We start from the raw sequence: 57,671 nt of genomic DNA on the forward strand, positions 1-57,671 counted from the left end.
CAGGATGAGAAAAATTAAAAAAGTATTGGCTGCCAACCGTGGAGAAATTGCTATCCGTATTTTTCGAGCTTGCAATGAATTGGATATTAAAACTGTTGCTATTTATTCAAAAGAGGATTACAAATCCTATCATCGATATAAAGCAGACGAAGCCTATTTAGTTGGTGCCGGTAAAAAGCCAATTGATGCCTATCTTGATATTGAAGGAATTATTGAGATTGCTAAGATGAGTGATGTAGATGCTATACATCCTGGATATGGTTTGCTCTCTGAAAATATCGAATTTGCAAAACGATGTGAAGAAGAGGGACTTATTTTTATTGGTCCTAAAACAAATCATCTCGATATGTTTGGAGATAAAGTAAAGGCAAAAGAGCAAGCGAAAATGGCAGGTATTCCTATTATTCCAGGAAGTGAAGGACCAGTTTCTGGTTTGGAAGAAGTTACGAAGTTTGGAGAAATCAATGGTTACCCGATTATTATAAAAGCTTCTCTCGGCGGCGGCGGAAGGGGTATGCGCATTGTTCGTAACCCAGAGGAAGTAGAAGAAGCCTATAACCGGGCAAAATCAGAGGCAAAAGCTGCTTTTGGCAATGATGAAGTTTACGTAGAAAAATTTATTGAGAATCCCAAGCATATTGAAGTTCAAATACTGGGTGATCAAAGCGGAAATATTGTCCATTTGTATGAAAGGGACTGCTCTGTGCAACGCCGTCACCAAAAAGTAGTCGAGGTAGCTCCATGTGTGTCACTTACCGATTCTTTACGAGAAAGGATATGTGACGCTGCAGTTCAATTAATGAAGAATGTAGAATATGTAAATGCGGGTACGGTAGAATTCCTTGTTTCTGGAGATGAATTTTTCTTTATCGAGGTAAACCCTCGTGTCCAGGTTGAGCATACAATCACTGAGATGATTACGGGCATTGATATTGTTCAATCTCAAATCAATATTGCTGAGGGACACAGTTTACACGGTACTTCATTAAACATACCTAAACAAGACAATATACATATCAATGGGTATGCCATTCAGGCAAGGGTGACGACGGAAGATCCCTTAAATAATTTTATGCCGGATACAGGCCGAATTGCAGCTTATCGTTCTAGCGGCGGTTTTGGTGTTCGTCTGGATGCTGGAAATGCTTTTCATGGATCGGTTATTACACCATATTATGATTCCTTGCTTGTTAAAGTATCCACTCATGCTACCAGATTCGATCAGGCAGCTATAAAAATGCTGCGTAATTTAAGAGAATTCCGTGTCAGAGGAATTAAAACAAATATTCCTTTCCTTGAAAATGTGGTAAAGCATAAAAAATTTATTGCAGGAGAATACGATACATCATTCATCGATACAACACCTGAGCTTTTTGTTTTCTCTAACCGACAAGATCGTGGAACCAAAATGCTGAATTATATCGCTAATGTGACTGTCAATGGTTTTCCGGGCATAGGTGTTAAGGAGAAACCGGTTTTCGAAAAACCAAAAGTTCCCCAAACTCACGATTACTTAGCATCTCAGACAGGTACCAAGCAATTATTAGATAAACTGGGACCAGAGGGGCTGGCTCAATGGGTTAAAGAACAAAAAAATGTGTTAATCACAGATACTACATTCAGGGATGCACACCAATCACTTTTAGCTACCAGAGTGAGAACGAAGGATTTACAAGAGATTGCTGCACCAACCTCAAAGCTTATGCCGAATCTGTTTTCACTTGAAATGTGGGGCGGGGCAACATTTGATGTAGCCTACCGGTTCTTAAAGGAAGATCCATGGGAAAGATTATTATTACTTAGACAGGAAATCCCTAATGTATTATTCCAGATGCTCCTGCGCTCATCTAATGCAGTTGGCTATAAGAATTATCCTGATAATGTTATCCGGGAATTTGTTGAAAAATCTGCCTATGCGGGAATAGACGTATTCCGAATTTTTGATAGCCTTAACTGGGTTAAGGGAATGGAGAAGACAATTGATTATGTTCGCCAATCAGGAAAAATTGCCGAGGCAGCGATTTGCTATACAGGTGATATACTCGACCTAAGCAGGCAAAAATATGATGTGCAATACTATAGAAATCTTGCTAAAGAGCTAGAGGCACAGGGAGCACATCTATTAGCTATTAAAGATATGGCAGGCTTATTGAAGCCGGAAGCAGCCTACCGCCTGATTTCAGAGTTAAAAGATGCAGTTGACATACCGATCCAGCTTCATACACATGATACGAGCGGGAATGGTATCTATCAGTACGCACGAGCGATTGATGCCGGTGTGGATATCGTTGATACGGCACTTGGATCAATGGCTGGACTTACCTCACAGCCAAGCTTAAATTCTCTTTATTATGCATTGGAGGGTCATGAGAGGCAGCCGCAATTCGATATTAAGCCAGTCGAAAAGTTATCAGAGTATTGGGAAGGGGTCAGAAGTTACTATGCTGATTTTGAAAGTGGAATGAAGTCCCCCCATACAGAAATCTATGTACATGAAATGCCAGGCGGTCAATACTCCAACCTTCAGCAGCAAGCGAAAGCAGTTGGTTTAGGTGAACGCTGGGATGAAGTAAAAGAAATGTATCATCGAGTAAGTATGATGTTTGGTGATATTATCAAAGTAACACCATCGTCCAAGGTAGTAGGCGATATGGCTTTGTTTATGGTACAAAATGATTTGACAGAAAGTAGTGTGTTGGAGAAAGGCCATTTGATCGATTTCCCTGATTCAGTTATTGAATTGTTCAGCGGATATTTAGGACAGCCATATGGCGGTTTCCCTGAAGAACTTCAAAAGGTAATTCTAAAAAATAGATCTCCTATTACAGTTCGCCCAGGTGAGTTGCTTGAGGACGTGGATTTTGTGAAGATAAAGGAAGAGTTGTTTGAGAAAATCAAACGTCCAGTTACGATGTTTGATGCACTCGCTTATGCACTATATCCAAAAGTCTTCCTTGATTATGTGAACTCGAATAGTGAGTATGGCAATATAACAGAGTTAGATACACCAACGTTCCACTATGGACTTTCCATTGGAGAGGAAATAGAAGTGGAAATCGAAAAGGGAAAAACCTTAATTATTAAACTAATTTCAATTAGTGAGCCACGTATAGATGGCACAAGAATGGTTTATTTTGAACTCAATGGACAGGCTCGAGAAGTGGTAGTTAAGGACGAAAGTGTTAAAACTCTTATTCAGTCGAAACCAAAGCAGGACGTTTCCAATCCAAACCATATTGGTGCAACAATGCCTGGAACCGTGATGAAGGTATTAGTGTCTCATGGACAAAAAGTCAAAAAAGGAGACCATTTAATCATAACGGAGGCAATGAAAATGGAAACAACAGTTCAGGCACCATTTGACGGAGTCATCAAAGAGATTTATGTTAATGATGGAGAAGCCATACAGACGGGCGATTTGTTGATTGTGCTTGATAAATAAAACTAAAACACAATAAAAAGGAGCGTGGGTTTTTAACTCACGTTCCTTTTTATGTATTGGATTATTTCCCTAGTTTGTATAATGTGATGCAAAAGGATGATTTTATACATTCTAATCAGCTTGTTTTCCTAACAGACGGATTCGAGGCTTCTGCAGCTTTGCTTTTCCGTGATCTCGTTACAAGAAGGATAAAATAGGAAAAAACTCCAAATAAACAAGAAATCAATATGGCGTGTAAGAGGGCTACATACAAGTTTAAACGGGTATAAATGATAAAAGCACCTGCTATAACCTGTAAACTGACAAGAATAAGGGAGAGCGTCCATCCCCAGTATAAAACTTTTATATGGCGATAATTGCGCCAAGTATAGACGAAAATATATAAAATCCAGATAAAGATGAGGCCTGCAGCAGCGCGATGCCCCATTTGAATAAACTGATACATATTATGAGGGACTATAGTACCATCATTAAAACAAAGGGGCCACTCAGGACAGACGAGACTTGCTTCTGCGTGACGTACCAGCGCACCGGTATAGATAACAATATAGGAATAAATAAATAGAGCGATAATGTGAATGGACATTTTCCTCGGGATTATCAGCTTTTCCGCATCGAACTTTTTATCAACTTCAAAAATCAGTAGAGTTAAAAGTAGAACGGCGGCAAAAGAGATGAGTGATATCCCAAAATGCAAAGCCAGCACGAAATCAGAATGACTCCAAACGACGGCGGCAGCTCCCAGCAATGCTTGAATGATTAGAAATGCAATAGATAGGAGAGCAAGAAATTTGGTTTCTCTAATATGTCCAATGGCTTTCCATGACCAGATCGCTAATCCAACTACCATGAAGGATCCAAGGCCGGTAAAAAGACGGTGTGCGAATTCAATTAGTAGTGCGGGCGTGATATCCGTGGGAATCAATTCTCCGTTGCAAAGCGGCCAGGAGCGTCCACATCCTAAACCAGAATCTGTTTTTGTGACGAGCGCACCGCCGATTAAGATTACAAGCATGACAAAGGATGTCATAACGGCAAACCATTTCAAAGATTTTTGCATGTAAATCTAACACCTGCTTTGTTTTTATAAAATAGTAAGCTTAAACATTTGTTTCCTAATAACTGGAACCGTATAATGAGGTAAATATTACAAAGTTTGATAATCATTACTAACATATCATAAATAATTTTTACAATAATTACAAAGAAAAGTTTCTAAATAGTCGAAGAAATTATTTATTTAGTGATAATTGAAAATTCATGTAATTGTTTATAGTTGAAACTTAAAGAAGAGTTTGTTAGAAATAGAGAGGGGATTTAATTGGTTAAATAAGGTTTTCATACTTTCAATGTTACAAAAATATATTTACAGGATAAAATTACCACTATATAATGATTAGGTCACACTTATGACAAAAAATGGACAAATTATTTTCACAATAGAAGTGTAATCTGTGTTTAAATATATATTAGGCAAATTTTTCTATATAAATATCACTGTTATAATTTGTGAATATATCGCTTGAAACTAAAAGTTTGGAAATCTACTATTCAGATAGGAGGTAACAGCATGAAACCTAAACCGGCATCGCAGACCTCGTATGAAAACCAGAAGGGACTAGACGTGGAGAAGGATATGAACAGTACAGCATTTAAGGACTTTTTGGTATTAGTAAAGGTAGGCATCGTCAATTCAAATTTAATCACTGTTTTTGCAGGTATTTGGCTCGGTCTTTATTTTACTGACCAGAGTTTCCTAGGGAATCTTGATCTCGTTCTATATGGTGTTATAGGGTCAGCACTGATCATAGCTGGCGCTGGCAGCTTAAACAATTACATAGACCGGGATATCGACGTGTTTATGTCTCGTACAAAGAAGCGTCCGACAGTTACTGGGAAGGTGAACCCTATAAAAGTGTTGTATATGGGCCTGGCACTGGTGGTAACTGGATTATTGATTCTATTAATGGCTACTCCAATGGCAGCTTTTATGGGGTTACTTGGGGTATTGGCCTATGTATTGCTGTATACAATGTGGTCAAAAAGACGGTTTGTCTCAAATACTGTTATCGGCAGTTTTTCTGGTGCTATACCGCCACTAATTGGGTGGGCCGCCGTTGACCCAGGATTACATCCGATTGCCTGGGGATTATTTCTATTAATGTTTGTGTGGCAGCCTCCACATTTCTACGCATTGGCTATGAAGCGGACGGAGGAATACAGAGCGGCTGGAATTCCTATGCTGCCTGTAGTAAAAGGATTTAAAGAAACTAAGATTCATATGCTTATATGGGTAGCTTTATTGTTTCCAATTCCATTTATACTGAAACCAATCGGGGTTTCTTTTGTAGTTTTGGCAACAATTTTAAATATAGGTTGGCTTATATTAACTTTAAAGGGATTCTCATTAAAAAAGGAGTTTTCCAAAGAAGAAGATTTAAAGTGGGCCAATAAGATGTTCATTTATTCATTAAACTATATGACTATTTCTTTTGTGGCAATGGTCATTGTTTCTTTAATTAATCGTTTTTAACATTGGGGGTTCTTTCTTAAAGAAATTCAATATATAAGATGTTCCTTTGGAAAGAAGAAATTTTTTACGAAAGAGGGGTAATTATTTGCTATGAAAAAATGGCGCATTGCATCCTTAATTGCTGTTTTGATGCTAATACTTTCGGGTTGTGGAAAGCCGTATCTATCAGCATTGGATCCAGCAGGTGAGGTAGCGAAGAAACAGTATGATTTAATGATACTCAGTACTGCCATTATGGTATTGGTAATCATTGTTGTTGTTATTCTTTTTGTACTTGCAATTTTAAAATTTCGTCGTAAAAAGGGAGATAATACAATCCCTAAGCAAATTGAGGGTAACCACAAATTAGAAATACTTTGGACGGTTATCCCGATTGTTTTATTAATCATCCTTGCAGTTCCAACGATTTATTATACATTTGATTTTGCAGATGTATCTGCCAAGGATGAAAAGGATAAGGATGGGAATCCTACAGCCTTAACTGTAAATGTAAGGGCTAATTATTACTGGTGGGAGTTTGAATATCCTGGCGAAGGTATCATGACAGGGCAAGAACTTGTTGTTCCAACTGATGAAAAGGTTTACTTTAATTTAACAGCGTCAGATGTAAAGCATTCCTTCTGGATTCCTTCAGCTGGGGGTAAGCTTGATACGAACACAGAGGGAGAAAATAGCTTCTGGCTTGAGTTTGATGATGGAAAAAGTGAAGAAGCCGGCAGGATTTTTTATGGAAAATGTGCTGAATTATGTGGGGCTTCCCATGCATTAATGGATTTCAAAGTGAAAGCTTTGCCAAGGGATGAATTTGACCAATGGGTAGCCAGCATGAAAGAAACAAAGCACACGGAAGTAAAACTTACTGATGCAACAGCAAGTGAAGGCCAGGAAATTTTCAATAAAAGCTGTATCGGATGTCATGCGATCGATTCCAATGATCAGCGACCGGAGCAGGCTCGATTAGCACCTAATCTATCAAATTTTGCTGATCGTGAAGTAGTAGCGGGTTATTTGGAAAATAATGAAGAAAATGTGAAGAAGTGGCTTAAGGATCCGGAGTCAGTTAAAGAAGGAAACAAAATGACTGACACTTACGGAGAGCTTTCTGATTCACAAATCGATGCGCTTACTAAGTACCTGGAAACCTTATCGCAAAAATAAGAGTTTGCTAGTTTTCAAAGGGGAGGTTAAAACGTGAGTACTATTGCTCAAAAAAAGGGGTTTCTTAGTGTCATTTGGGATTATTTAACGACTGTTGACCATAAGAAAATTGCCAAGCTCTATATCTTTGCAGGTGGATTTTTCTTCTTGCTGGGTGGGCTTGAGGCAATGTTTATAAGAATTCAGCTTGTAAAGCCAGAAAATGATTTTATCAGTGGTGGAATGTTTAACCAAATTATTACCATGCATGGAACAACCATGATTTTCCTTGCCGCCATGCCTTTATTGCTTGGATTTATGAATGCGATTATGCCGCTGCAAATCGGGGCTAGAGACGTAGCATTTCCATTTTTAAATTCATTAGGTTTTTGGTTGTTTTTCTTTGGAGGAGTCTTTTTAAACTTATCCTGGTTTATGGGCGGAGCGCCTGATGCCGGATGGACATCTTATGCAACTCTATCATTGGCTTCTGAAGGTCACGGTATAGATTTTTACATACTTGGACTTCAGATATCAGGTATGGGCTCGTTAATAGGGGGAATTAACTTCCTGGCCACAATTATTAATATGAGAGCACCTGGAATGACGTTTATGCGTATGCCGCTTTTCACGTGGACAACATTTGTGGCATCTGCCTTAATTCTATTTGCTTTCCCGCCGCTTACAGTTGGTTTGACACTAATGATGTTTGACCGTATGTTTGGTTCCAGTTTCTTTGTAACGGCTTTGGGTGGAAATACAATTATTTGGGAACATTTATTCTGGATCTTTGGACATCCGGAAGTATATATTTTGGTTCTTCCGGCATTCGGAATATTCTCTGAAATTATTCCAACATTCTCGAGAAAGAGATTATTTGGATACTCATCTATGGTCTTTGCAACCATTTTAATCGGTTTCCTAGGATTCATGGTATGGGCTCACCATATGTTTACGGTTGGTCTTGGGCCAGTCGCAAATGCGATATTCGCAGTAGCAACAATGGCGATAGCTGTTCCGACTGGTATAAAGATCTTCAACTGGATTTTCACGATGTGGGGTGGTCAGATTACGTTTACGACCCCTATGTTATACGCCGTTGCATTTATTCCATCTTTTGTAATGGGTGGAGTAACGGGAATTATGAATGCTGCAGCTCCGGCTGACTATCAGTATCATGATAGCTATTTCGTTGTTGCCCATTTCCACTATGTTATCGTCGGTGGAGTAGTTCTGGCCTTGTTGGCAGGTACACATTTTTACTGGCCAAAAATATTCGGTACAGTATTGAATGAATTCATGGGTAAAATCACATTCTGGTTATTCCTAATCGGATTCCATTTAACATTCTTTGTTCAACATTTCCTTGGATTAATGGGAATGCCTAGACGTGTTTTCACTTATTTGGACGGACAGGGATGGGATAATGGCAACTTAATATCTACTGTCGGTGCATTCATGATGGCTGTAGCAGTCATTATATTATTGGTTAATATCGTAGTTACTTCAGTTAAAAATGTTAAAGTCGGTAATGACCCATGGCAAGATGGACGTACACTTGAGTGGGCAATTTCTTCACCGGCTCCTGAATACAACTTTGAAAGATTACCATTAGTAAGAGGATATGATGCATGGTGGCTTGAAAAAATGGAAGGTAGAAATGCGATGACACCGGCTGAACCTCTTGGTGATATCCATATGCCTAACAATTCAATTCTTCCTGTTATTATTTCTTTTGGATTGTTTGTTGCTGCATTTGGAGCACTTTATAATGCAACGGATAAAGAATGGACAGTCCCGGTAATGGTGATTGGTTTGTTGATTACCTTTATAGCTATGCTCATCCGTTCCGTTAAAGATGATCATGGGTATCATATCCATAAAGAAGATTTGGTATCTTCTAATGCTAAAAGTGATAAGGGGGTTGAGGTGTAATGAATGCAGGGCAAAAATTCACACCAGAAACATGGCCATCTCACCCTGAGAAACATACAGATGACGGAAAGCATAAATTTTTAGGTTTTTGGCTTTTCCTCGCTGCAGAGACAGTGCTTTTTGCTTCATTATTTGCAACATACTTAGCTCTGAAAGATAGTGTACCGCCTAATAAGGAAATGACTCTAGCCAAAGATTTATTTGATATGCCGCTGGCGTTTATTGCTACTATGCTGCTGTTAACCAGCTCATTAACAAGTGTTTATGCGATGTATCATATGAGAAACTACGATTTTAAACAAATGCAGTTTTGGCTGTTAATCACTGTTTTATTAGGGGCTGCTTTCCTGGGCTTAGAAATCTATGAATTTAATCATTATGTGCATGAATATCATCACACATTTACAGGTTCTGCATTTGGATCCGCCTTCTACACATTAGTCGGCTTCCATGGTGCCCATGTAACCTTTGGACTATTGTGGATTATTACGTTAATGCTCCGTAATTCGAAACGTGGCTTAAATCTGTATAATGCTCCGAAATTTTATGTTGCGAGCCTATACTGGCATTTTATCGACGTTGTATGGGTATTCATTTTTACAGTCGTTTACTTAATGGGAATGGTGGGGTGATGATAAATGGAAAATCAACCTAAAACACATCTTAGTAAAGAAGCTCTTAAATATAGACGTAAGAAAAATGCGGAAGATATGAAGATGCAGGTTATTACATTTATTATGATGATCTTTCTAACCTTAATTGCGTTCTTTGCAGTAGGTTATGATGGATTTTCCAAGTGGTTCGTTTTACCATTCATCTTGTTGCTTGCGGTAATCCAAGTCATTTTTCAGCTCTATTATTTCATGCATATGAATAAAGAAGGTCATGGAACGATGGCAGGATTTATGTATACCGGGTTACTGATCGGTGTGACTACTATCCTTGCATTTGTATTAATTGTGTGGATTTAAGATGGAATCGGCTTAACTTGTTAAGCCGATTTTTTTTAGAAACTAAAACTATATGATTTCTGGGTTATTTGATATTTTCTTGTGAATTTCTGGGCAGGAAAACTAATTATGAGGTGAGATAAATGGAATTAGATATATTTGGATTTAGGGCCCTATGGAGTCCTTACCTGTTCCTCGTGACACTATTGATCATAGCCTTCTATTTTTATATCACCTATTTTAAAGCAGGTGACCAATTTAAAAAGAAAGAAGCTGTATACTTCTCGATAGCTATGATTCTTTTATACATGATAAAGGGGTCGCCAATAGATTTATTGGGACATCTTTCTTTTACGGTTCATATGGTTCAAATGGCTTTTTTATTTTTAGTTATTCCACCATTTTTTCTATTGGGATTGCCGGATTGGTTACTAAAAAAGTTCGTATTTAAAAAATGGTTTTTAATGATTACACAACCATTAATAACATTGATTTTCTTTAATGGACTGTTTTCTTTTTACCATGTTCCGTCAATTTTTGATATCGTCAAAGTCAATATGTTGCTTCATGGGCTTTTCACAGTGGTATTGTTTATTTCCTCGCTGTTCATGTGGTGGCATCTAGTTAATAAAATCGAAGAAAGCCAGCGATTATCAGGATTAAAGAAAATTGGCTATATCTTTGCCAATGGTATATTAATTACACCGGCCTGTGCGCTTATCATCTTTTCTAAAGATCCCATGTATGCAACCTATGCAGATCCAGCTGTATGGATGGAGGCGATGAAATTGTGTGTTCCTGCCGGTACCTTATCCACTTTGGACTTAAGCAGTCCTCAAATGTTTATAAATATGCCGGCTGTTGAAGATCAGCAAACAGGCGGTGTAATTATGAAAATAATTCAAGAAATAGTATATGGAATTATCCTGGCTACAACTTTCTTCACTTGGTTTAAAGAAGATACCAAACATGCGGATGCAGAAACAAAACGTTTTATGGAGGCAAATCCGCATTTAGGGAACTAATTAATAATAGTGAAACTTTAGTGAATACTGTAAAATAATTTGAGTTTTCAAATTTAGTATTTTACAATTATAGAGTTAACAGAATAAGTAAAGTGAGGTTCCACCATTATGAGCAGTTCATTACCAGTCCTGCCTACGATCAGCACGGCTTGTATCGTAATCAGCGCAATCCTTGTAGGCTTTGGAGTATGGCAAGTAAAAAAAGGGAATATAAAGGTCCACGAAAAATTAATGTTTTGGGCAGCTGTTTTTGCAGTTGTGTTCTTCATTATTTATGCAAGCAGAACGTTATTTATAGGGAACACGGCATTTGGAGGACCTGAATCAATAAAAATTTACTATACAATCTTTTTAATCTCACATATTACATTGGCTACAATAGGAGCCGTAATGGGGATTATCAGTCTGTATTATGGTTTTAAAGGGAAGATTGAGAAACATCGAAAAATCGCTCCGCCTACAAGCGTCATTTGGATGGTGAACGCGGTTGCTGGTGTCACTGTATATTTATTGCTTTATGTAATATACGAAGGTGGTAAAACAACAAGTGTATTTAAAGCGATTATTGGTTCATAAAAAATAAAAGTTGCATAGGTAAAACGGGTCGTCTCATAGAATTAGAGATGACCTTTTTTCGTTTCTTTCTTTTACATGGCGGCTTAGGAATGGATTTTGTCAGGACTGGCTGATGTTTATCATAGGCTTTATTTAGAGGCAATTAATCGGAGGTGCGGTAATGAAACAAATTAGGACTAATCGCATTCTTATCTTTCCTTGTTCCATCTCATTGGCTAAGTCCCTTATTTTGTACCCGTATGATTTCAAAATGGTATCGCCGGTAATTGTTCCTGAATCTTTCCCATCTGATCGCGTAAAATGTATACTCCCTCTTTTAATAGAATTATATGAATTGGAAGGTGGGGATGTAGGTTGGTGGATCTGTTTTATTATTGATTTGCAAAGCCAAAAATTCATTGGAGAATTGGAGTTGGAGGGAGAAGGTGAAAAATTAACCTTTTCCTTAAGCTTTACAGATGCTCAGACAGAAAAAGAGTTTGTTTCTGAAGTTATGGAGGGTTTTTTCTATTATATTCATAAAATAGGGATTGCCCAAATGATCCAAACAGAAATAGCAGATAAACGTTTTTATTATAAGGAAACCTTAAAAAAGTATGGATTTAAAGCAGTGGGAGTGGAGGGGGATTATTGTTTAATGAGAAAAAAAATAAAATAAGCCTGCGGAGATCATACAATCTGCAGGCTTATTTAATAATCCTTTATTCCACTTCTACAAATATATCCAGTTCAGCTTTAACTGCCGCAAGAACTGTCTCGCATTGTTTTTGAAGAGATGTAGGAAAATGCTCTGTTTCACCATATTCAACACCATGTGGATAATAGTGTTTACCTAGGACTGGTGTCATGAGTTGGATAGTTGCCCGATGTGCACCTACGTCACCTTCAACCGCATAGCCAAAGACACGTAAATAAAAAGTGCCATCCCTTAATTCATATTTCTTATCGTAGGATACGCGTTCGTAATCCCATTGTTCGGCTCTGACTAAACCGTTTTCACTCATAACCTCATCTAGCCTGTTAAGGTTAACTTGGTATTTTTCAAGTCCTGTATTTTCAAATCTCATCTTATTTCCTCCTATCCCCTTTTAGAAAATGCTTTGTTCGGTATGAAACAAGTTTTGGAAATTCTCAATTTTAATTTTAGTATTATTTTACCTTATCTGCAATAAATTGTTCTTTTATAGAGGCAGAAAGGTAAATTCGTTCATTTTGCTATCCAATATGTTTATATTATACTTATTTTTCATTGTTTACATTTAAGTGATAGGTTTGTTTGAATTCTAATGGTATAATAAAAAAATATAAAGTAAGAATGACAGGAGGGACCACCTCTGAAATTGGTCTTTAGGGTTTTCTTTAGTTTAATTTTAATCACCATCTTCGGCATCTATGTAACGGTTAAAGATGATGTCAAAGAAAATACAGCTATCATTGATCAAAATTCCGTTAATGAAAATACAATGGAAACTTCGGATAAGATTAAAGAATTAACAGATAACGAATCCAGACCTGAACAGGGTGTATCTAAATGGATTGGTAAAACCAGTAATCAGTTACTGGATGAATATGGGGAGCCAGACCGTATTGATCCTTCAGCTTATGGATATAACTGGTGGATCTATAATGATACATTAAGTAAGTATATACAATTTGGCGTAAACGAAAAAGATAAAAAAATTGTAACCCTATACAGTTCAGCAGAAGATATTAATTTATATCCATTCTTTATTGATCAAACAGTGGAGTCCTTGTATAAGGAATTGAATATGAATAGTTATATAGAACTGAATTGGAAAGGCACTGAATATCGTTTCGAGTTGTCGGAAGAAGATCTTCATTATCGCCCTCTAATAAAGTTTGGCGATATGTATGCTCAGGTTTATTTGGATAAAATTCTCGGTCAGGTATCAGGTGTGAGGTTTATGGATGCAAAGACATTGATTATGCATAAGCCATATGAGCTGACATACCGTGGAGAATTGGATGAACCTGAAGAGTTAACGGATGAAGAATGGAAGCTGGTTGAAGAAGGAAGTCAGCAGCAAATTCTTGATTTGACAAATATCATACGAACACGTTTTGACTTAGGTACCCTTGAATTTGATGAAAAAATTTCAGCTGTGGCATTTAAACATAGCGAAGACATGATGGTGAATGAGTATTTCGATCATGTATCACCCGATGATAAAGATGTTGGTGATCGTTTGAAGGAAGGCGGTGTTTCTTACTACTCAGCTGGCGAAAACATAGCTGCTCAGTATACAGATGCAATTGCGGCTGTTGAAGGATGGTTAAATAGTAAAGGGCACAGAGATATAATGTTAAATGAAGATTTTACGCGCCTTGGTGTGGGAGTATATAAAAGATACTATACTCAAAACTTTGTTGCGTTATCTGATTAAATGATACAAAAAAGAGCACTGAAGGAAAGTATTTCTCCTCAGTGCTCTTTTTTGTGTGTAAATATTATTTGTATAAAGGAAGTCTATGTGCGGAATTCTTTGGAAATATGCATCACTTTTCTATATATCGAAACATATACTACCCTAGGCGTATGTCATGTGGTGAGGTGAAATTAAATGGATGATTCCAAATTGCATCCTTCTGTCCAGGATTTTAAGCTTTTTCTTAAGAGTAATCCGAAAATCGTAAAAGATGTAAGAATGGGTAAGAAAACATGGCAGGAAATTTATGAAGATTGGTCTTTGCTGGGTGATCAGGATGAAGTGTGGAATGAATATAAAGAGGAAAAAAAGGAAAAGGATGAGACTGAAAAAACAGATAAGGGCGAGTTTATTTCGCAGCTTTTAAATCAACTTAAAAAAATGGACCCTGATCAAATTCAAAAACAAATTGGGAATTTTAGTAAGGTTTTAGGAGTGGTTCAGGGAGTCATGTCTCAATTTCAATCTTCCGGACAATCAGAAAGTGCACCACCTTCCGTCCAGAATAATCATCCTTTCAAATTTCGGCAAGATTAGCTAGGTAGGAGTGAGAGCTTGAGACAAGATATCTATGAATTAATTGAGGCAGATGAAGATTTACTGAGTTTTTTGAGGCAACAACCAATCTGGTACAGACGTTTGTGCAGAAATCCACAGGATTTTTCGAAATTTGATACTGAAGCTAAGTACTTTTTTAAAAAAACGATTCCGGATCGTGTTCATCAGCTTTCAAACAGCGTTCAAATGGCTTCTATGATGGTTTCGATGTTTCAGTCAATGAATACTGGTGAATAACGGTTCCTAAAAAAATGAGGACGTTCTGTAAGAGTAGATGAAGTAAGGGGTGTTTGGCAGCGAATTACTTCTTCTACTTACCAAAGTAATAGGGGACAAGCCATATATCTTTTATAGGTGGATAATATTTCTAAGTTATAGCATCCTTGGATATTACATGGTATGATAAAGTTGGAGGTGAGTATTTTCATGCTTGCTACTATTGAAACGGTTGAAATCATTGACCATGCTGAACAATTGGCTAAAGATATAATGAACTCAGATATAGCTAAGCAATACTTTTTAAGTTTAACTCAGATGTATAAGGATAAAACGGCCCAGAAAAAAATTCAAGCGTTTAATTCTTTAAAGGACGCTTACGAAGAAGTACAGCGTTTCGGAAGATACCATCCGGATTATCGTACTGTCTCTAAAGCAATTCGTGAGGCTAAAAGAGAAATGGACCTTCATCCATCTGTTATTGAATATAAACAGGCTGAAACAAACTTACAGCAATTACTTGATGAAATTAGTATGCTGATTGGTCATTCAGTATCCCCTCATATAAAAGTCCCGACAGGAAATCCGTTTTTTGAATCATCCTGTAGCGGAGGCTGTGGCAGCGGAGGAAGCTGTGGATGTTCCTGATAGGAACGAGAAAAAAAGGCAATCCCAGAACAAATGGGGTTGCCTTTTGGTATATGGCCGAAATTAGATTTTGTAGCAACTAATACAAACGTTGAGGTTGTATGATAAACCTATCCGATTCTCCATAGGAAAGTGGGATCGATATCTTTTCTATTATGCAGTTTCATTTAAAGTACTCCTATCATTTTTGATATAAACTCTGATAGTGCAGACCTATCCAAGGAGATAATCGAGTTAGTTGCAATCTCTAGATTTATTCACTAATTCTGCATAGCATTTCTAAATATTGATACATCTTTTAGTAATATGGTACACTAAATATAAATTGCATCCTAAAGGGGTATGTATATGTTTGTAGAAAGGCAAAGCCTGATTGTTTGGCTGCATAGTCTAAAACAAGTGAAAACTCTGCGTAAAACAGGCAATCTGCATTATGTTTCCCGCAAATTAAAATATGCCGTATTATATGTAAATATGGACGAAATAGAAGCAGTTTCAGAAAAATTATCTTCCTATGCTTTTGTCAAAAAAGTTGAATTTTCTCAAAAACCTTTTATTAAAACTGAATTTGAGAGTAAAAAGCATGAAAAAGAAAAGGAAGAATATAGAATAGGCATTTAAAGAAAACCGGATCCTAATGGGTCCGGTTTTTCTTTATTGCCATGGGGGTAAAAAACGGTTCATGCGCAGGATACCTATTAAATACTGATAATAAAGGTCAGGGTCAGCAAAAGTAGATGAATGCCTAACTTCCAACGATATAATTTCTTTACCTTGCTCCTTGGCTGCTTGGTCAAAAAGTTCATAACGCTTGCTTGGCTTATTAACTAAAACAGGTATTCCTTCTCTGCAAATATAAAGTGGGATGAAGTCGCCATAGCTTGATTTTTTCATAACCAATACAAACGACATGACTTTGCCGCTAGGTCCCTCTGACTGTAAGCATAAAAAATAATTGATTCGATATTGATTAGCCTTTGCTAATTCCAATAGCTCATAAAGGTCAGAATATCCGGGGCCTAGTTCTATAAAACGTTGATTCATTCTTGTTTTTCCTCCTGTAAATCGGATATTGATAAGTGTATCATAATCCGGTCTAGTTCATCAGGAATATAAATGTATCCCAATAAAGTGTTCGAATCAACTGTTCTATTAATCAAATTAGTTATTTTTGAAACTGTCCACCTTGTTCACTGTGGAAAAAATGGGTGTCGGTTGATCTGTAGTTAATTCACCTAAAAGAAAAGCCCTGGCACACATAGGCGCCAGGGCTTCCTTCTACGCGCTTTTACAAACGCAGAAGGCAAAGGGAGAGGAGAAACCGGAGGAAGAACTTATGGGGAAACGTAAGTCTTCTCCGCGGTTGGCAACAACACCTCTGAAGATGTTGTTGTTAGTAGTATGACCAAATCAACCTGAACTATTCACTGATCGCAGAAATTTGATTTCTATTTGTGAAATCAAGATTTTGTGGTAGGATATTTTAGAAAGTTGAATACATATGAAATTTGGTGACAGATTATGCGAGTCATTTCAGGTACTTGTAAAGGAAGGCCATTAAAGGCTGTTCCAGGCATGACAACCCGGCCAACAACGGACAAAGTAAAAGAATCTTTATTTAATATTGTAGGACCATATTTTGAAGGTGGAGCGGTTCTGGATTTATTTTCAGGAAGCGGATCCCTTGGGCTTGAAGCCTTGAGCAGAGGAATGGAAAAAGGAGTTTTTGTTGATAAGGACTCAAAAGCTATTCAAATTATTAAAACGAATATCAGTTCATGTAAATTCGAAAGTCAATCCGAGGTACATAGGAGTGATGCTTTAAGATCATTAAAAGCTCTTGGAAAGAGAAAAGCTCAATTTGACCTCATTTTTATGGATCCTCCCTATAAAATAGCTAATATGATACCTGTTCTTATTGAAGAAATCGAAAGTGCTGAATTATTGGCAGAAGACGGTATGATAATATGCGAACATGGAGAAGAATTAACGTTGCCTGAAAAGATTGGTAATTTTACTAAGTTCCGTGTTGAAAAGTATGGCATTACGGCTGTGTCCTTTTTTGAGCGTTAAATATTTATAGAAATGGGGGGAGAATAGTGAAGAAAATAGCTGTATGTCCTGGAAGTTTTGATCCTATAACATATGGACATCTTGATATTATTCAAAGAGGAGCAAACATATTTGACGAAATATATGTCGGTGTCCTTCATAATTCTGCTAAAAAATCTCTATTTACTGTGGAGGAGAGAGTGCAAATCATTGAAGAAGCAACTGCCCATATACCAAATGTGAAAGTGGATAGCTTTCAGGGGTTGCTCGTGGATTATGCTAAGGCAAGAAATGCAAATGCAGTCATCCGAGGGTTGAGAGCCGTTTCTGACTTCGAGTATGAGATGCAAATCACCTCTATGAATCGCTTATTAAACGATCAAATTGAAACATTCTTTATCATGACAAATAATCAATATTCTTTTTTGAGCTCATCGATCGTAAAAGAAGTAGCGAAGTACGGTGGAGATGTTTCAGAGCTTGTTCCTGAATGTGTACAAAAACGGCTGAGAATAAAGATGTCTGAATAAAATGTACTCATTTATATTGCTGTTAAAAAGAAGCCAATCCTACTTAAATTAGGGATTGGCTTTTTATATGGATTTCCTATACTGTATGTATAATAAAAGGGTGTAGCCAGCCAAAGAAAGAATAGTAATCAATGCACCGTAATTAAGGAAGAAACTGAAGATAGTGCTGGATAATCCCTGCGTTTCCATTGAAAAAACAAATTCGGTGATTGATGTATTTTCAGAAGTAGATAATCGCAGATATACAGGTTTCCACAAAATCAATGTAAGTATCGCAGCAAAAAATGTATGGATGAGGCGTGCAAGAAAGAATGGTTTAAAGCGTATATCTGTTTCGGCTAAGATGCTGGCAACTTGAGCTTGTATACTGAATCCTCCAAATGCGAGTAAAGCACTGACTATGATTGCTTGTGTCAATAGTGTTGCACCGCCAGCTTGGCTTGTTAATTGCGATCCCAACGTGATTTCAAATAACCCCGAAATAAAAGGGATGCTTAAAGTAGATGGCAGATGAAGCGTGTGGAACAGGCTGCTGAAAATGGATGCAAAGAAGCTGGTAATATGTAAGTGAAACAATAGCTTGTTGATCACGGAAAAAATAATGATAAATCCTCCAATCATCAAAAGGGTTTGTATGGAGGAATTAACTGCGTCTCCTAATATTTTTCCAAATGGCCGCTGGTCATTTAGACGGGTACGGTGCATACTTTTTAAAGCTGTCATGATTGGGAAAATACTTGTATCTTTTTTACTGCGGTTAAGATTTTTTTTCTCTTCATTTCTCCCGTAAAACCTCATTACTAAACCGACGAAAATATTCGCTGCATAATGAGTTAATCCTAAAAGTATTCCAAGTTTAGCATTATTAAAAAAACCGATAGATACAGCACCGAAAATAAATAATGGATTCGATGAGCTGGTAAACGACACTAACCGTTCAGCTTCTATTCTGGATAGCTGACCTTCATCTCTCAGCCTAGCTGTTAGTTTTGCTCCAGAAGGATTACCGGATGCAAGTCCCATTGCCCATACAAATCCTCCTACTCCTGGTACCTTAAACAATGGACGCATTAGTGGCTCTAAAAAGACACCCAGTAGTTTTACGACACCAAATGCAATCAACATTTCTGCAATAATTAAAAAAGGCAATAAGGAAGGAAAGACAATTTCAAGCCATATATTCAACCCTCGAACAGAGGCTTCGAAGGCTTCCTGTGGCATCAAGATCAATGCAGCTGCCATAATAACTGCAATTAACGCAAAAAGCATTGATTTTAAGATTGATTTATCCAATTTATATCCCTTCCCTTATTAAATTTAAGCGTGGTAAATAATCTGGTGCTAAAATATATTTAGTAAAATCAAAAGAAGTTTTGTATATAGCTGGGTTGTCCCCAATAACAAAATATACTCAAAGTAAAATAATTTAGAACTAAGACTCCTATTAAGGGAACATGCCTTAAATCAGTACGGATAAAGGAGAGTCAAAAGAAATGGAACCTAAAATTGGATTAGCGCTTGGCTCTGGTGGTGCAAGGGGATTTGCACATATTGGTTTATTAAAAGTGCTAAATAGTGAAGGTATAAATATCGACTATATAGCCGGGAGCAGTATGGGAGCTTTAATAGGCAGTTTTTATGCAAGTGGATCAGATTTAGAACTGCTGCAAAAAGTTTCGTTGCAATTTAAAAGAAAATACTTTATGGATCTGACTGTACCGAGATTAGGTTTTGTAGCCGGGAAAAAGATTGAGGAATACATTCGATTATTTACAAAAAATCAAAATATAGAGGATCTTTCAATTCCATTGGCTATAGTGGCAACGGATATAGAAAAAGGAGAGAGAGTTATTTTTACGGAAGGTCCGGTTTATGAAGCGGTAAGAGCTAGTATATCGATACCTGGCATTTTTGTGCCTAAACGGATCAATGGGAAATTACTTGTAGATGGAGGATTAATGGATCGGGTCCCTGTCTCGGTTGTGAAAGAAATGGGAGCGGATATTGTGATTGCAAGCGATGTCTCTGCAACAAGAGGAGATACGGATATTGAATCTATATACGATGTTATTTTTAAAAGTTTAGATATACTGCAAATGGAAATTGTCAAAATGAAAGGGATTAACGCTGACGTAATGATTCAGCCTGCTGTAGAATCATTTAGTTCATTGGCATTTACAAACATTCTTGAAATTATTATGATTGGGGAGCAAGAAGCAAGAAAAAAACTGCCGGAGATTAAAGAGGCCATACAGCATTGGAAGGAGAAAAAAGATGAAGCATAAGCGTAAACTTAATATAGGCAAAATTGGGGTTGCAGTTCTATTGCTGGCATTTCTGGCTGCATTTTATAAATTGCCTTATTATGTTTCCACCCCTGGGTCGGCGGAGACATTGGAGCAATTTGTAGAGGTTGAAAATGGAAGTGAAGCAGATGGCTCTTTTATGCTGACAACGATCCGAATGGGCAGAGCGAATATTTATACATATGCATGGGCTAAAATAGCAGATTATCATAGGATTTATGAACTGGAACAAATTAGAAGTCAGGATGAAACCGATGAAGAATATACGGTTAGACAATTGAAATTGATGGATGATTCCCAAACATCCGCTATCCTGAACGGGTATAAAAAAGCAGGCTATGAAGCCAAAGTAAAAGTAGAAGGCATATATGTGCTGCAGATTGCCAAGGGTAAACCTGCAGACGGAGTATTGAAACCTGGAGATCGAATTATTAAAGTCGATGGAAGTGAAATTGAGTCAAGTGAATTTTTCATAGACTATATCTCCTCGAAAAAAGCTGGGGACCAAGTGAAATTAGAAATAAAGCGTGATAATAAAAATATTGTTAAGACACTTCAATTGGAGATGCTAGAGGAAACTGGACGAGTTGGCGTTGGCATTACCTTGGTTGAGGATCGAAGTGTTGAAACAGACCGAGATATCGAGATAAACGCAGATAGCATTGGGGGGCCTTCTGCTGGGTTAATGTTTACATTGGAGATCTTTAATCAATTAACGGAAGAGGATTACACGAAAGGGAAGAAAATAGCAGGAACAGGTACCATTTCTGATGATGGAACAGTCGGTCCTATCGGTGGTGTTGATCAGAAAATTGTAGCAGCTGATCGTGCAGATGCGGAAGTGTTTTTTGCACCCAATCAACAAGGTGCTGAGGAATCGGATTATAAAATTGCTGTAAAAACAGCAGAAGAGATTGGAACAGATATGATTATTGTTCCTGTGGACACAGTTGATGATGCACTGGATTATTTAAAAAGCATGAAATAAGAGCTGCTTGATTTAAAGCAGAAGCCATTGATTCGTACGGTGAATCAATGGCTTCGTTTTTTAATCAGTTAATACAATGGGTGACATATATTCACGTTTTTGAGCTTTCATAGAAATAGCTGAGGGAAGAGCGGCAGCATGAACAATGGCAGCCCTCTTATCAATATTTATTAAAGGATTTTTACAGGCTGCTAAACGTGATACGATATGATTTCCCTTTTCTTTTTTTATGCTTTTTAAATATTGCTGCCCGGCAGCTGTAAATCCCAATACGCGAATATATGGCGGAGTCAGGTCTTTTGGCATTTCATCTCTTGTGAAATTTAACAGCGTATAGGTTAGTATTCTTTGTAGCCGAGTCCAGGTATAACGCTTCGTTTTAATTAGTGACATAAAATCCATGAAATTACTGGCGCGTTCAGCGGCTTCGATTAATCGATTCTCTAAGCCCTCTTTCATTTCGTAAATTTGGGCAAGAGATTCTGCGGGCGTCGTGATTAATTTAACTTTTAAAAATGGCCAATACAACTCCCAATTATGCAAAGTGCGCTGCTCTGTTAGATATGCTTTTAGATGGGCAAATGTTGTATCCGGAACAAAGGAAGAGATAGCATCCAGTTTACCGCTTTCCATTAATTCTTTCCGTATACCAGTTGCACTTGCTATTGTACCTGGCATGAGAGTTGGATCGTGATATCCGGAACCTGTTCGTTTAATGGTTACTGGCTCGATGGATAATTTATGTTTTAAAATCGCGGATACATAGTGATATCCAAGGATATTATTAGGCTGGTCTAAAGAAAGCATAGAAGGATGACGCGCTTGTAATTCCGAAAAGGCCAGAGAAGCAGCCTTGGGGTAGCTGTATCCCTCCTTGCTATAGTGCTGTATCCATTGATCGATTTCCTTAGAATTTTCCTGAATAATTGAGTATGTATGTATAAAAGGTTCTATTTCTCCTTGCTCGCTGCCAAAACAAACAGACTGACAGCCAACTTCCTCTAATAATAGGATAGATGCTTCGGAGAAATATTCAGCCTTTTGAACAGCATGAACAAATGGAAGTTCGATGATTAGATCAATACCAGCCTTTAAGGCCATGGAAGTCCTTGTCCATTTATCCACCAGGGCTGGTTCCCCCCGCTGAAGGAAATTTCCGCTCATCACGCCTATGGTCACATCAGCATTTGTAATAGCTTTGGCTTGTTGTAAATGATATAAATGTCCATTATGAAAAGGATTATATTCTACTACAAGTCCCAGGGCATTCATATTGTACACCTCCTGATAAATGGTTGTTTTTTTTATAGTATATGATGGAGGAATCAGGAAGCAAGCATTCCCTAAACTTGCACTTGATTAATTCTGTTTTCAAAATGAAACATTTCGGGTAAAATAAATAGATAAGCGCTTAAAATTTGCATAAGGGTATCACATATGGCTGTAAAGAAAAAACATTGACAAATGAATTTACCAAAGCTATAATTACCTTTGTTGCCTTGAGGTGATATAATATGAAATGGACAATTCCACAACTGCAAAAATTTCGCGACAATGGTTTTAATGTAGATGAGACAGCAGATCTTTCTGAACTGAAAAAGGCAGATCCGCAAATTCGTGATATTTCACCAATTCGTGTATTTGGGAAAGCTGACTTGAGTTCCAATCGAGTTACTTTTCATTTGAAAATATCTGGTACATTGACATTACCATGTTCAAGAACCTTAGTTGATGTCCCATTCCCAATCGATGTTCAAACAACAGAGACATACCTTTTTAATCAATATGAAGGTATGGAGACTGAGGATGGAGAATATCATGTGGCTGAGGGTGATGTAGTGGATCTTACGCCGGTAATCAAAGAAATAATTCTCACGGAGATTCCATTGCAGGTATTCTGTGATACGGATCATCCTGTAGGTGCTGCTCCGCTAGCTGGAGATGACTGGGAATTAATCTTAGAGGACCAACAAGTTAAAAAAGTTGACCCAAGACTGGCAAAGTTGGCCCATTTTTTTGACAACAATGATGATAACAGTGAAAAATGAAAGACTACATAAGTCTTCCATAGAACCATCGTTTTTTAAGGAGGTGTAAAACATGGCTGTACCTTTCAGAAGAACTTCGAAAACTAGAAAGAGATTGCGTCGTACGCATTTCAAACTTCAAGTCCCTGGTATGGTTGAATGCCCAAACTGCGGTGAAATGAAATTATCTCACCGTATCTGTAAAGCATGTGGAACATACAAAGGAAAAGAAGTTGTAAATAAATAATCAACTCGAGAGAACACAGGGAAACCTGTGTTCTTTTTTGTTTTTAAGGGGGATTCACGGTGAAAGAAGTGATTGTGGAGAAAAAAGAAGGATATTTGCTTGTTACGCTAAACCGGCCGCATGTTAGGAACGCCATAAATTTTGAGGTTATGGATTTATTGGAAGAGTCCATCGAACAAGTGAAAACGGATGGAAATTGTAAGGCCATGGTGATCACAGGAACTGGTAATGTTTTTTGTTCGGGTGGTGATTTAAAAGTCTTTCATCTTCTTGATAATCAAAAAGATGCTTACCAAATGTTATCGCGTATGGGAGAAATTTTATATAAAATAGCTACTTTGCCGAAGCCTGTTTTTGCTTTTTTAAATGGACCGGCTGTCGGCGGTGGATTGGAACTGGCTACAGCATGTGATTTTCGATATGTAAAAAAAGGATCTTTTATGGGCTTTATTCAAATTCAGCAGGGAATTACCACCGGTTGGGGCGGTGGAGCTCTTTTACTTGAGAGGGTGGCAGAATCCAAGGGACTGGAATGGCTGATGTCGGGGAGAAAATTTTCTGAAGAAGAGGCAAGCTTGTATGGATTTGCAAATGGCGTTGTGTCAAATATAGATGAGAAAACCATAGTAGGGATTATTGAGCCTATTATTAAAAATGATATTAATGCGTTGATGGCGTATAAAAGTATGACTATCCGCAAAAAGAAAGCATCTGATTTGTATAAACGGATGCAAGAAGAGATTAAACGATGTTCAGAGTTATGGGTATTACCATTCCATATGGAGACTGTGGAACGATTTCAGAAAAAGTCTCAATAAGAAGCGATTATCATGTTAATAGAATCTTGTTTATTCTATCTTTCCTACTAGACGCATATGATTGAATATTATGAATGCTTATTGGGGGGAAGAGTGGATGACAGGTTCAAGGCAGGATGGATGGTCGCAGGATGAGGATGTCTATTTGGCGGAGGTGGTATTACGCCATATCCGTGAGGGAAGCACACAATTAAAAGCATTTGAAGAGGTTGGTAAAGGGTTGTCGAGAACTCCGGCTGCATGTGGCTTTAGATGGAATTCTTATGTCCGTAAGCAATATTCGGAAGGGATAGAGCTGGCTAAAAAAGTACGTAAAGATCTTAAAAAATCGCTAGGGACTGCGGAATTGGAGGTGGAGCAGCCGCAGCGTGAGGAACAAAAAATCTCGGTCGGAATAGTCGGGGATGCTGAGCTCAATCTTTCTCTAGATACGGTTATTGCCTATTTAACCAACTTAAAGAGTAGGTTGGAAGAACGATCATTCCGCTCGCCTGAAGAATTACTGCTGGAATACTCAGAGTTAAAAAAGCACGCAGATTATTTAGTTCAAGAGAGAGATACAGTAGAAATACGATTTAAGCAGATGGAGAAGGATTACCGTGGATTGCTTGATTTACTGAATCGGGCACGTCAATTATCGGAGGAAAAATGATGATTGCTACAGGAGCATGCCTTTTTAAAAGGTGTGCTTCTATTAATGTTTGATGAAAAGAAAAAGCTTTCTCGCTGGAAAGCTTAAAGTCAATCTATTTATCATTATTAGGCTGCCAAATCAGTGGGTTCTCTCCTAAATCTCTTTCCATATCATACTCTACAGGTTCGAAGCCCTGTTTTTCCCAAAAAGTACGCGAATGGACTCTTGGGTTTGTTTTGATCGGCAGGCCAAGGTCTTTGGAGAATTGGACGAGCATGGTGCCGTATCCCTTTTTTTGATAATCCGGTAAAACTTCAAGCTTCCATATTTCGTAGTAATCCTGTGGAGGGTCAAAATATTTATCAAACCTGGCATCGATTTTATAAAGACTCATCCTGGCCACTAATTTATCCCCAAAATAGATGCCGTAAAAAGGTGATTCGCTATTATCTTCAATAAGATTTGCCTGCAGATCTTCTAGCATGGATAATTCCTGCAAACCATATTCCTTAAATTTCTTGAATTCTTCAAGCGTGCGGTAGTTAACGCGTAATTTTTCAACCTTTACACTCACTTCATAGCCCCCTTAAATGTATGTGAAAAGTTTATACTTATATTTCCATTATAGCTAAATATATAGAAAAATCATAATTTTTAGTCGTCAGGACGGCTACTGAAACACTGGTTGAGTGAGTGATCGGCCGAATAAGTGTGAATAAGTGTGAAATTCAGCCGAATAAGTAGGTAATCCGGCCAATCGACAAAGAAATAGAGCGGAGTTCATGATTAATCCAGCCACAAGAATGAAGTGGTTGATAAGCGATTATGCTATTCCTCCAAACTACAAGGAAATAGAGAGGAAGCCATCGATAATTCAGCTAAATGACGATTGACTAAAACAGGATGGAGTTATCTTTTCATCATACATAGCAAATGTTACAATTATTGCAAAAGATCACTTGGAGGAAAACATGAGGATTGGGATTATAGGAGGAGGGGCAATTGGATTATTGGCAGCCTCCAAGCTGAGTGATAACCATCAAATTACGCTATTCACGCACACATCATTACAAGCGGACGAAATTAATGAAAAAGGAATTACCCTAATTGACATGCAGGGTGAGGTTAATTATAAAAATATTAATGCGGTATGTATTGATGATTCGGAACATTTAATTCAAAGACAAGAAATCATCATTCTAAGCGTAAAGCAGACCGCTCTCATAGAACTATGGTCTCTACTAGAAGAGAATGCATCTGCAGTTGTCTTTTTACAAAACGGTATGAGCCATTTCGCTCATTTACCTGAATTGCTGGTTTCCACAATCTATACTGGGATTGTTGAGCATGGTGCCATTCGGGAAAATAATCATACGGTTCACCATACAGGAATTGGAATGATAAAAATGGGCTTATATAGAGGAAGGAAGCTGCCGGGTATGGAATATTTGGATACGGATGGTTTTCCGGTGCAATTGCTCCCTGATATCAAATCAATTCATACTGAAAAATTGATTATTAATTCTGTTATAAACCCGTTGACCAGTATATTAGGGGTTCGCAACGGTGAATTAATAAAAAATACATATTACATTAAGCTGTTGAAATCCATCTGTCAGGAGGTTTGTCATTCGTTATTAATTCCGGAAACTGAGCATCAGATTTATTTAGAGAGAGTTATTACAATATGTGGTCGAACAGCTAAGAATACCTCTTCTATGTTAAGGGATCTTCAGTTGGGTAAAAAAACTGAAATAGAGGCAATCCTTGGATATTGTATTCGCGAAGCAGATAAGAATGATATCCCAGCACCTCAATGTAAAATGCTGTTTAATATGGTGCGTGGTATGGAAGAAAGTGAGGAGATGTGAGTGGACAGCTTATTAGCAGGCCTTATCGCTATTTGCGTAATCATGCCAATTATTGTTTATTTGACCGTATATACAATTTCCCGACAGATGCTTAAAAATAACAAAAAGGCAGTCAGGCTTTCTGCCGACGCTACGACGGTTTTTTTGATTATGGCAGTTCATTATGCAATCATCGCTCTTTTTGAACATTCATACTTATGGATTATTTTAATTGTCTTGATTATAATCGCTTCCGCTGTGTTGTTTATGCATTACAAAGTAAGGGAAGAGGTTGACTTGAAAAGAGTTTTCACTGGTTTTTGGAGAGCTTCATTCCTGTTATTCTCTGCCGCCTATTTTTTATTGGCCGCAATTGGGATTCTTGAGAGAATAGTAAAAGTATTTACATAGGAGAGTAGCAATACCTTTTAAAGCTTTCAAAGGGAATGATATACTGTTATATGAATTTGTTCAAAAGGAGACAACCATTGATGATGGAATACATAAAAATGAATCTTCCAGCTATGAATAGTTTTGCATCTGACTATATCAAGGGAAGTATAAATAAATCTTTTGCAGAGTATGATTGGAAGAATGAGAAGCATATTCAAGATCGGGCGGATTGGCTTGATGGTCGAACTTATCCACGAGATGAAATGGCAACCTATATTGAATCCTTCATGAGTAAATATGGAATATCAGAGCAAGTAAAGGAAAATATCGATGCCTTGCGTGAGGATGCTTTAGTAATCGTTGGGGGCCAGCAAGCAGGATTATTGACTGGACCGCTGTATTCTATTCATAAAGTTATCTCGATTATAAAATTGGCAAAGGAACAAAGTGAAAGATTAAATAAAAGGGTAGTCCCAATCTTCTGGATTGCTGGTGAGGATCATGATTACCAAGAGATTAATCATGTTTACGCTGAAGAGGGGCATGAAACTAAAAAAATCGTGTACCCGGAAAAACCTTTATCGAAAAAAATGATATCTGATATTAATATGAATCCGGATATAGCGAAAGATTGGCTGCAGGATGTATTTTCCTTATGGGGAGAGACAGAGCGTACGAACGAATTGCTGGATTGGGCGGAAAAAGCAATTGATCAATCCGAAACCATCACCGATTTTTTCGCTATTCTTATAAATGATCTCTTTAAAATGCATGGTCTCTTAATGGTGGATTCAGGTGACCCAGGCTTTAGGAAGCTGGCTGGGCCTGTCTATCAGCAAATTGCTTATGAAGCAGGAATTAGCAAAGCCGTAATTGAACAGCAAAATCTTTTGAAAAAAAACGGATATAATCCGATTATTGATCTTGATGAACAATGTACGAACTTATTTTACTACGAGCCTTCAACTCTTAACCGGCTGCTGTTGGAACGTGAAGAAGGTTCAAGTGACTTAATTGGGAAGGGAAGCGGAATTAAATTATCACAAATAGAGCTGGATCGTTTACTATCTAAACATCCAGAGTATTTCAGTACAAATGTTGTATCTCGTCCACTTTTACAGGAAAAACTGTTTCCTGTCTTAGGATTTATAGCTGGACCCGGCGAGATTGCCTATTGGAGTGAAATTAAACCTGCGTTTGCCATGACTGGAGAAAAGATGCCACCGATATGGCCTCGACTTTCCTTTACGTTATTGGAAGGAAATATTGAAAGATTATTAGAGGAACTTAATCTTCCCTTGGAAAAAGTTTTGAGAAAAGGTTGTTCAGAGGATAGGGAGTTCTATCTGGAAGAATTGCGTAAACAGGCTCCGGATACATATAGCAGTATAATTAAAAATCTGGAATCTGCTCATCTTACGTGGCAACAAAAAGCGGTTGAATTCGATAAAGGATTGGAACCTCTTTTCGAAAAAAATCGCCACTTGATTAAAGAACAGCTCCTTTTTATGCAGAAAAAGGTGGAGAGCCATTTAGAGAGAAAAAATGAAGAAACGATTGCAAAATACAATCGTGTCGAAAATAGTCTCCATCCGGCAGGCGGCCTGCAGGAAAGAATTCTCAATCCGTTTTACTTTTTCAATCAATATGGGACATTATGGGTCGATTGCCTCTTGGCGGAATCGCTCGAATTTGATGGGTCGCATTATGTCGTAACCATATAAAGATGCTGTAAGAACTTAAGTGGAGATTTGCTTCGTTTGACAATAAATAAAGAGTGAATTATGGAAGCTTTTGTCCAAATAGAACATAAAAAAACAGATAATAATATCTAGAAAAAACTGTCTTAGAAAGGCAGTTTTTTTGTTTTTCTAGGCTTGGCTGAAATCAATGAATCATAGTCTGAAATTTTATTCAAATATTAAAGTTTTTTTATATAAATTGTGGAGAAAAGTGGGGCGATGTGGTACTCTAAGGTGGAGAAGTGGGGTGAAGGACATGTTCATGGGTGAATACCATCATTCAATTGATTCAAAAGGACGCATAATCATACCTTCTAAATTTCGGGAAAGTTTAGGCGATATGTTTGTAATTACACGCGGCCTTGATCAATGCCTGTTTGGATATCCACTGGATGAATGGTCTCAACTTGAAGAAAAACTAAAAGGCCTTCCACTTACGAAGAAGGATGCAAGAGCATTTACCCGTTTCTTTTTTTCAGGTGCGACTGAATGTGAACTGGATAAACAGGGACGTGTGAACATCCCGGGACCACTTTTAAACTATGGAAAATTGGAAAAAGAATGCGTAGTTTTAGGAGTATCTAACCGGATAGAAATATGGAGTAAATCAATATGGGAAGAATATTTCTCGGAATCAGAAGAATCTTTCTCAGAGATTGCTGAAAATATGATTGGTTTTGATATTTAATGCGCATACTTCCTTTCAGGAAGGTGAAGAAATGTTTAATCATACGACTGTACTATTAAAAGAAGCTGTGGATGGACTGAATATAAAACCTGACGGTATCTATGTTGATTGTACCCTTGGGGGCGCAGGACACAGTGAATTAATTGCGAAGTCTTTATCCGGACAAGGAAGATTAATATCGTTTGACCAGGATGAGACTGCATTAAAGCATGCAGAGAAGAAGCTAGAGCCTTATATGGACAAGGTAACATTAATTAATAGTAATTTTGTTTATTTTGATGAAAAACTCACTGAATTAGGTATTACAAAGATAGACGGTATTCTATACGATCTGGGTGTTTCATCTCCTCAATTTGATACCCCGGAAAGAGGATTCAGCTATAACCATGACGCATTACTTGATATGCGAATGGATCTATCATCTCCTTTAACAGCTTATGATGTAGTGAATAGCTGGACATACGAAGAGTTGGTCCGGATTTTCTTTAGGTACGGTGAGGAAAAGTTTTCGAAACAAATTGCCCGCAAAATCGAACAAGCCAGAGAGATTGGGCCAATTCGTACAACCTTTGATTTGGTAGATATTATTAAGGAAGCTATCCCTGCTCCAGCAAGGCGAAAAGGCGGACATCCCGCTAAGCGAATCTTTCAAGCCATACGAATAGCCGTGAATGATGAACTGAGAGTTTTTGAAGTATCTTTAGAAAAAGTGCTTCCTATGCTCAATAAAGGCGGCAGAATTTCAGTGATTACGTTCCATTCGTTGGAAGATCGGATTTGCAAAAGCTTCTTTAAAGAACATTCGGAATTACCGCCAATGCCACATGGATTGCCGATTATTCCAAAAGAATTCGAGCCGGATTTAAAGTTGATAACCAGAAAACCGATTTTACCGAGTGAAGAAGAAGTGGAAGCGAATAAAAGAGCGCGTTCAGCTAAATTAAGAATAGCAGAAAAGAAATGAATAGATTATGAAAAATTATTTAATGGGAGGGGATAAACTTGAGTAGTTTAGCAAGAAAACTTCAGCAAGAACAGCAACGTCATGTAGGAACAACAACAAAGAAGGTTAAAGTAAAAGGCGGCATTACGATTGGTGAGAAGATTCTATATTTAACGTTCTCATTGTTTATCGCTTTCTTTGCTGTAAAAATCATTTCCGCACAAGCGAATATATACTCAACGAATAATGAAATTATTGCTCTTGAAAGCAAGATAGAGAATCAGGAAAAGCTTAATAAAGATTATGCAGATCAAGTGGCGGAGTTAAGTACATATGACCGAATCTGGCAAAAAGCAAAAGAATTGGGATTAACACTAAAAGATAAAAATGTTAAGGTAGTGCAAGATTAATGAGTAATCGAAAAAGCCGCAATAGGGGAGCAGCACTCTTATTTGTAATATTTGGGCTGCTTTTTTGTGTAGTATTTTTTCGCTTTTTGTATATTCAGTATACTGGTGTTGCCGGTGGACAGGAGCTTGCTGCTAAAGCGCAGGATAAGTATGAAGTCACCCGTACCTTGTCGGCACAAAGAGGAACGATTGTTGACAAAAATGGTGAGGTGCTGGCAAGGGATACGTCAACCTATAAGCTAATTGCCCTCCTTAATTCATCTGTAACTGAAAATCCGAAAAAGCCAAAACATGTTGTAGATAAGGAAGAAACAGCAAGAGTATTGGCTGAGCACATTGATATGGATGAAAGCGAAATATTAAGTCGTTTGAACAAAAAGGGACTTTATCAAACTGAATTTGGTGCTGCTGGACGTGATTTAACCCATCAACAAAAAAATGATATCGAAGGATTAAATTTACCAGGTATTACGTTTGTAAAGGATACGAAGAGATTTTATCCGAATGGAATCTTCTCCTCACATGTAATAGGGTTTGTTGAGAATAATGAAGAAACAGGGAAAACAACTGGAGCGTTAGGGCTAGAAAAAGAATTGGATAAGTATTTACAGGAAGAGGATGGATCTATCAAGTTTGAGGGTGACCTATGGCGAAATATTCTTCCTAATAAAGAGACGGTAGTGAACGAACCTTCGAATGGAGCTTCTGTTCAGCTGACGCTCGATAAAAAAATTCAAATCTTTTTAGAAGACGCAATGTCGGAAGTCAATAAGAAATATAACCCAACTAAAATGATTGGTGTCGTAGCAGATCCAAAGACAGGGAAAATATTGGCTATGTCACAGCGCCCTACTTTTGATTTAAACACAAGGGATGGACTTGCAGATACCTGGCAGAATCTAGCGGTTGAAGAATCTTTTGAGCCAGGTTCTACCATGAAGATTTTTACGTTGGCTGCTGCTGTTGAAGAAGGAGTATTTAATCCTAATGAAAAATATAAATCAGGCATGTTTAAGATTAAAGGTTCTAGACCGATAAGAGACCATAATGGTGGAGCAGGGTGGGGGACGATTAGCTATCTAGAAGGGGTTCAACGTTCTTCAAATGTTGCTTTTGCTAAATTGGCTGATGAAAAAATCGGAACTGAAAAACTTTTAACATACTTTGAAAGCTTTGGTTTTGGTAAAAAAACAGGTATTGATCTCCCGAGTGAAACGACCGGTAAATTTGTTTATAAATATAAATCTGAACAAATCACGACTGCCTTTGGGCAGGGTTCAACTGTTACACCGATCCAAATGATACAGGCAGCAACTGCCGTCGCAAATGACGGAAAAATGATGAAGCCCTATGTAGTTGAAAAAATTGTGGACTCCAACACGAAAAAAGTATTGAAGGAAACGAAACCTACTGTAGCAGGCAAACCGATTTCCAAGGAAACGGCAGCTGAGGTGCGTGATATATTGGAAACGGTCGTAACCTCTAAACATGGAACCGGTAAGCCATATAAATTGGATGGCTATGATGTTATAGGTAAAACGGGAACGGCTCAGATTCGCAGTCAAACTGGCGCGGGTTACGCTACTGGTCATGAAAATTATTTATTTTCTTTCTTAGGAATGGCACCGAAGGATAATCCTGAGGTTGTAGTATATGTGGCTATTCAACAGCCGAAAATCAGCGCTAGTGAGTCTGGTTCAGCCCCAGTTTCCCAAGTATTTAACTCAGTAATGGAAAATACATTAAAGTACCTAAATATTAAATCAGATAATACAAAGAAAAAATCCACTAGTGAAGTTCCTGAATTAAAAGAAACGAATGTTGAGACTGCTAAGGCGAAGGTTGAAGAGCTTGGCCTGACACCTATTGTTATAGGGAAAGGGATGAGTGTTTCTAAACAATCGCCGAGTGCAGGATCTCAGATTATTCAAGGAGAGAAGGTTCTTCTTCTGACCGATGGCGACTTAACAGTACCTAATTTTTCAGGATGGTCAATTAGGGATGTTATGAAGGCGGCTTCCTTAATGGAGGTGGAGTTAAATACTTCAGGCTCCGGGTATGCTGTTACTCAAAAACCAAAAGCAGGAACAAAATTGAAGGATGATACTTTCCTAGTTGTTCAATTTGAGAATCCTAAAACCATATATGAAAAATCAAAAGAGAATAGTTCAAAAACCAAGGAAGAGGATGTAGAATCCGATTAGATTTATTTCAGAGCCTGATAGCTTTTAAAGCTATCAGGCTCTTTTTTTCTTTTCATAATGTGCATACATAAACCAAAGGGTACAAGCATACAGTGAAAAAGAGTCGTGCATTGGAGGGATGGGCATGAGAGCATCAAATATTACTGTCAGAAAACGATTAATCGCAGCATTGTTGATCGGATTGTTCGTATTTCTGGTAATCATCATCAGACTAGGATATGTTCAGTTTTATTTAGGAGATTTTTTGACGGGCTTAGCTAAAGATTCGTGGAGCAGAAATGTTCCATTTGAGCCAAAACGGGGAGAGATCAAGGACCGTAATGGAGTGGTTTATGCTACCAATAAATCCGCCCCTACTGTTTATATTGTCCCTCGCCAGGTGGTGAATCCAGCGGATACAGCTAAACAAATAGCCTCAGTACTGAATATGAGGACGGATAAAGCTTTTAAACTCATAAGCTCAAATACGTCTATCGTAAAGATACCTGAAGGCCGAAAAATCAGCCACAATAAAGCAAAAGAAATTAGAAACTTAGATTTAAAAGGAGTCTATATTGCTGAGGACTCAATTCGTTATTATCCTAAAGGATCTACACTGGCACATGTTCTTGGATTTGCGGGTATCGATAATCAAGGATTGATGGGCCTTGAATTGGCCTATGATGATGAGCTGAAGGGACAAAAAGGGTATGTTAAGTTTTATGCTGATGCAAAAGGAAAACGGATGGAGAATATGGCTGATGACTATAAAGCTCCAGCAAATGGGTATGATTTAAAGCTAACAGTTGACAGCAGAATTCAAACGATTATTGATAGAGAACTGGAAATTGCCGAAGAAACATATAACCCCGATGGTATTGTTGCTATTGCCGTTAATCCTAATACAGGAGAAATACTGGCAATGTCGAGCAGGCCTACATTTGATCCGTCGAATTTTAGAAATGTGGCACCTGAGGTTTATAATCGGAACTTACCTGTATGGAGTACCTATGAGCCAGGTTCTACATTTAAGATTATTACGTTGGCCGCAGCGCTTGAAGAAGGAAAAGTGGATTTGAAAAATGATCATTTTTATGATCCAGGCTATACAAAGGTAGGCGGAGCTAGTTTAAGATGCTGGAAACGGGGGGGACATGGATCTGAAACATTCCTTGAGGTAGTACAGAACTCCTGTAACCCTGGGTTCGTTGAGCTTGGTCAAAGACTCGGAAAAGAAAAATTATTTAATTATATTCATGACTTTGGATTTGGAGAAAAAACGGGTATTGATTTACAGGGAGAGGGGAAAGGGATTTTATTTAATATAAATCGAGTTGGCCCGGTTGAACAGGCAACAACTGCTTTTGGCCAAGGAGTCTCAGTTACACCAATCCAACAGGTGATGGCTGTGTCGGCGGCGATTAACGGCGGAACACTTTATACCCCCTATATCGCAAAAGAAATTGTAAATCCTGTCACAGGTGATACCATCATTAAGAAAACTCCAAAGGCGAAAAGGAATGTTATCTCAAAGGAAACTTCAAAGGAAATTCGTGAAGCTCTTGAAACAGTAGTGGCACAAGGTTCAGGGAAAGGTGCATTTGTTGATGGTTATCGAGTTGGCGGGAAAACCGGTACAGCTCAGAAGGCTCAAAACGGCAGATACCTAGAAAATAATTTCATTGTCTCATTTATCGGGTTTGCACCAGCTGATGATCCGCAATTGGTTGTCTATTTAGCGATTGATAATCCAAAAGGAACGGTTCAATTTGGAGGGGTCGTAGCAGCTCCTATTGTTGGAAGGATCATGAAGGATAGTTTGCCAGCACTTGGTATTGAGCAGCGTAAAAATCAAGTAGAGAAAGAAAAAAACTATTTAGATCCGAGAATGGAAGAAGTTCCTGATTTGATTGGAATGACACTAAAGGATTTGGGTGAGCAATATTCTACCTTCAAAGTAGAAAAGTCTGGGAGCGGAAATCGGATTGTGCAGCAATCACCGCAAGCAGGTGTCAAATTGAAAGAGGGTTCTTCCATCCGAATATATCTGGAAGAGGATGATACAGAGGAATAATAGGTTATAAAAGTGGTGCTGCTTTCAGGATATTTCTGCATAGAATAACAAATTGGCAGCTGATAAAAGTTCTTTTCAGCTGCCTCTTCGTAATCTGAAAAAAGTGTAAGCGGTTATTCTTTTACCTGACTAGAAGATTATATACTTTATTATTTCTAAACGGCTTAAATTACGATACAATAGTGAAGATTGCTTTAAAAAGAAAGGAACAGTTTTATGAAACTCGATGAATTAATCTCTAGAATACCGTTTAAACAGAAACAGGGAGATGGCAACCCTCTTATTTCATCCATTGAGAATGACCACCGCAAGGTAAAGGAAGGCAGCTTGTTTATCTGTATTAAGGGATATACTGTCGACGGCCATGATCTTGCAGAAGAGGCGGTTAGAAATGGAGCAGTCGCTATTGTTGCAGAGAAGCCTCTATCACTCTCTGTACCTGTCGTAATTGTTAAAAGCACACAAAAGTTAATGGCTTTACTGGCTGATTTCTTTTATGGCCACCCTACACAAAAGCTTAATCTAATCGGAATTACCGGAACAAATGGAAAAACAACAATTAGTCATCTGGTAGAAAGAATATTTCAGGATGCAAACTATACAACAGGTTTAATCGGAACCATGTATACGAAGATTGGATCTGAAAAGTTCGAAACAAAAAATACAACACCTGATAGCCTAACCTTACAAAAAACATTTGCAGATATGGTGAACAATCGTGTACATACTGCAGTTATGGAAGTATCTTCGCATGCACTCGATATGGGGCGTGTATTTGGCTGTGATTACGATATTGCTGTTTTTTCAAACTTAACACAGGACCATCTTGATTATCATGGAACAATGGATAATTACCGTTATGCAAAAAGCTTATTATTCTCACGTTTAGGAAATACTTATCAGGATAATAAGCCGAAGTATGCCATTTTAAACGCTGATGATTCAGCATCCATCATGTTTGAAAAATCAACTTCTGCTAGTGTGGTAACATATGGAATTATTCAAAAAGCAGATGTTAGGGCAACTGATATTATTATTACTTCAGAAGGAACAAAATTTACTTTGACAACGCCAGACCATAGCTGTCCAATAACAATCCCGATGATTGGAAAATTCAACGTATACAATTGTCTGGCTGCCATTGCTGTTGGACTTGTTTCAGGTCTTCATATCAATCAGATCTTATCGTCTTTACAGAATATTAAAGGAGTGACGGGGCGTTTTGAGCCGGTCTTCGGAGGACAGGAATTTACAGTTATAGTAGATTATGCACATACACCTGATAGCTTGGAAAATGTTCTGAAGACAATCAATGAGTTTGCTTCTAAAAAAGTATATACGATCGTTGGCTGCGGTGGTGATCGTGATCGTACAAAACGTCCAATTATGGCTCGGGTAGCATGTGAATATAGTTCAAATGCCATATTCACATCTGATAATCCGAGGAGTGAAGATGCTTTATCCATTCTTTCTGATATGGAAAATGGTGTCGCCGGCTATGATTACAAAGTTATTGCTGATCGTAAGGAAGCAATTTATGATGCCGTGTTCAGTGCTGAACCTGGTGATGTAGTCCTGATTGCCGGAAAAGGTCATGAAAATTATCAAATCATTGGTAAGGAAGTTCTTCATTTTGACGATAAAGAAGTCGCATTAGAAGCAATTGAACAGAAATTAAATTTGAACCGAAGAGACGAAAGGGAGTAGAACCATGCTGGAGCAAGTTTTATTTTTTACTATACTCGTATCATTCTTAATTACGGTTCTTCTCTCCCCTATTTTTATACCGTTCCTAAGACGTTTGAAATTTGGTCAGAGTATTAGAGAAGAAGGACCGAAATCCCATCAGAAAAAAACAGGTACACCTACGATGGGAGGGGTTGTATTCTTACTGTCAATCCTTGTTACAACCCTTGTAATGACTGGTAAATTTAGAGATCCGGGTACTGAAACCTATTTACTGCTATTTGTAACCATCGGTTTTGGTTTACTTGGTTTCCTGGATGATTTTATTAAAATCGTCATGAAGAGAAATCTTGGATTAACATCTAGACAAAAATTGCTTGGGCAAATAGTTATATCTTGTATCTTTTATTTCATTATGAGACAGAGCAATATGTCTACTGAAATTAGTATTCCATTGACTGATTACAGCATTGATTTTGGATGGTTTTACATCTTTATTATTATTTTCTGGTTAGTCGGTTTTTCGAATGCTGTCAATTTAACTGATGGTCTTGATGGGTTGGTATCTGGGGCTTCTGCTATCGCGTTTGGAGCATTTGCTGTATTAGCCTGGGATTTAAAAGAATATGATATTGCTTTATTCTGTGTAGCTGTTGTCGGGGCTGTGTTGGGATTCCTGGTTTTTAACGCTCATCCTGCGAAGGTGTTTATGGGTGATACGGGATCACTTGCCTTAGGTGGAGCTATTGCGACAGTGGCGATATTGCTAAAATTAGAATTACTTCTTGTTATTATTGGCGGTGTTTTTGTTATTGAGACTTTATCCGTTATTATTCAGGTAGCTTCTTTTAAAACGACAGGTAAGCGTGTATTTAAAATGAGTCCATTACACCATCATTATGAATTAAGCGGATGGTCAGAGTGGCGTGTAGTTGTAACGTTTTGGACGGTTGGCTTACTTTTCGCTATTTTAGGAATCTACTTAGAGGTGTGGTTATAATATGAAGCAAATAAATGATTATTTAAGAAAAAAAGTGCTTGTCCTCGGGCTGGCAAAGAGCGGGGTAAGTGCGGCTTCACTTTTGCATAAACTTGGTGCTTTTGTAACTGTAAATGATTTTAAGCCTTTGAATGAAAACCCAGAAGCTCAAGGTTTACTGGAAGAAGGTATTAAGGTCGTTTGCGGTAGCCACCCGATTGAATTATTGGATGAAGGGTTCGAGTTAATCGTAAAAAACCCCGGGATTCCGTATACAAATCCGATGATACAGGAAGCGCTGAAAAAGAATATAGAAATTATTACTGAAGTAGAGCTTGCTTATCGAATATCTGAGGCTCCTTTTATTGGAATAACAGGTACGAATGGAAAAACAACTACGACTACATTGATCTATGAGATGCTTGAACGCGGAGGGAAAAAGCCGCTTATAGCCGGGAATATAGGAACGGTAGCAAGCGGAGTGGCTCAGGAAGCAACGGCGGAGAATGTTATAGTAATTGAATTGTCCTCGTTTCAGTTGATGGGTATTCAAACGTTCAGACCTTATATTTCAGTCTATTTAAATCTATTTGATGCCCATTTGGATTATCATGGGACGAAAGAAGAATATGCATTCGCTAAAGCACAAATAACCAAAAACCAAAAGGATACTGATTTCATCGTGTATAATGCCAACCAGGAGCCTACTAAAAAGGCTGCAGAGGGCTCAGGCGCTATTTCAGTTCCATTTAGTACTGAAGCAGTGGATGAAACGGGTGCTTACACGAAAGACGGATTTATTTGGTTCAAGAATGAAAAGATTATCGCTATAGATGAGGTAGTATTGCCTGGTAAGCATAATCTGGAAAATATTTTATCCGCTGTAGCTGCCGTTAAATTATATGGTGTAGCTAATGAAGCGATTCAAGATGTACTAAAAACATTCAGCGGTGTTAAGCATCGTACTCAATTTGTTGCAGAAATAAATGGACGAAAATTTTATAACGATTCCAAAGCAACAAATATTTTGGCTGCGTCAGCCGCTATATCCTCGTTTAAAAGTCCATTAATCCTGTTAGCCGGAGGCTTGGATCGAGGAAATGAATTTGATGAATTAATTCCGCTTCTCACTCATGTTAAGGCAATGATTGTTTTTGGAGAAACAGCTGAAAAATTAACGAAAACTGCACAGAAAGCAGGGATATCTATAATCAAACATGTCGATAATGTAGCTATAGCTGCCGATGAAGCATATAAACTTTCAGAAAGTGGCGATACTATTTTACTTTCACCGGCATGTGCAAGTTGGGATCAATATAAAACTTTTGAAGCCCGGGGAGACATGTTTATGGATGCCGTGCATAAGTTAAAATAGGGAGCTTGTTCGGAGAGTCAGTATTTCTCATGAAAGGCGCTGCCAAATGCAATAGAGACGATTTTGAAGTCGTCTCTTTTTGTTAGCATTTATCAGGCCCAGAAATACTTCCCTAATTTAAAACAAAGAGGTGCATGGAAGTGCCTGCAAAAAAAACCACTCCTGACTTTATTTTAATCATCGCAATGTTTTCCTTGCTTTCAATAGGGCTAATCATGGTCTACAGCGCCAGTGCAATTTGGGCTACCTATAAATTTGATGACACCTTTTTCTTTGCAAAGAGACAATTATTATTTGCGGGTGTAGGAATTGTAGCTATGCTGGTTATTATGAATATTGATTATTGGAATTGGAGAAGATGGGCAAAACCTTTAATCATCATTTGTTTTATTTTATTGTTGGTAGTGCTCATCCCGGGAATAGGTACATTAAGAAATGGTTCGAGGAGTTGGATTGGAGTGGGGGCTTTTTCCATTCAGCCTTCTGAATTTATGAAGCTCGCAATGATCGTCTTCCTCGCTAAATTCTTATCTGAAAGACAAAAGTACATAACTTCTTTTAAAAAAGGTTTAGCACCCTCGTTAGGTCTTGTCTTTTTAGCATTTGGGTTAATTATGATGCAGCCTGATCTTGGAACAGGAACGGTAATGGTAGGAACATGTATAGCGATGATTTTTATTGCAGGTGCCAGGATAAGTCACTTCGTCGGTCTTGGAATGCTTGGGGTGGCAGGCTTTGTTGCACTTGTTATATCTGCACCTTACCGGATGAAGAGAATCACATCATTTCTTGACCCTTGGCAGGACCCTCTCGGGAGCGGATTTCAAATCATTCAGTCACTCTATGCTATTGGACCTGGCGGGTTGTTTGGGCTCGGACTGGGCCAAAGCAGACAAAAGTTCTTCTATTTGCCTGAACCGCAAACAGATTTCATCTTTGCGATTCTCTCCGAAGAACTGGGTTTTATAGGTGGTTCACTTGTAATACTTTTATTCTCTCTCCTGTTATGGAGAGGTATCAGAATCGCCCTTGGAGCACCTGATTTATTTGGAGCCTTTTTAGCAGTTGGAATCATCATTATGATTGCCATACAGGTGATGATTAATATTGGTGTTGTGACAGGACTTATGCCGGTTACTGGGATTACATTGCCGTTTTTAAGCTATGGAGGTTCTTCATTGACCTTGATGTTAATGGCGGTTGGTGTATTGCTCAATATAAGCAGGTATTCTAATTATTAGAGTGAAATGAAGCTGATCCATTTAGCTTCTTTTTTTTTACAGATTATCATTATTTAAGTATAATGGTATTTTTAAGTAATATATATAATGAAGAACCTATGTAAACCTGGTTTAGAGTGTAGTAGAATATGGGTAAATCATATAGTTAGTAACATGTATGTTAAGTGAAAGGTGAATCAATCATGAAAATAGTATTAAGTGGTGGAGGTACAGGAGGACATATATACCCTGCACTGGCCATGGCAAGAGAAATTAAGAAGTTAAATCCGGAGGCATCTTTTTTATATATAGGTACCGAAAAAGGATTAGAAAAAGACCTCGTTAGTCGAGAAGGTCTTGATTTTAAAGCTATTGAGATTACAGGATTTAAACGATCTTTAAGCTTAGAGAATGTTAAAACAATATGGCGCTTCTTAAAAGGTGTTTCAAACAGCAAAAAACTATTAAAAGAGTTTAAGCCGGATGTCGTCATCGGGACCGGTGGATATGTATGTGGACCGGTTGTTTATGCAGCGTCCAAAATGAAGATTCCAACGATTATACATGAACAAAATAGCGTGCCAGGTTTAACAAATAAATTTTTAAGTCGATATGTTAATAAAGTGGCTATAAGCTTTGAAGAGGCTCGGCAATATTTCCCGAAGGAAAAAGTGGTCTTTACTGGAAATCCGAGGGGCTCAGAGGTTGTATCACATATTGGCTCAAATGCAATTCAGCAATTAGGCATTAAGAAAGGCATTCCTTCTGTGCTCATATTCGGAGGAAGCCGCGGAGCAAAAGCAATTAATGAAGCTGTTTTAAAAAATGTTGAAGTATTAAAGGATAAACCATACCAAGTGATATATATAACTGGTGACGTTCATTATCAATCTGTAAAAGAAGAGCTTGATTTAGTTGGAACTCCAGATAATGTCATTGTAAAATCATTTATACACAATATGCCGGAAATATTGCCTTCGGTTGATTTGGTTGTATCGCGAGCGGGAGCGACCACTTTGGCTGAATTAACAGCATTGGGAATAGCCAGTATCTTGATTCCAAGTCCTTATGTAACGAATAATCATCAGGAAAAGAATGCACAGGCTTTAGTACAAAAAGGGGCAGCAACCATGATAAAAGAAAGTGAATTGAATGGTAGCACCTTAATTAAAGCGATTGATGAAATAATGCTTGATACAGACAGGATTGAATCTATGAAGAAGTCAGCGAAGCAAATGGGTATACCTGATTCGGCTGAGCGTTTATTAAAAATGATGCAGGATCTGCAGTAAATAAATAGGACTAAATGAAATCAAAGAGGAATAAAAATCTTGATTCTAAAGATATCAAGCAGGACTTACGGTTAATGACTTATACTTATGTTCTTTTCTATTGTGATTAAAGGACTCATTAGATATGTTGGTTTTACCTTCTGATGGCCTGCTATGAAAAATGAATACCTCGTCCCTTCCGATTCATGATAATCCAATCGTCCTGTTTTTTAACCGTTGGAATCGGAAGTGGATTTCTTGATTCATTCCTTTAAAAAAGCAGAAAAAAATAAGAGATTATATGTTATAATTTTCTCATAATTGATGCGTTATCTATCAATTTTTGGTAAATGAGTTCTTTGAAATTTAAAAATAAAATCTTCACCCATCGATATAATTTTGCAATAATACCTATATATCATGGTGAGAATATTTTATTATGTATATGTAAAACGACGAGGGTATGCAGATTCTTAGTTGTTGGTTAAATGAGGTGTTTGTATTGGATAAGAATTTGGTATCTCTTGAAGATCGAATTCCTAAATTGAAACAGATGAGAAAAAAGAAAGCAAATAGGCGCCTAATTGGGCTGTTGACGATTTTCTTTCTACTTATATTCAGTATTATCTATTTGCAATCTCCATTGAGTCGAATCCAATCTATACAGGTCGAAGGCAATGCGTATTTGACAGATAAAGAAATCATTGAGCAAAGCGGTTTGGAAGTAGAGGATAATATTTGGGAGATTAAAGGTGACAAAATTGAAACGATGATTAAAAAACATCCCGAGATTGAGAATGTTAAATTAAAAAAAGGATTTCCCAACCATATAACATTGGAAGTCAGTGAATATAAATACACCGCCTATGTACAAAAGGGAAAGGAATATTATCCAATATTATCGAATGGTAAGATATTGGACAAGAAGTTAAGCCATATTCCTGATTCAGGGCCTTTACTTGTTTCATTTAAAGAGGGGAAACCATTGTCAATCGTTATTGGTCAGCTTGAAGAAATGTCCGAGGATGTGATGAACTCAATATCTGAGATTCACCATAATCCATCTAAGACTGATAAAACGAAAGTCACTCTTTACATGAATGACGGTTTTGAAGTAACTGCAAGTGGAGAAACTCTTGCTGAGAAGCTGGTGCATTATGCTGCAATTGTGAGTCAATTGGAGGAAGGCAGCAAAGGGGTTATCGATCTCGAAGTTGGTTCATATTTTCATTCTTATTAGTCAGATTCAAGGAGTGAAAAATGAAGGTAATTCCAAAAATTGTATTTAGGAACATAAAAAGAATCTTTGAACGTAATTTTAAGTCAACTGATATAGAAAATGAATTTTTAGGACATAGCGTATTATTTTAGTAGCTTAATTTTCTGAAATAAAACAGAATGAATTGGTCAGATGTGAGAAAATTCTTTTTTTATATGATATATGCTACAAATTTGACTTTTCTAGGCGTTCATATTGGTGTAGACTTGTAGTTAATAAGGTAATATGAAATAACAAATTGTTTTTCTAAAATATTTCTTATCATTAAAAAACAGACATTCTTTATACATTCTGATATTTTACAGGAAATAACAGGATAATAAAGGGTTTTGGCGAATAGTTGTTTTGTAGGGTTTCAAAAAGCTCAAACATAATATAGATAGCTATTAAAGGAGGTGCCAAAGGGTGCACAACAATGAAATTTATGTTAGCCTTGACATCGGTACATCCACTGTGAAAGTGATAATAGGAGAAATGGAAAATGACTCCTTGAACATAATCGGTGTGGGGAATGCAGCATCTGAAGGCTTGAAAAAGGGTCAGATTGTTGATATAGATGAAACTGTCAAATCCATTCGAAAAGCAGTTGAACAAGCTGAAAGAATGGTAGGTATGGAGATTCGTAAAGTGATTGTCGGAATCAGCGCCAATCATATTATGCTTCAGCCATGCCATGGGGTAGTCGCTGTATCCAATGACAATCGAGAGATTACAGAAGAGGATAAAACTCGTGTTAGAGAACAGGCGGAATTAGTTACAATTCCTTCTGATCGAGAAATTATTGATGTTATTCCTGTTCATTACAAAGTGGATGAAATAGATGAAATAAGCGACCCGAAAGGTATGACTGGAGTTCGCCTTGAAATGAGGGGCGTATTAATTACCGGACTCAGAACCATTTTACATAATACCCTTCGCGCTGTAGAACGTGCAGGTTTAGAAATAACTGATATTGCATTGCAGCCTATGGCGGCCGGCTCACTTGTTTTATCCAAGGATGAGCGTAATCTTGGAATAGCCCTAGTTGATATAGGTGGCGGTTCTACACAAGTCGCTGTATTTGAAGATGGGGAGTTAAAAGGAGCTACAGTTATCCCGCTTGGCGGAAATAATATTACAAAAGATATCAGCATTGTGTTAAAAACACCAACTGATGTTTCCGAACAAATTAAAGTTAGACATGGTCATGCATTTATTGATGATGATGCGGAAGAAGAAACATTCACAGTACCGGTGATTGGCAGCGAAAAACAACAGACCTGCAATCAATTTATCGTATCTGATATTATGGAAGATAGATTAACAGAAATCCTTGAAATGGTAGAAGATGCTATAGTGAATATGGGTGTAACTGATTTGCTTGGGGGGTATGTTCTCACTGGTGGAGTAGTAAAAACCCCTGGTATACTGGATTTAGCACAGAATATCTTGCAAAATCGCGTTCGTGGAGCGGAACCAAATTACATAGGTGTCAGAGAACCTCAGTACACAACTTCTGTTGGTCTTATCACATATGCATGTAACAAAGCCAGATCGCAAGGCTTGAAGTTAGGAGCGCATACTGTTGCTGCTACCAGAGAAACAACAGAAAAGCGTCCGGCTCAAAAACCAGCTCCAAAAGAAAAAGCACCAAAAAATCCGGAAGATAAAGTGAGTACAAAAATGAAAAAATTCTTCGGAGTATTTTTCGAATAAGGGAAACACTTTACCGAAAATAATAGGAGGACTTTCCATGCTAGAATTTGATACAAATATTGATTCGTTAGCAACGATAAAAGTAATCGGAGTAGGGGGCGGCGGAAATAACGCCGTTAACCGAATGATTGAACATGGCTTACAAGGGGTAGAATTTATTGCGGTTAACACAGATGCCCAAGCTTTGAATCTATCAAAAGCTGAAATAAAAATGCAAATAGGCGGTAAATTGACACGAGGACTTGGTGCAGGCGCCAATCCGGATGTTGGAAAAAAAGCTGCTGAAGAAAGTAAAGAACAAATTGAGCAAGCCCTTCAAGGAGCAGATATGGTATTTGTTACAGCTGGTATGGGCGGTGGTACCGGAACAGGAGCTGCTCCAGTTGTAGCTCAGATTGCCCGTGAGTTGGGTGCCCTGACTGTTGGTGTAGTGACAAGACCATTTACATTCGAAGGCCGTAAGCGTTCCACGCAGGCTCAGGGTGGAATTGCGGCTATGAAAGAATCTGTTGATACATTAATTGTTATTCCAAATGATCGATTATTGGAAATCGTTGATAAAAGTACACCAATGCTTGAAGCTTTCCGTGAAGCAGATAATGTTTTAAGACAAGGTGTACAAGGTATTTCTGATTTAATCGCAGTGCCAGGATTAATTAACCTGGACTTTGCAGATGTGAAAACAATTATGTCCAATAAAGGATCCGCTTTAATGGGAATCGGGGTTGCATCAGGTGAAAGCCGTGCTGCTGAAGCGGCTAAAAAAGCTATCTCCAGTCCATTGCTTGAAACATCCATTGACGGTGCTCAAGGTGTGTTAATGAACATCACTGGAGGAACGAACTTAAGCTTATTCGAAGTTCAGGAAGCTGCCGATATTGTAGCATCAGCCTCCGATCAGGAAGTAAATATGATTTTTGGTTCTGTTATTAATGAGAATCTGAAAGATGAAATTGTAGTAACTGTGATTGCGACTGGCTTCAATGAAATTGAACAACAACGTCCGGCGGCAAGACCGAACTTTGGCCAATCACGCCCTGCTCCTCAAACGAATCCAATCAAGCGCGAAGTACCTAAGCGTGAGGAATCTTATACTTCAGAACCTAGCAGAAATAATCAAGTGAGCAGCAATACTGATGATACACTTGATATTCCGACATTCTTAAGAAATCGTAATCGTCGTAGATAATATATTTCATAGAGGAAGATGATGATGTAATAGTAAATTACATCATCATCTTTTTTTGTTTTTGTAGATTCCCGCTGCAGGGTTTATAGCTCATTCTATGGATTTAGTCCGATAGTTCTATTTCAAACATTTTAATTAAGAATCTGATTGATTATCTCAATTCCTTTTTTCACCCCGATAGTTCTAATAGTTCAAATTAAATATGACTGGGGAAATTTTGCAGTAAATCATCGACAAATACTGATGAAAATATAAATAAAAAACGGTTGCACTCTTTACATGAAGTGACAACCTTTTGGATTATGTCAGGTTATAATTTCTCATATGTTCTATTAAAAAAAGTATGGGGAAACAATATGACTATTTATATTGATGCCATTTGGTTTCTCAATTGGGTCTTTGATACAAGTATATTAGTGTGGACTGCGGTTTTACTAAAAAACCAAATAAAATGGATTAGAATGCTAGCTGGAGGATTAGTGGGATCTATGGTTGTTTGGCTATATATCACTCCCTTTTCCTATTTAGCTGATCAAATTTGGTTGAAAAGCATGGTTTCTATTTTGATGGTTTTAACCGCATTTGGTTTTAGAAGTATCCGAGCATTTTTTAAAAGAGTTGTAACTTTATATGCTGTAACCTTTACAATTGGTGGAATCCTCTTAGGCAGTCACTATTTTTTTAGCTTTGAAGTGACTGAATATTTCAACGGATTCACAAGTGGAGCAGGCAGCTTCGGTGACCCGGTCAGTTGGATTTTTGTCATGATTGGATTTCCATTGGCATGGCATTTTTCAAAAAAACACATTAACATCCTTGATCTAGCCAAGTGGAATAAAGAGCAGAGGGTTACCATGATTGTTGAAATTAATGGCGTTTCATTTGAATCAGAAGGGCTTGTTGACACAGGAAATCAATTACTCGATCCATTATCCGGTTCTCCTGTAGCAATTATTTCACTCTATGGAAGGGAAACAATGATACCTGCGTCTGTATCCAAGTTAATTGACAAAGGGATCCAGAATTTGCATGGCGATTTTGCTGATTTCCCTGATGAGTGGCAAGAAAAAATGAGAATTATTCCGTGTAAGGTTGTTGGGAATGACAGTCAATTGTTAATTGCATTTAAACCAGATGTCCTATCCATTAAAGTAGCCAATGAATGTCGTGAGGTTCAAAAATGTTTAATTTCTTTTACCATGCAGCAATTATCAGGAGAAGGGCTTTTCGATTCCATTGTTCATCCAAAAATGGTACCGGCCGGTGATTCAGCATCTGCCTCTTAATGTAATAATCACTATACTCATTTCAGGAAGAAAATAGACGTTGAGGATTAGGAAAGGGGTTAAACAATTGAGAAATTTCCGCTTTAGACTATCCTATTATTGGACAAAAGTTTTAGTTAAATTAAAGCTTAAGTCAGATGAAGTGTATTATATTGGCGGCAGTGAGGCTCTTCCACCGCCACTCAGTAAGGAAGAGGAAGAAATATTAATTCATAAACTGCCTGCTGGAGATGAAACAGCAAGATCTATGCTAATTGAACGAAATCTTCGTTTAGTTGTATACATAGCACGTAAATTTGAGAATACAGGTATTAACATTGAAGATTTAATCAGTATTGGTACAATCGGCCTTATTAAAGCAGTAAATACCTTTAATCCTGAAAAGAAAATAAAGCTGGCAACATATGCATCAAGATGTATAGAAAACGAAATTTTAATGTATTTACGACGGAATAGTAAAACACGTTCCGAAGTCTCATTCGATGAACCGCTGAATATTGATTGGGATGGGAATGAATTGCTTTTATCAGATGTATTGGGCACAGATGATGATATCATCACAAAAAACTTAGAGACAAGTATTGATAAAAAACTTTTGGCTAAAGCACTGGAACAATTGAATGATCGGGAAAAGCAGATTATGGAACTAAGATTTGGCTTGGTTGGAGGGGAGGAAAAAACACAAAAGGATGTTGCTGATTTACTGGGGATATCGCAATCCTATATCTCCCGTCTTGAGAAGCGAATTATAAAAAGGCTTAGAAAAGAATTTAATAAAATGGTTTAAGGAAGGTGTAAAAAATATTTAGTCGTATAAAAGCTTTATGAAATCAGGGATTTTTCATTTAGTCACTATACGGAAATAATTTTCATATGCATATAATTCCCTCCCGCGGAGATACTTTACTTTGTACAGCAGCTCCTGCTAGGAGGGAATGGATTGACACGAAACAAAGTAGAAATATGTGGTGTGGATACATCAAAATTACCTGTTTTAAAAAATGATGAAATGCGAGAGTTGTTTAAACAGATGCAATCTGGAGAATCATCATCAGCACGGGAGAAGTTGGTTAACGGTAATCTTAGACTTGTCCTAAGTGTCATTCAGCGCTTTAATAACAGAGGTGAGTATGTTGATGACCTCTTCCAGGTTGGATGCATTGGTTTAATGAAATCGATTGACAACTTTGACTTAAGTCAGAATGTAAAATTTTCTACGTATGCTGTTCCAATGATTATTGGGGAAATTCGCCGTTATTTACGGGATAATAACCCGATTAGGGTTTCCAGATCGTTGAGAGATATTGCATACAAGGCTTTACAGGTCAGAGAGAGACTGATGAGTGAAACATCGAGAGAACCGACATCTGAAGAAATTGCAAAAGCTCTTGATGTTACGTATGAAGAGGTAGTATTCGCACTAGATGCAATCCAGGACCCAGTGTCATTATTTGAACCTATCTACAATGATGGAGGCGATCCAATTTTTGTAATGGATCAGCTCAGTGATGAGAAGAGTAAAGATAGCACATGGATTAATGAGATTGCATTAAAAGATGGCATGCGCAGGTTAAATGAGCGTGAGAAAATGATCCTTAAGAAACGTTTCTTCCAAGGGAAAACGCAAATGGAAGTTGCTGAGGAAATCGGAATTTCACAGGCACAGGTATCCCGCTTGGAAAAAGCGGCTATTCGCCAAATGAATAAAAATATCTAGCTGCTGATTAATGAACTTATAATTAAATATGTATTGCCCTTAAGCTATCCTCATTTGCAGGATAGTTTTTATTTATATTAGGCCAATTTATTATAGCAGAGTCTTCATTCCTATTTAAAAGAGGGGAACTCAAAATTCTTGCATCACCAGCATCTGTTTTTTATGGTTTTGTAGATAGCCAGATATGAAAGAAACTAAATCCTTTTCTTATAACGTTCAAGATTTGATGGATAGGAGGGCGTTCCAGAGAGAAGTTCTTTATTGTTCTTTCCATTCATATAATGCCTGTAACTACAGATCCCGAGTGGAGGAGATAGAGTATGATTAAAATTTCTGAGTTACAAGTCAAAGATATCGTAAATACATTCGACGGAAAACGATTGGGAAATGTTGAAGATATTGAAATTAATCTAAGTACTGGGAAAATAGAAAGTATAACGGTAGCAAACAGTAAAATGCTTTCGTTTTTAAATAAAGAGGAAGACACTGTCATTCCGTGGTATAAAATTAAAATGATTGGAGAAGATGTGATTCTTGTGGAATACAAGGGATACGGAAGTTTTAATGAATAGAAGAAGAAAATTATGCGGGATTGTGATAAAATGAAAGAAAAATCGAGGGGTATTAGCTTGGAACCATTTGTTCAGTTTTCCGAATCATTTATGTCGATAAAAGGTTGGAAGGATTGGCATCCGAATTTATTGGCGGGATTTACTACGAAGAACGGAGGCATCAGCGATTTTCCGTTTCAGTCGATGAATACAGCTTTTCACGTCTTTGATTTAGATGGAAAAGTAATAGAAAACAGGCGTATTCTAGCTGACCAGCTCCATTTTCCTGTTGAAAGATGGGTTGGAGCTGAGCAGACGCATGAAGCGTCTATTTTGAAAATTGACAAAAGTCATGCCGGGCTTGGTGCTATAGATTATAAAACAGCATTAAAAGCAACGGATGGTTTATATACAAAAGAAAGCGGAATATTATTGACGCTTTGTTTTGCAGATTGTGTACCCGTATATTTTATGGCGCCTAACCATCATTTGATTGGGATTGTACATGCAGGCTGGAAGGGGACGGTTGCTGGCATAGGTTCATCTATGATTGATATCTGGAGACAGGATGAAGGTGTTCAGCCTGAAGAGATATATGCTGCAATAGGGCCATCTATTTGCCAAAACTGTTATACGGTCGACAAAAAAGTAATTAACTATTTAGAGGTTATACTAGAAGAACAGACAAAAACCGCTTATAATCAAATTACGGAGAATCAATATCAGCTTGATTTAAAGCTGGCGAATGCTTTAATTCTTCAGAAAGCCGGTATTTTACCAGAGAATATTATGACAACTGGTTTTTGTACAAGTTGTGATGATTCTTACTTTTTTTCTCACCGACGTGATGAGGGGAAAACTGGTCGAATGTTGGGGTTAATCGGCTGGAAGGAGGAGTAGGATATTGGAAGTGACGGAAAACCTGCAAATCATTCATGAAAAAATCGAGAGTGCTGCAAAACGTGCAGGTCGTAATCCACAAGATATACAAATAATTGCTGTTACAAAATATGTTTCAACAAAACGTGCTCTAGAAGCCTATAAAGCCGGAATTAAAAACTTTGGTGAAAACCGCCCGGAAGGATTAATAGCCAAGCAAGAGGGTATAAAAGAACGACCAGTTTGGCATTTTATCGGTTCGCTTCAAACGAGAAAGGTAAAAACGATCATAAATCGTGTGGACGTTCTACATTCTCTTGATCGCTTATCATTGGCTGAAGAAATAGAAAAGAGAGCCACTCGCCCGATTGACTGTTTTGTTCAGATAAATGTAAGCGGAGAAGATACTAAACATGGAATACAGCCTCAGGTTGCAATTGAGTTTGTACAACAGCTTGCTGAATTTGAAAAAATTAGGGTAATGGGACTTATGACGATGGCTCCTTTCACAGATGATGAAGAAGAAATACGTACTTGTTTCCGTAAACTCAAAGAATTGCAAGTAGTGATACAAAATATGAAGTTGCCCAATGCCCCATGCACAGAACTCTCAATGGGTATGTCTAATGACTATGAAATCGCCATTGAAGAGGGTGCAACCATGGTTAGAATCGGAACTGCCTTGGTAGGGAATGAATAAAAGAGAGGTGTAAATGATGTCTATCGTATCAAAAATGAAAACGTTCTTTGCACTCGAGGATGAAGAATATGAGTATGAGGAACAATATGTTGAAGAAGAAAAAATTCCGGCAAAAGTGAATAAACATGATCAGCAGCAAAAACAACAAAATATAGTGAGTCTTCAAAGCATACAGAAATCTTCTAAGTTAGTATTGCTGGAGCCAAGAGCGTATGCAGATGCTCAGGAGATTGCCGACCATTTAAAAAATCGCCGTGGGGTTGTTGTGAATTTACAAAGGATTTCACCAGACCAGGCTAGAAGAATTGTTGACTTTTTAAGTGGGACAGTCTATGCAATAGGTGGGGATATTCAGCGTATCGGGTCAAATATATTCTTATGTACCCCTGATAATGTTGATGTTTCAGGTTCCATCTCTGGATATGCTCAAGAAGATGAACTGGAGGATATAAGGTGGTAAGTAAATAATGGATATAGTTTTTTATATACTTTATAAAGCAGTAGATATATATTCCTGGGCCTTAATTATTTACATATTAATGTCGTGGTTTCCAAATGCAAGGGATACAGGAATTGGAATGTTTTTAGCACGCATATGTGAGCCGTTTTTGGAACCATTCAGGAGAATTGTACCTTCGCTCGGCATGATTGATATTTCTCCAATTATAGCGATTCTTGTGTTAAATATGGCACGAGTAGGAATCTCCGCGTTGGCAGGCATTTTTTAAGAAGAATGTTAGCTCCCTTTCAAAACAGGGAGCTTTTATATTTTAGCTGGAGGATGTAAATGGATATTTATCAGCATTTTCGTCAGGAAGAAAGAGAATTTATCGATCAGGTGCTTGGATGGATTGATCAAGTGCAGGAGCAATATGCCCCTAAACTGACAGATTTTCTTGACCCCAGAGAATCAGAGATTGTAAGGATGCTAATTGGTACAAATGGAGATGTACTTGTTTCCTTTTTTGGAGGAAGCGAAGCGGCCGAGCGGCAAAGAGCGCTCCTCTATCCGGACTATTATGAACCGCAAATCGAGGATTACGAACTGACCATTTATGAATTGTTTTATTCTGCAAAATTTACGACACTGAAACACAGGCAGATTCTTGGCACGTTAATGTCTGTTGGCTTAAAGAGAGAAAAATTTGGTGATATATGGATTGAAGGCGAGCGAGTACAATTCGTTGTTGCAAAAGATGTAGCATCCTATCTGGAGATGAATATATCTAAAATGGGCAATGCGGGTGTAAAGTTTCAGGAAATACCTGCTGATCAGGCCATGACTGTTACGGAACAATGGAAGGAATGCCAAGTGACAGTTTCCTCCATGAGAATTGATACGATATTGTCGGCTATCGCCAATATTTCGAGGCAAAAGAGCCAAACACTCGTACAGCAGGGGCGTGTTAAGGTAAACTGGAAACAAGTCGATAATCCATCATATGAAATCAGAGAAAGTGATGTGTTATCCACTCGTGGGATAGGGAGAATGAAGATATTTTCCATTGAAGGAAAAACAAAGAAAGATAAATGGAAAATAAAGTGTGGTATACAAAAATAATCAGGAATTTAGAAGGAATATCACCATTACTGTCGAAAGCATAGTATAATAATTAAGAGAAGAATCAGTATTCGGAGGTGCAGTCTATGCCATTATCACCGCTAGACATACATAACAAGGAATTCGGCAGAGGATTCCGCGGTTACGATGAAGATGAAGTAAATGAGTTTCTTGACCAAATAATTAAAGATTACGAGTTGGTCCTTCGAGATAAGAAAGATCTTGAAGCTAAAGTGGAAGAGTTGGAACAACGCCTTGAGCATTTCTCCAACATTGAGGAAACGTTGAATAAATCAATCGTCATTGCTCAGGAAGCCGGAGAAGATGTCAAACGAAATTCTCAAAAAGAGGCTAAATTGATTATGAAGGAAGCAGAAAAAAATGCTGACCGAATTGTCAATGAGGCATTATCTAAAGCAAGAAAAATTGCTATTGAAATTGAAGACCTTAAAAAGCAATCTAAAGTATTCAGAATGCGTTTTAAAATGCTTGTTGAAGCCCAGCTTGATTTATTAAACAGTGAAGATTGGGATAAACTTCTTAAATATGACGTGGATGCCACTGAATTTGATATCGACCTGAATGAAGAAGAAATGTAAGGTCTTGACTTTATCGTAAGTTATTGAATATAATATTTTAACAAATCTATTCAAAAAATGATAAAACGAAGACGGGAACAGTACATCAGATTATACTTTTTGTAGCGAGCCGGGGAAGGTGGGAGTCCGGTAAAAGAATCTGGATGGAAGATCATCCCTGAGTCTGCTTTTGAACCCAGCTTGGCTGGCAGTAAATAGCGGCGAGTCATTCACGTTACGAATACCAAGAGGAATATTGTCAGGCAATATTCTAAAAGGGTGGTACCGCGGAAATATAGCCTTTTCGTCCCTTTACCGGGATGAAAAGGCTTTTTTGTATTTATTTATGAAAATAGTTTAACCGAAGTTTAAGGAGTGAATGGAATGGAATTTAAAGACACATTATTGATGCCTAAAACAGAATTTCCAATGCGTGGGAATTTACCAAAAAGAGAACCGGAAGTTCAAGCAGGTTGGGAAGAAAAAAATATTTACAAATTAGTACAGGAGCGCACGAAGGACCTTCCTAAATTTGTGCTGCATGACGGACCTCCTTATGCGAATGGAAACATTCATATCGGGCATGCGATGAATAAAATCTTAAAGGATTTTATTGTTCGCTTTAAATCAATGAATGGTTATAATGCGCCATATGTACCAGGTTGGGATACTCATGGTTTACCAATTGAAACAGCGCTAACTAAAAACAAAAAAGTAAATCGTAAGGAAATGACAATCGCTGACTTCCGTAAACTTTGTGAGGAATATGCTTATACACAAATTGATCAGCAGCGCACTCAATTTAAACGTTTAGGTGTAAGAGGGGACTGGGAAAATCCTTACATCACACTGAAACCTGAATATGAAGCTGAGCAAATCAAAGTTTTCGGTGATATGGCGAAAAAAGGCTATATCTATAAAGGATTAAAACCGGTTTATTGGTCTCCTTCCAGTGAATCTGCACTAGCTGAAGCGGAAATCGAATACCACGACAAGAAATCAGCATCTATCTTTGTTGCATTTGATGTGAAGGACGGCAAAGGAGTAGTGGAAGAGGGAGCGAAGTTCATTATTTGGACAACGACACCTTGGACTATTCCAGCTAACCTTGGAATTGCTGTTCACCCACGCCTTGATTATGTACTTGTGAATGTTGATGGTACAAAATATATTGTGGCTGAAACACTATTGCCTTCCGTTAAAGAAACACTTGGATGGGAGAATGCTGAAGTTGAGAAGACTGTTAAAGGTGCTGAACTGGAATATGTAGTCACTAAACATCCATTGTATGACCGTGACTCACTTGTTATTTTAGGAGAGCATGTAACCACTGATGCAGGTACAGGCTGTGTTCATACTGCGCCAGGACATGGTGAAGATGACTTTATCGTAGGTCAGAAATATAATCTTGGAGTACTCTGCCCAGTGGATGGAAAAGGCCATATGACTTCTGATGCTCCTGGATTTGAAGGATTATTCTATGATAAAGCAAACAAAGAAATCACGGATAAACTCGAGGAAGTCGGTGCTCTGTTAAAACTTGATTTCATTACACACTCTTATCCGCATGATTGGAGAACGAAAAAGCCAACAATTTTCCGTGCAACCGATCAATGGTTTGCTTCTGTTGATGATATCCGTGAAGACCTATTGCAGCAGATCAAAGAAACTAAATGGGTACCTGCATGGGGTGAAACGAGATTATTTAACATGATTCGTGATCGTGGAGACTGGTGTATTTCCCGTCAGCGTGCATGGGGCGTACCGATTCCGGTGTTTTATGCAGAAAATGGTGAAGCAATCATTACAGATGAAACGATTAAGCATGTATCTGATTTATTCCGACAATACGGTTCCACTGTTTGGTTTGAGAAAGACGCAAAAGATCTTCTCCCAGAAGGCTTTACACATGAAGGCAGCCCGAATGGCTTATTTACGAAAGAAACAGATATTATGGACGTATGGTTTGATTCTGGTTCCTCCCATCAATCAGTTCTTGAAGCAAGAGAAGATTTGAGAAGACCAGCTGACCTTTACCTCGAGGGTTCAGACCAATATCGTGGATGGTTTAACTCCTCTTTGATCACGTCAGTTGCTGTTACTGGTAAAGCTCCTTACAAGGAAGTATTGAGCCACGGATTTACACTTGATGGAGAAGGCCGTAAAATGAGTAAATCCCTAGGAAACACAATTGACCCATTAAAAGTTATCAATCAAATGGGTGCAGATATTCTGCGTCTTTGGGTTGCGAGTGTCGATTACCAGGCTGATGTACGTGTTTCTGATAATATCCTGAAACAAGTATCCGAAGTATATCGTAAAATTCGTAACACATTCAGATTCCTGCTTGGAAACCTGAGCGGATTTAACGCAGAGCATGATGCTGTTTCTTACGAGAATCTTCGTGAAGTGGATCAATATATGCTCATTAAGTTAAATGATTTGGTTGATCAGGTAAAACAATCCTATGACAATTATGAATTTGCTGATATCTATAATGGTATCAATAATTTCTGTACACAGGATTTAAGTTCCTTCTATCTGGATTATGCAAAGGATATTCTATACTGCGATGCGGAAAACAGTGATGGCCGCCGTGCAATTCAAACTGTACTGCATGAATGCGTTATGAAGCTAGTTAAATTGATTGCTCCTATTCTGCCGCATACAGCTGATGAAGTTTGGACTTTTATCGATGATGCTGATGCAGAGAGCGTACAATTAACAGATATGCCGTCGGTTGAAAATTATCCAAATAGTACAGCTGTTAAAGCTAAATGGGATCTGTTCATGAATTTGCGTGATGATGTCCTTAAAGCGCTTGAAGAAGCAAGAAATGCAAAAGTAATTGGTAAATCATTAAATGCGAAAGTAGCATTGTATGTAAGTGAAGAAACAAAAGATTTGCTTGAAAGCATTGAAGAAAGCCTTGAACAATTATTTATCGTTTCTTCAGTGGAAGTTGCCGGATACATTTACGATGCACCGGAAGAAGCTATTAAGTTAGAGCATGCGGCAATTTTAGTCACAAAAGCAAATGGAGAAACTTGTGAACGTTGCTGGAATATTAGTGAAGAGGTTGGTACAATTGAGAAACACCCAACTTTATGTGAACGCTGCTCTACAGTGGTAGATAACGAATATCCAGAACTCGGATAAGGTTATTTAAAATGATAGAGAACCGATTTCCTGAGTGCTTAAGCAATCAGCGAAAAGTGAGGCATACTCTCATTTGAAGTGTTAGATAAGTTTTATGTGTGGGCAGTAGAGGTGATAGACCAACCTGTCCAAAATACTGGGATGCTATTCCTTCTATAGGCCCTTTCATTTATTCGAAAGGGCCTGTATTTTTGTTAAAGTTCTAAAACATTTGTTAGATAGATATGCTACAATTTGTTAAGCAGTGTGTACATTTTAAGCAGGCAGGGGGCAAGCTTATGTTATATATGTATTATTTGATTGCGTTGCTCATTATCATGATTGACCAATTTACAAAATGGTTGGTCGTTAAGTATATGACCTTAGGGGAGAGTATACCAATCATTGAAAACTTTCTATACATCACCTCGCACAGAAACCGAGGGGCGGCATGGGGAATTCTTCAGGGACAAATGTGGTTTTTTTACATCGTAACAACCGTGGTTATTATTGGAATTGTCTTTTACATAAGAAAATTCAGTACCGATAAGTTGACGGGGATATCCCTTGGACTTATTCTTGGGGGAGCGATTGGTAATTTTATTGATCGGATTTTCCGCAATGAAGTGGTTGATTTTGTGCATACGTATATATTCTCATACAGTTTTCCTGTCTTTAATGTGGCAGATTCTGCTCTTTGTATAGGAGTTGGATTATTGGTTATTGCTATGTTTATGGAGGAAAAAAGAGCTAAGGAGCTAAAGAATGGATAGTCAAAGACTGATAGTAACAGAAGAACAAAAAGGTGAAAGGCTTGATAAAGTCCTTTCCGTTTTAAATGAAGAATGGTCACGTTCTCAAGTCCAGCAGTGGATAAAAGAAGGGAATATTCTGGTGAATGACAAACAGATAAAGGCAAATTATAAATGTCAGCCTGGTGACTCTATTGAAATCACACCATCAGAGCCAGAGGAACTTGATGTTGTAGCTGAGAACATTCCTCTTGATATTTATTATGAGGATGCGGATGTCATTGTTGTCAATAAACCAAAAGGCATGGTTGTACATCCGGCAGCAGGACATGGATCAGGTACACTTGTAAATGCTTTAATGTACCATTGCAAGGATTTATCAGGGATCAATGGTGTGATGCGTCCAGGTATCGTCCATCGTATCGATAAGGATACTTCAGGATTGCTCATGGTCGCTAAAAAT

Annotated in this window: 57 protein-coding genes and 1 other annotated feature (1 of these 58 cut by a window edge); of the genes, 51 read left to right on the forward strand and 6 right to left on the reverse strand. The window is 37.8% G+C overall.

Annotated features, from left to right (window positions below):
• Positions 1–4 precede the first annotated feature (4 nt).
• Positions 5–3,442: a pyruvate carboxylase gene (pyc, locus tag FHY47_RS01090; RefSeq protein ID WP_148629534.1), complete on the forward strand. Its 3,438-nt coding sequence runs from the start codon at positions 5–7 to the stop codon at positions 3,440–3,442.
• A gap of 115 nt (positions 3,443–3,557) precedes the next feature.
• Here pyc and FHY47_RS01095 read toward each other — a convergent pair whose 3' ends face one another.
• Positions 3,558–4,502 carry a COX15/CtaA family protein gene (locus FHY47_RS01095; protein WP_066100791.1) on the reverse strand — a complete coding sequence of 315 codons (945 nt, stop codon included), beginning with the start codon at positions 4,500–4,502 and terminating at the stop codon, positions 3,558–3,560.
• Between the two features lie 510 nt (positions 4,503–5,012).
• Here FHY47_RS01095 and cyoE point away from each other — a divergent pair.
• From cyoE to FHY47_RS01135, 8 genes are all read left to right on the forward strand, one after another.
• Complete coding sequence (gene cyoE / locus FHY47_RS01100) at positions 5,013–5,975, forward strand: heme o synthase (protein WP_175354215.1); 963 nt, start codon at positions 5,013–5,015, stop codon at positions 5,973–5,975.
• Between the two features lie 90 nt (positions 5,976–6,065).
• Positions 6,066–7,133 (forward strand): cytochrome c oxidase subunit II, encoded by a 1,068-nt coding sequence (gene coxB / locus FHY47_RS01105; protein ID WP_066100788.1) that lies wholly within the window; start codon positions 6,066–6,068, stop codon positions 7,131–7,133.
• A gap of 33 nt (positions 7,134–7,166) precedes the next feature.
• Positions 7,167–9,047: a cytochrome c oxidase subunit I gene (gene ctaD, locus FHY47_RS01110; protein WP_066100787.1), complete on the forward strand. Its 1,881-nt coding sequence runs from the start codon at positions 7,167–7,169 to the stop codon at positions 9,045–9,047.
• Positions 9,047–9,679, forward strand: coding sequence for a cytochrome (ubi)quinol oxidase subunit III (locus FHY47_RS01115; protein WP_066100784.1), 633 nt, complete (start codon positions 9,047–9,049; stop codon positions 9,677–9,679). The genes ctaD and FHY47_RS01115 overlap by 1 nt, the downstream gene beginning before the upstream one ends.
• A gap of 6 nt (positions 9,680–9,685) precedes the next feature.
• Complete coding sequence (gene ctaF / locus FHY47_RS01120; RefSeq protein WP_066100781.1) at positions 9,686–10,018, forward strand: cytochrome c oxidase subunit IVB; 333 nt, start codon at positions 9,686–9,688, stop codon at positions 10,016–10,018.
• 122 nt (positions 10,019–10,140) lie between these two features.
• Positions 10,141–11,022 carry a cytochrome c oxidase assembly factor CtaG gene (gene ctaG / locus FHY47_RS01125; protein ID WP_066100778.1) on the forward strand — a complete coding sequence of 294 codons (882 nt, stop codon included), beginning with the start codon at positions 10,141–10,143 and terminating at the stop codon, positions 11,020–11,022.
• Between the two features lie 108 nt (positions 11,023–11,130).
• Positions 11,131–11,598, forward strand: coding sequence for a DUF420 domain-containing protein (locus tag FHY47_RS01130; protein WP_066100775.1), 468 nt, complete (start codon positions 11,131–11,133; stop codon positions 11,596–11,598).
• 160 nt (positions 11,599–11,758) lie between these two features.
• On the forward strand, positions 11,759–12,256 hold the full coding sequence (locus tag FHY47_RS01135; RefSeq protein WP_139891308.1) for a hypothetical protein: 498 nt from the start codon (positions 11,759–11,761) through the stop codon (positions 12,254–12,256).
• Between the two features lie 43 nt (positions 12,257–12,299).
• Here the strand turns inward: FHY47_RS01135 and FHY47_RS01140 are convergent, their stop codons facing one another.
• A complete protein-coding gene (locus FHY47_RS01140) occupies positions 12,300–12,665 on the reverse strand; it encodes a YugN family protein (RefSeq protein ID WP_066100769.1) in 366 nt (121 codons plus the stop codon).
• Positions 12,666–12,938: 273 nt separating this feature from the next.
• Here FHY47_RS01140 and FHY47_RS01145 point away from each other — a divergent pair, with 273 nt between their 5' ends.
• From FHY47_RS01145 to FHY47_RS01165, 5 genes are all read left to right on the forward strand, one after another.
• Positions 12,939–14,003 carry a CAP domain-containing protein gene (locus FHY47_RS01145; RefSeq protein WP_139063788.1) on the forward strand — a complete coding sequence of 355 codons (1,065 nt, stop codon included), beginning with the start codon at positions 12,939–12,941 and terminating at the stop codon, positions 14,001–14,003.
• Between the two features lie 177 nt (positions 14,004–14,180).
• Complete coding sequence (gene ylbD, locus FHY47_RS01150; RefSeq protein WP_148629535.1) at positions 14,181–14,582, forward strand: spore coat protein YlbD; 402 nt, start codon at positions 14,181–14,183, stop codon at positions 14,580–14,582.
• An 18-nt stretch (positions 14,583–14,600) separates the two neighbouring features.
• A complete protein-coding gene (locus FHY47_RS01155) occupies positions 14,601–14,840 on the forward strand; it encodes a YlbE-like family protein (RefSeq protein WP_066100764.1) in 240 nt (79 codons plus the stop codon).
• Positions 14,841–15,029: 189 nt separating this feature from the next.
• Positions 15,030–15,467, forward strand: a complete 438-nt coding sequence (locus tag FHY47_RS01160; protein WP_066100761.1) for a YlbF/YmcA family competence regulator — start codon at positions 15,030–15,032, stop codon at positions 15,465–15,467.
• 348 nt (positions 15,468–15,815) lie between these two features.
• Complete coding sequence (locus FHY47_RS01165) at positions 15,816–16,088, forward strand: YlbG family protein (RefSeq protein WP_066100758.1); 273 nt, start codon at positions 15,816–15,818, stop codon at positions 16,086–16,088.
• A 33-nt stretch (positions 16,089–16,121) separates the two neighbouring features.
• On the opposite strand, the gene FHY47_RS01170 is transcribed toward FHY47_RS01165, so the two are convergent.
• Positions 16,122–16,511, reverse strand: a complete 390-nt coding sequence (locus tag FHY47_RS01170; RefSeq protein ID WP_066100755.1) for a DUF7147 family protein — start codon at positions 16,509–16,511, stop codon at positions 16,122–16,124.
• Between the two features lie 477 nt (positions 16,512–16,988).
• On the opposite strand from FHY47_RS01170, the gene rsmD reads away from it, so the two are divergent.
• Positions 16,989–17,540, forward strand: coding sequence for a 16S rRNA (guanine(966)-N(2))-methyltransferase RsmD (gene rsmD, locus FHY47_RS01175; protein WP_066100754.1), 552 nt, complete (start codon positions 16,989–16,991; stop codon positions 17,538–17,540).
• 26 nt (positions 17,541–17,566) lie between these two features.
• A complete protein-coding gene (gene coaD, locus FHY47_RS01180; RefSeq protein ID WP_066100752.1) occupies positions 17,567–18,049 on the forward strand; it encodes a pantetheine-phosphate adenylyltransferase in 483 nt (160 codons plus the stop codon).
• A gap of 63 nt (positions 18,050–18,112) precedes the next feature.
• Here the strand turns inward: coaD and ylbJ are convergent, their stop codons facing one another.
• Complete coding sequence (ylbJ, locus tag FHY47_RS01185; RefSeq protein WP_395940457.1) at positions 18,113–19,318, reverse strand: sporulation integral membrane protein YlbJ; 1,206 nt, start codon at positions 19,316–19,318, stop codon at positions 18,113–18,115.
• A 224-nt stretch (positions 19,319–19,542) separates the two neighbouring features.
• Here ylbJ and FHY47_RS01190 point away from each other — a divergent pair, with 224 nt between their 5' ends.
• Together FHY47_RS01190 and FHY47_RS01195 are read left to right on the forward strand one after the other, a co-directional pair.
• Positions 19,543–20,334: a patatin-like phospholipase family protein gene (locus FHY47_RS01190; protein WP_148629536.1), complete on the forward strand. Its 792-nt coding sequence runs from the start codon at positions 19,543–19,545 to the stop codon at positions 20,332–20,334.
• Positions 20,324–21,343 carry a SepM family pheromone-processing serine protease gene (locus tag FHY47_RS01195; RefSeq protein WP_066100745.1) on the forward strand — a complete coding sequence of 340 codons (1,020 nt, stop codon included), beginning with the start codon at positions 20,324–20,326 and terminating at the stop codon, positions 21,341–21,343. Before FHY47_RS01190 ends, FHY47_RS01195 begins: the two co-directional genes overlap by 11 nt.
• A gap of 60 nt (positions 21,344–21,403) precedes the next feature.
• On the opposite strand, the gene FHY47_RS01200 is transcribed toward FHY47_RS01195, so the two are convergent.
• Positions 21,404–22,615 (reverse strand): nucleotidyltransferase, encoded by a 1,212-nt coding sequence (locus FHY47_RS01200; protein WP_148629537.1) that lies wholly within the window; start codon positions 22,613–22,615, stop codon positions 21,404–21,406.
• 242 nt (positions 22,616–22,857) lie between these two features.
• Between FHY47_RS01200 and FHY47_RS01205 the strand changes: the two genes are divergently transcribed.
• From FHY47_RS01205 to FHY47_RS19390, 4 genes are all read left to right on the forward strand, one after another.
• Positions 22,858–23,391 carry a YceD family protein gene (locus FHY47_RS01205; protein ID WP_066100738.1) on the forward strand — a complete coding sequence of 178 codons (534 nt, stop codon included), beginning with the start codon at positions 22,858–22,860 and terminating at the stop codon, positions 23,389–23,391.
• A gap of 52 nt (positions 23,392–23,443) precedes the next feature.
• Positions 23,444–23,617 carry a 50S ribosomal protein L32 gene (rpmF, locus tag FHY47_RS01210; protein WP_066100735.1) on the forward strand — a complete coding sequence of 58 codons (174 nt, stop codon included), beginning with the start codon at positions 23,444–23,446 and terminating at the stop codon, positions 23,615–23,617.
• 59 nt (positions 23,618–23,676) lie between these two features.
• Positions 23,677–24,435 (forward strand): enoyl-CoA hydratase/isomerase family protein, encoded by a 759-nt coding sequence (locus FHY47_RS01215; protein ID WP_148629538.1) that lies wholly within the window; start codon positions 23,677–23,679, stop codon positions 24,433–24,435.
• Positions 24,436–24,532: 97 nt separating this feature from the next.
• Positions 24,533–25,087 (forward strand): RsfA family transcriptional regulator, encoded by a 555-nt coding sequence (locus FHY47_RS19390; RefSeq protein WP_066100729.1) that lies wholly within the window; start codon positions 24,533–24,535, stop codon positions 25,085–25,087.
• Between the two features lie 94 nt (positions 25,088–25,181).
• Here the strand turns inward: FHY47_RS19390 and FHY47_RS01225 are convergent, their stop codons facing one another.
• Positions 25,182–25,643 (reverse strand): N-acetyltransferase, encoded by a 462-nt coding sequence (locus FHY47_RS01225; RefSeq protein WP_148629539.1) that lies wholly within the window; start codon positions 25,641–25,643, stop codon positions 25,182–25,184.
• Between the two features lie 397 nt (positions 25,644–26,040).
• On the opposite strand from FHY47_RS01225, the gene FHY47_RS01230 reads away from it, so the two are divergent.
• The 29 genes from FHY47_RS01230 to FHY47_RS01370 all read left to right on the forward strand — a co-directional run.
• On the forward strand, positions 26,041–26,940 hold the full coding sequence (locus FHY47_RS01230) for a 2-dehydropantoate 2-reductase (protein ID WP_148629540.1): 900 nt from the start codon (positions 26,041–26,043) through the stop codon (positions 26,938–26,940).
• Positions 26,941–27,330: a DUF3397 domain-containing protein gene (locus tag FHY47_RS01235; RefSeq protein ID WP_077247941.1), complete on the forward strand. Its 390-nt coding sequence runs from the start codon at positions 26,941–26,943 to the stop codon at positions 27,328–27,330.
• 80 nt (positions 27,331–27,410) lie between these two features.
• Positions 27,411–29,036: a bacillithiol biosynthesis cysteine-adding enzyme BshC gene (bshC, locus tag FHY47_RS01240; RefSeq protein ID WP_175354214.1), complete on the forward strand. Its 1,626-nt coding sequence runs from the start codon at positions 27,411–27,413 to the stop codon at positions 29,034–29,036.
• 274 nt (positions 29,037–29,310) lie between these two features.
• A complete protein-coding gene (gene mraZ, locus FHY47_RS01245; protein ID WP_066102303.1) occupies positions 29,311–29,742 on the forward strand; it encodes a division/cell wall cluster transcriptional repressor MraZ in 432 nt (143 codons plus the stop codon).
• 31 nt (positions 29,743–29,773) lie between these two features.
• A complete protein-coding gene (gene rsmH / locus FHY47_RS01250) occupies positions 29,774–30,706 on the forward strand; it encodes a 16S rRNA (cytosine(1402)-N(4))-methyltransferase RsmH (RefSeq protein ID WP_066102300.1) in 933 nt (310 codons plus the stop codon).
• Between the two features lie 38 nt (positions 30,707–30,744).
• Positions 30,745–31,095, forward strand: a complete 351-nt coding sequence (ftsL, locus tag FHY47_RS01255; protein WP_066100720.1) for a cell division protein FtsL — start codon at positions 30,745–30,747, stop codon at positions 31,093–31,095.
• The gene (locus tag FHY47_RS01260) at positions 31,095–33,299 is read left to right on the forward strand and encodes a penicillin-binding protein (protein WP_139891301.1); all 2,205 of its coding nucleotides are present in this window, start codon (positions 31,095–31,097) and stop codon (positions 33,297–33,299) included. Before ftsL ends, FHY47_RS01260 begins: the two co-directional genes overlap by 1 nt.
• A 124-nt stretch (positions 33,300–33,423) precedes the next feature.
• Entirely contained in the window at positions 33,424–35,352 is a 1,929-nt protein-coding gene (locus FHY47_RS01265) for a stage V sporulation protein D (RefSeq protein ID WP_148629541.1), read from the forward strand.
• 216 nt (positions 35,353–35,568) lie between these two features.
• On the forward strand, positions 35,569–37,059 hold the full coding sequence (locus tag FHY47_RS01270; RefSeq protein WP_066100709.1) for a UDP-N-acetylmuramoyl-L-alanyl-D-glutamate--2,6-diaminopimelate ligase: 1,491 nt from the start codon (positions 35,569–35,571) through the stop codon (positions 37,057–37,059).
• Positions 37,060–37,063: 4 nt separating this feature from the next.
• A complete protein-coding gene (gene mraY, locus FHY47_RS01275; RefSeq protein ID WP_066100706.1) occupies positions 37,064–38,038 on the forward strand; it encodes a phospho-N-acetylmuramoyl-pentapeptide-transferase in 975 nt (324 codons plus the stop codon).
• 1 nt (position 38,039) lies between these two features.
• Positions 38,040–39,392 (forward strand): UDP-N-acetylmuramoyl-L-alanine--D-glutamate ligase, encoded by a 1,353-nt coding sequence (gene murD / locus FHY47_RS01280; protein WP_148629542.1) that lies wholly within the window; start codon positions 38,040–38,042, stop codon positions 39,390–39,392.
• A 140-nt stretch (positions 39,393–39,532) separates the two neighbouring features.
• Positions 39,533–40,633 (forward strand): stage V sporulation protein E, encoded by a 1,101-nt coding sequence (spoVE, locus tag FHY47_RS01285; RefSeq protein WP_066102297.1) that lies wholly within the window; start codon positions 39,533–39,535, stop codon positions 40,631–40,633.
• A 182-nt stretch (positions 40,634–40,815) separates the two neighbouring features.
• On the forward strand, positions 40,816–41,904 hold the full coding sequence (murG, locus tag FHY47_RS01290; protein WP_066100700.1) for an undecaprenyldiphospho-muramoylpentapeptide beta-N-acetylglucosaminyltransferase: 1,089 nt from the start codon (positions 40,816–40,818) through the stop codon (positions 41,902–41,904).
• A gap of 481 nt (positions 41,905–42,385) precedes the next feature.
• Positions 42,386–43,123, forward strand: a complete 738-nt coding sequence (locus FHY47_RS01295; protein ID WP_148629543.1) for a cell division protein FtsQ/DivIB — start codon at positions 42,386–42,388, stop codon at positions 43,121–43,123.
• Between the two features lie 444 nt (positions 43,124–43,567).
• Entirely contained in the window at positions 43,568–44,857 is a 1,290-nt protein-coding gene (gene ftsA / locus FHY47_RS01300) for a cell division protein FtsA (protein WP_066100693.1), read from the forward strand.
• Between the two features lie 37 nt (positions 44,858–44,894).
• Entirely contained in the window at positions 44,895–46,046 is a 1,152-nt protein-coding gene (gene ftsZ, locus FHY47_RS01305; RefSeq protein ID WP_066100689.1) for a cell division protein FtsZ, read from the forward strand.
• A 356-nt stretch (positions 46,047–46,402) separates the two neighbouring features.
• A complete protein-coding gene (gene spoIIGA / locus FHY47_RS01310) occupies positions 46,403–47,332 on the forward strand; it encodes a sigma-E processing peptidase SpoIIGA (protein ID WP_181161983.1) in 930 nt (309 codons plus the stop codon).
• A 67-nt stretch (positions 47,333–47,399) separates the two neighbouring features.
• Positions 47,400–48,119, forward strand: a complete 720-nt coding sequence (sigE, locus tag FHY47_RS01315) for an RNA polymerase sporulation sigma factor SigE (protein WP_066100683.1) — start codon at positions 47,400–47,402, stop codon at positions 48,117–48,119.
• Positions 48,120–48,272: 153 nt separating this feature from the next.
• A complete protein-coding gene (gene sigG / locus FHY47_RS01320; RefSeq protein WP_066100680.1) occupies positions 48,273–49,049 on the forward strand; it encodes an RNA polymerase sporulation sigma factor SigG in 777 nt (258 codons plus the stop codon).
• A gap of 320 nt (positions 49,050–49,369) precedes the next feature.
• Entirely contained in the window at positions 49,370–49,621 is a 252-nt protein-coding gene (locus FHY47_RS01325) for a YlmC/YmxH family sporulation protein (RefSeq protein WP_066100677.1), read from the forward strand.
• Positions 49,622–49,651: 30 nt separating this feature from the next.
• Positions 49,652–50,500 (forward strand): peptidoglycan editing factor PgeF, encoded by an 849-nt coding sequence (gene pgeF / locus FHY47_RS01330; protein WP_139891293.1) that lies wholly within the window; start codon positions 49,652–49,654, stop codon positions 50,498–50,500.
• Positions 50,501–50,504: 4 nt separating this feature from the next.
• Entirely contained in the window at positions 50,505–51,179 is a 675-nt protein-coding gene (locus tag FHY47_RS01335) for a YggS family pyridoxal phosphate-dependent enzyme (RefSeq protein WP_066100674.1), read from the forward strand.
• A 16-nt stretch (positions 51,180–51,195) separates the two neighbouring features.
• Positions 51,196–51,639: a cell division protein SepF gene (locus FHY47_RS01340; RefSeq protein ID WP_148629545.1), complete on the forward strand. Its 444-nt coding sequence runs from the start codon at positions 51,196–51,198 to the stop codon at positions 51,637–51,639.
• A gap of 7 nt (positions 51,640–51,646) precedes the next feature.
• Positions 51,647–51,907: a YggT family protein gene (locus FHY47_RS01345; RefSeq protein WP_066100670.1), complete on the forward strand. Its 261-nt coding sequence runs from the start codon at positions 51,647–51,649 to the stop codon at positions 51,905–51,907.
• Between the two features lie 59 nt (positions 51,908–51,966).
• Positions 51,967–52,740, forward strand: a complete 774-nt coding sequence (locus FHY47_RS01350; protein WP_148629546.1) for a YlmH family RNA-binding protein — start codon at positions 51,967–51,969, stop codon at positions 52,738–52,740.
• A gap of 86 nt (positions 52,741–52,826) precedes the next feature.
• Entirely contained in the window at positions 52,827–53,339 is a 513-nt protein-coding gene (locus tag FHY47_RS01355; RefSeq protein ID WP_066100664.1) for a DivIVA domain-containing protein, read from the forward strand.
• Between the two features lie 59 nt (positions 53,340–53,398).
• Positions 53,399–53,633: a binding site (T-box leader), on the forward strand.
• Between the two features lie 69 nt (positions 53,634–53,702).
• Positions 53,703–56,477 (forward strand): isoleucine--tRNA ligase, encoded by a 2,775-nt coding sequence (ileS, locus tag FHY47_RS01360; protein ID WP_139891288.1) that lies wholly within the window; start codon positions 53,703–53,705, stop codon positions 56,475–56,477.
• Positions 56,478–56,755: 278 nt separating this feature from the next.
• Positions 56,756–57,229, forward strand: a complete 474-nt coding sequence (lspA, locus tag FHY47_RS01365; RefSeq protein ID WP_066100658.1) for a signal peptidase II — start codon at positions 56,756–56,758, stop codon at positions 57,227–57,229.
• Positions 57,222–57,671, forward strand: the 5' portion of a protein-coding gene (locus tag FHY47_RS01370) for an RluA family pseudouridine synthase (protein ID WP_066100655.1). It continues 465 nt past the right edge of the window; 450 of the gene's 915 nt are visible here — the first part of the coding sequence; it begins with the start codon at positions 57,222–57,224; its stop codon lies off the right edge, out of view. Before lspA ends, FHY47_RS01370 begins: the two co-directional genes overlap by 8 nt.

Source organism: Bacillus sp. E214 (assembly GCF_008087365.1).
Classification (GTDB): Bacteria; Bacillota; Bacilli; order Bacillales; family Pradoshiaceae; genus Pradoshia.

Excerpts from the sequence above, each read along its gene's own strand:
- pyc (WP_148629534.1), top strand. The coding sequence starts at position 5 with ATGAGAAAAATTAAAAAAGTATTGGCTGCCAACCGTGGAGAAATTGCT.
- FHY47_RS01095 (WP_066100791.1), bottom strand. The coding sequence starts at position 4,502 with ATGCAAAAATCTTTGAAATGGTTTGCCGTTATGACATCCTTTGTCATG.
- cyoE (WP_175354215.1), top strand. The coding sequence starts at position 5,013 with ATGAAACCTAAACCGGCATCGCAGACCTCGTATGAAAACCAGAAGGGA.
- coxB (WP_066100788.1), top strand. The coding sequence starts at position 6,066 with ATGAAAAAATGGCGCATTGCATCCTTAATTGCTGTTTTGATGCTAATA.
- FHY47_RS01115 (WP_066100784.1), top strand. The coding sequence starts at position 9,047 with ATGAATGCAGGGCAAAAATTCACACCAGAAACATGGCCATCTCACCCT.
- ctaF (WP_066100781.1), top strand. The coding sequence starts at position 9,686 with ATGGAAAATCAACCTAAAACACATCTTAGTAAAGAAGCTCTTAAATAT.
- ctaG (WP_066100778.1), top strand. The coding sequence starts at position 10,141 with ATGGAATTAGATATATTTGGATTTAGGGCCCTATGGAGTCCTTACCTG.
- FHY47_RS01130 (WP_066100775.1), top strand. The coding sequence starts at position 11,131 with ATGAGCAGTTCATTACCAGTCCTGCCTACGATCAGCACGGCTTGTATC.
- FHY47_RS01135 (WP_139891308.1), top strand. The coding sequence starts at position 11,759 with ATGAAACAAATTAGGACTAATCGCATTCTTATCTTTCCTTGTTCCATC.
- FHY47_RS01140 (WP_066100769.1), bottom strand. The coding sequence starts at position 12,665 with ATGAGATTTGAAAATACAGGACTTGAAAAATACCAAGTTAACCTTAAC.
- ylbD (WP_148629535.1), top strand. The coding sequence starts at position 14,181 with ATGGATGATTCCAAATTGCATCCTTCTGTCCAGGATTTTAAGCTTTTT.
- FHY47_RS01160 (WP_066100761.1), top strand. The coding sequence starts at position 15,030 with ATGCTTGCTACTATTGAAACGGTTGAAATCATTGACCATGCTGAACAA.
- FHY47_RS01165 (WP_066100758.1), top strand. The coding sequence starts at position 15,816 with ATGTTTGTAGAAAGGCAAAGCCTGATTGTTTGGCTGCATAGTCTAAAA.
- FHY47_RS01170 (WP_066100755.1), bottom strand. The coding sequence starts at position 16,511 with ATGAATCAACGTTTTATAGAACTAGGCCCCGGATATTCTGACCTTTAT.
- rsmD (WP_066100754.1), top strand. The coding sequence starts at position 16,989 with ATGCGAGTCATTTCAGGTACTTGTAAAGGAAGGCCATTAAAGGCTGTT.
- ylbJ (WP_395940457.1), bottom strand. The coding sequence starts at position 19,318 with ATGCTTTTTGCGTTAATTGCAGTTATTATGGCAGCTGCATTGATCTTG.
- FHY47_RS01190 (WP_148629536.1), top strand. The coding sequence starts at position 19,543 with ATGGAACCTAAAATTGGATTAGCGCTTGGCTCTGGTGGTGCAAGGGGA.
- FHY47_RS01195 (WP_066100745.1), top strand. The coding sequence starts at position 20,324 with ATGAAGCATAAGCGTAAACTTAATATAGGCAAAATTGGGGTTGCAGTT.
- FHY47_RS01200 (WP_148629537.1), bottom strand. The coding sequence starts at position 22,615 with ATGAATGCCCTGGGACTTGTAGTAGAATATAATCCTTTTCATAATGGA.
- FHY47_RS01205 (WP_066100738.1), top strand. The coding sequence starts at position 22,858 with ATGAAATGGACAATTCCACAACTGCAAAAATTTCGCGACAATGGTTTT.
- rpmF (WP_066100735.1), top strand. The coding sequence starts at position 23,444 with ATGGCTGTACCTTTCAGAAGAACTTCGAAAACTAGAAAGAGATTGCGT.
- FHY47_RS19390 (WP_066100729.1), top strand. The coding sequence starts at position 24,533 with ATGACAGGTTCAAGGCAGGATGGATGGTCGCAGGATGAGGATGTCTAT.
- FHY47_RS01230 (WP_148629540.1), top strand. The coding sequence starts at position 26,041 with ATGAGGATTGGGATTATAGGAGGAGGGGCAATTGGATTATTGGCAGCC.
- bshC (WP_175354214.1), top strand. The coding sequence starts at position 27,411 with ATGATGGAATACATAAAAATGAATCTTCCAGCTATGAATAGTTTTGCA.
- mraZ (WP_066102303.1), top strand. The coding sequence starts at position 29,311 with ATGTTCATGGGTGAATACCATCATTCAATTGATTCAAAAGGACGCATA.
- rsmH (WP_066102300.1), top strand. The coding sequence starts at position 29,774 with ATGTTTAATCATACGACTGTACTATTAAAAGAAGCTGTGGATGGACTG.
- FHY47_RS01260 (WP_139891301.1), top strand. The coding sequence starts at position 31,095 with ATGAGTAATCGAAAAAGCCGCAATAGGGGAGCAGCACTCTTATTTGTA.
- FHY47_RS01265 (WP_148629541.1), top strand. The coding sequence starts at position 33,424 with ATGAGAGCATCAAATATTACTGTCAGAAAACGATTAATCGCAGCATTG.
- FHY47_RS01270 (WP_066100709.1), top strand. The coding sequence starts at position 35,569 with ATGAAACTCGATGAATTAATCTCTAGAATACCGTTTAAACAGAAACAG.
- mraY (WP_066100706.1), top strand. The coding sequence starts at position 37,064 with ATGCTGGAGCAAGTTTTATTTTTTACTATACTCGTATCATTCTTAATT.
- murD (WP_148629542.1), top strand. The coding sequence starts at position 38,040 with ATGAAGCAAATAAATGATTATTTAAGAAAAAAAGTGCTTGTCCTCGGG.
- murG (WP_066100700.1), top strand. The coding sequence starts at position 40,816 with ATGAAAATAGTATTAAGTGGTGGAGGTACAGGAGGACATATATACCCT.
- ftsZ (WP_066100689.1), top strand. The coding sequence starts at position 44,895 with ATGCTAGAATTTGATACAAATATTGATTCGTTAGCAACGATAAAAGTA.
- spoIIGA (WP_181161983.1), top strand. The coding sequence starts at position 46,403 with ATGACTATTTATATTGATGCCATTTGGTTTCTCAATTGGGTCTTTGAT.
- FHY47_RS01325 (WP_066100677.1), top strand. The coding sequence starts at position 49,370 with ATGATTAAAATTTCTGAGTTACAAGTCAAAGATATCGTAAATACATTC.
- pgeF (WP_139891293.1), top strand. The coding sequence starts at position 49,652 with ATGAAAGAAAAATCGAGGGGTATTAGCTTGGAACCATTTGTTCAGTTT.
- FHY47_RS01340 (WP_148629545.1), top strand. The coding sequence starts at position 51,196 with ATGTCTATCGTATCAAAAATGAAAACGTTCTTTGCACTCGAGGATGAA.
- FHY47_RS01345 (WP_066100670.1), top strand. The coding sequence starts at position 51,647 with ATGGATATAGTTTTTTATATACTTTATAAAGCAGTAGATATATATTCC.
- FHY47_RS01350 (WP_148629546.1), top strand. The coding sequence starts at position 51,967 with ATGGATATTTATCAGCATTTTCGTCAGGAAGAAAGAGAATTTATCGAT.
- FHY47_RS01355 (WP_066100664.1), top strand. The coding sequence starts at position 52,827 with ATGCCATTATCACCGCTAGACATACATAACAAGGAATTCGGCAGAGGA.
- ileS (WP_139891288.1), top strand. The coding sequence starts at position 53,703 with ATGGAATTTAAAGACACATTATTGATGCCTAAAACAGAATTTCCAATG.
- lspA (WP_066100658.1), top strand. The coding sequence starts at position 56,756 with ATGTTATATATGTATTATTTGATTGCGTTGCTCATTATCATGATTGAC.